Here is a 57,671-nt window from a genome sequence, read left to right on the forward strand (position 1 = left end):
GGATGCCGCTCGCGCCCCGGCACGCACAACGCGCTGTACCCGGCGCCATCGACCTGAACCTGGCCTATGAACGGCACCAGCAAACCGCTGGCGACACTCTCCGACACCAGAATATTGCTCGCCAGCACCAGCCCTTGCCCGGCGATCGCCGCTTGCAGGGCGTAATGCTCTTCATCGTATTCGCGGATGGCCGGTTGCGCGTGTAACCAGTTCTCGCCGGCCTTGGCGCACCACGCTTCCCAGCCATGGGCATACAGCTTCGAGTTATGCCAACGCACGCTGATCAACGTCGGTGTACGCCGCGCCGCCAGCGCCACTTGCTCGGGTGAGCCGTACACGCCGAACGACTCATCGAACAGGCACAGGCCATACAGGTTCGGGTAATCGTCGAGGCTGTAGCGCAGGACCAGATCGACACTGGCGTCCTGATGCAGATCGATGACTTCGCAGTGCGTATCGAGGCGCACGTTGATGTTCGGATGCTGCGCGTAAAAGCGCCCGAGACGCGGCACCAGCCACAGCGCCGCGAATGCGGCGGTGGTCGATAGCGTCAGCGTGCTGGCGTTGCGTTGCGGGCGCAGGGTGTCGACGCTTTGCGCCACCTCCAGCAATGCGCCGTGCAGGCTGCGAAACAGGCGCTCGCCGCCCTCGGTCAGACGTACCTGGCGCGGCAGACGCTCGAACAGCGCGACACCGAGCCAGTCTTCCAGCGAACGGATCTGATGAGAAATCGCGGTCGGCGTGACCGACAGCTCTTCGGCGGCAGCCTTGAAGCTCAGCAATCGTGATGCCGATTCAAAGGCGCGCAGGGCGGTCAGCGGTAACGAGGCAAACATTGGAAAACTCCATGGATGAAATAAATTCATCCAGACTGATTTTTGCTCATTTGAGAAGAAGCAATGGCGAGCCGCAAGCTGCAAGCCACAAGCAGTTTGATTCTAGTCCGGAGGATTTACAGATGAGCAGGATTCTTGCGATACATGCCAGCCCACGTGGTGACCGTTCGCACTCGCGGCGGTTGGCGGAAAGTTTTCTCAGCGCCTGGCAGGTGCGTCATCCACAGGCGCAGGTGACCCGGCGTGAAGTCGGCCGAGCGTTGATTCCGGCGGTCAACGAGGCCTTTGTCGCTGCCGCGTTTTATCCGGAGCCTGAAGCGCGCCCATTGTCGATGCAGGCTGATCTGGCATTGAGCGATCAACTGGTTGGCGAGTTGTTCGACCACGACCTGCTGCTGATTTCCACGCCGATGTACAACTTCAGCGTACCCAGCGGCCTTAAGGCCTGGGTCGATCAGATCGTGCGGCTGGGCCTGACCTTCGATCACACGCTGGACAATGGCGTCGCCCAGTACACCCCGCTGTTGCAGGGCAAGAAGGCGCTGATCGTCACCAGTCGCGGTGGTTTTGGCTTCGGCCCGGGCGGCGAGCTGGAAGCCTTGAACCACGCCGATCCCTGGTTGCGCGCGGCGCTGGGGTTCATCGGCATCAACGACGTCAGCGTGGTCGCTGCCGAGGGCGAAGAGTCCGCCGAACGCACCTTCGCGGTGTCGTTGGCCGAGGCCGAGCAGCGTTTGCTCAGCCTTGCCCGGGAGTTCTAGGTGGCCTGGCTGTTCCTGCTGATCGCCGCCGGATTTGAAGTGACGTTCGCCATGGGCATGAAATACGCCGAAGGCTTCACCCGGCTCTGGCCGTCGTTGATCACGGTGATTGCGGCGATCGGCGGGATCTACTTCCTGACACTGGCAATGCGCGAGTTGCCGGTGAGCATCGCCTACCCGATCTGGACCGCGATTGGCTCACTCGGCACGGTGTTCCTCGGTTTCGCCCTGTTGGGCGAGAGCCTGACGCTGGTCAAACTGCTATCAGTCGGGCTGATTGTGGCGGGGGTGGTGGGCCTGAAGTAGGCTGGTCGTTGAGTTGTCATCATCAAGGAGGATGCTTGGCGGGCGTTTTGCACGCCTGGCATCCACTCACCGACCACAAGGATGTTTGCCCATGTCAACGCGTTATCCACTGGTGCTGGTGCCCGGCATGCTCGGGTTTATCCGGCTGGTTCTCTATCCGTACTGGTACGGCATCATCAAGGCGCTGCGCCGTGGTGGGGCGACGGTGATTGCTGTACAGGTGTCGCCGCTGCATTCGACGGAGGTGCGCGGCGAGCAGTTGCTGGCGCGGATTGATGAGATTTTGCGCGAGACCGGGGCGCACAAGGTCAACCTGTTCGGCCACAGTCAGGGTTCGCTGACGGCGCGCTATGCGGCGGCGAAACGGCCGGATCTGGTGGCCTCGGTGACGTCGGTCGCCGGACCGAATCATGGCTCGGAACTGGCGGACTATCTGCAAAAACACTACCCGGCGGACAGCGCCAAGGGCCGTCTGCTTGAAGCATTGCTGCGTTTTGTCGGCTGGCTGATGGCACTGCTGGAGACCGGTTACCACGGGCCGAAACTGCCGGTGGATATTCACGCCTCGCACCAATCGCTGACGACTGAGGGTGTGGCGCTGTTCAATCAGCGTTATCCACAGGGCTTGCCTGAAACCTGGGGTGGGCACGGGCCGGAGGAGGTTAACGGCGTACGTTATTACTCATGGTCAGGCACGTTGCAGCCGGGCAAGACTGATCGTGGCGGTAATCTGTTCGACGGCACCAATCGTAGCTGTCGCTTGTTTGCGAAAACCTTCGTGCGTGAGCCGGGGCAGTGCGACGGCATGGTCGGGCGGTACAGCTCGCATCTGGGCACGGTGATTGGCGATGACTATCCGCTGGATCACTTCGACATCGTCAATCAGTCGCTGGGGCTGGTCGGCAAGGGCGCGGATCCGGTGCGGCTGTTTGTCGAGCATGCGGCGCGGCTTGAGGCTGCCGGGGTTTAGCCCTGAGACCGCGTTATCGTTCTTCGCGAGCAGGCTCGCTCCCACAAATGACCGCATTCCTTCAGTTGAAATGCAATCCAATGTGGGAGCGAGCCTGCTCGCGAAGAGGCCGGATCAGGCGACGCTTGATTCGCGGCCCAACACGGTGGTCCAGCGCTCAGACAAAATCACCCCGCCCAAGGTCAGCAACCCACCGACCAGGTGATACATCGCCAACTGCTCCTTCAACACCACTGCTGCAATCAGCGCGGTAATCAACGGCAGCAAGTTAAAGAACAACGTCGTGCGACTCGGCCCCAACCGCTGCACAGCTTGCATCCACGCCAGTGGCGCAAGCATCGACGCCAGCAGGCATGCATACAACACCAGCGGAATGTTCTGCAGGGTCAAACCGGTTTTTGGCGAGGCGGCATACAAAGGAAACAACACGACAATCGCCACCAGCACCTGCAAATACAGCAACACCAGCGGCGGCAGGCGCAGCTGCCATTTTTTCAGCAAAGTGCTGTAGATCGCATAGGCCAGGGTGGCGATCAGCATCATCGCATCACCCATGTTCACGCCGTGTTGCAGCAACGCGCCGAGGCTGCCGGACGAGACCACGACCAATACGCCGGCAAACGACAGAACCGCACCGACCAGCGCACCGGCGGTCAGGCGTTGGCCGAGACTGATGATCGCCATGGCCAGCGACATCAACGGCATCAGCGAGAGGATGATGCCCATGTTGGTCGCCGTGGTCAGGGTTGCGGCGAAGTAGGCGAGGCTCTGATAGACCGCCATGCCGAGTACGCCGAGGATGAAAATCCTGCTCAGATTCGGACGGATCTGCGGCCAGTGCGCGATCACCGCTTTGAGCATGAACGGGGTGAACAGCAAACCGGCGAGCAGCCAGCGGTAGAAGCCGATCTCGGCGGGGAAAATCGCCCCGACCGCCAGTTTGTTGATCACGGTATTGCCGGCCCAGATAAAAATCGCCAGCAGCGGAAACGCGTATTGCATGAGTCGAAACCAGTACGTTGATGAAGGGCAATTATCCATTGTCTGGATGCAGGCCTATACTGCGAACCAGACAACCTGCCTCTGAAACCGGACAGCATGAACAGCAAACACATCGATCTGCTGGATTTCAGCGAACTGCCGTCAGCGGTATACTTCCGCTACGCCGATTTCAATGCCCACGAATTCGCCGCGCCGCATCGGCATCCGTGGGGCACGCTGGAGTACGCCGCTCATGGCGTGCTGCACATGGACGTCGACGGCAGCCGTTTCATGTCGCCGCCGCAGTACGCGGTGTGGGTGCCGCCGCAGGTCGAGCACAGTTTCTACAGCCATCAACCGGTCAACTATCGCGCGGTGTGCCTTGACCCCAAAGTCTGCGCCGAACTGCCCAAGCGCGCCTGTACCCTGGCGATCAGCGACATTCTCAAGGCGATTCTCAAAGACTTCGCCGCCCGTGACGTGAAGATTCCTGAACTCGATGCCGATCAGCGTCTGGCTCAGGTTCTCGTCGATCAACTGCAACAGGCGCCAGTGCACGAATGCTATCTGCCGTACGCGAGCAGTCCGGGGTTGCTGGCGATTCTCGAAACCTTGCAGGCCGAGCCGGGCAACAATCAGCCGCTGGCGCATTGGGCGCTGCAGGTGCACGTCAGCGAACGCACGCTGGCCCGGCAATTCGTTCGGGAGCTGGGGATGAGTTTCGGCGAGTGGCGCCAGCGTCTGCGCTATCTCGCGGCAATCGAGGCGCTGGAAACTTCGCGCAGCGTGCAGGAAATCGCCTTCGATCTCGGCTACAGCAGTGGCTCGGCGTTTATCGCCATGTTCGCGCGGCAGGCCGGGTGTACGCCAGAGCAGTATCGCCGTAGCCATCTGGAAGGCAGGAAGGTGTAACAAGATTTGGCTACACTCCAGCAGAGGCCGTTCCCATCGGTACGGCGACAAGGAGAAAACTCCATGAAGATGTTGCGTGTCCCTTTGTTGATGATTGGTTTGCTCCTGTGTTCCCAGGGTTTTGCCGCCACGGCGCAACAGAACAAGATGACCACCTGCAATGCTGATGCGACCGCCAAGAGTCTGAAAGGCGATGAGCGCAAAACCTTCATGAGCACCTGCCTTAAGGCAGCGCCAGCGGCCAACGATGCCAAGGCCCTGACCCCGCAGCAGGAGAAAATGAAAACCTGTAACGCCGACGCGAAAACCAAAGCCCTGACCGGCGATGCGCGCAAGACGTTCATGAGTGATTGCCTGAAGAAAAAATAATCCGGTTCTGTGGAGTGTCAGGGTCGACGCGTCCGCTTGAGATTTGCCCTCACCCTAACCCTCTCCCGGAGGGAGAGGGGACTGACCGCGGTGTCTCAAGAAACTCGTCGACCTGAAAAACCGGGCGATTATGGATTCCATGGCGCTGTTTCAGGTCACTGGATATCCAGTGCATCCCCCAATCGGTGCCCTCTTCCGGAGGGAAAGGGGACTGACCGCGGTGTCTCAAGACATTCGTCGACCTGAAAAAACCGGGCGATTATGGATTCCATGGCGCTGTCTCAGGTCACTGGATATCCAGAGCATCCCCCAATCGGTTCCCTCTCCCACTGGGAGAGGGCTAGGGTGAGGGGACCTGAAGCACCGCATATTTCTAGTGCTCACCCCGGAACGCTGGCAGACTGCCAATCCTTTTACGCCGTTCGTTTTGAGGCTGTATGCCAACGTTTTCTGAGCGTCATGTAGTGTTCTGGGTCAGCTGCATCATCATTTTCGGCGGTTTGCTGCTGGTGCTGCCGCTGCGCTTGTTGCCGAGCCTGCTGGCCGGGCTGCTGGTATTTGAACTGGTCAACATGCTCACCCCGCAACTGCAACGGCTGATCGAAGGTCGCCGCGCGCGTTGGCTGGCGGTGGCGTTGCTGGGCACGTTAGTGGTGAGTGTGCTGGCGTTGATCTTCGCCGGCGCCATCAGCTTCTTATTGCATGAAGCGGAAAATCCCGGCGCCTCACTGGACAAGTTCATGGGCGTGGTCGACCGCGCGCGGGGGCAATTGCCGCCGTTCATCGACGCCTATCTGCCGGCCAGTGCTGCGGAATTTCGCGTAGCGATTGGCGAGTGGATGGGCAAGCACCTGTCCGACCTGCAACTGGTCGGCAAAGACGCGGCACATATGTTTGTGACGCTGCTGATCGGCATGGTGCTCGGTGCGATCATCGCCTTGCAGCGCATCCCCGACGTCACCAAGCGCAAACCGCTGGCGGCGGCCCTGTTTGATCGCTTGCACTTGCTGGTGCAGGCCTTCCGCAACATCGTCTTCGCGCAAATCAAGATTTCCCTGCTCAACACTTTCTTCACCGGGATCTTCCTCGCGGTGATCCTGCCGATGTTCGGCATCAAGTTGCCGCTGACCAAAACCCTGATCGTGCTGACCTTCCTGCTCGGCCTGCTGCCGGTGATCGGCAACCTGATGTCGAACACGCTGATCACCATCGTCGGCCTGTCGCTATCGATCTGGGTGGCGATTGCCGCGCTGGGCTATCTGATTTTTATCCACAAGCTCGAGTACTTCCTCAACGCGCGGATTGTCGGCGGGCAGATCAGTGCCAAGTCGTGGGAGTTGCTGCTGGCGATGCTGGTGTTCGAGGCTGCGTTCGGCTTGCCGGGGGTGGTGGCGGGGCCGATTTATTATGCGTACCTGAAGAGTGAGTTGAAGCTGGGCGGGATGGTTTGATCCAAGCCTTGTAGCGCTTGAGCGGGCCTCTTCGCGAGCAGGCTCGCTCCCACATTTTGAGCGCATTCCTTCAGTTGAAATGCGATCCACTGTGGGAGCGAGCCTGCTCGCGAATGGCGCGCCGCCGATTCTGGATCAGGCCATCGAACCGTAGCGTTTCATCGCGTCAATCGCCAAACCGCTACCAATGCTGCCAAAGATATTGCCTTCGACATGCCGCGCATTCGGCAGCATCGCCGAGACGCTGTTGCGCAGCGCCGGAATGCCGCTCGAACCACCGGTGAAGAACACCGTATCGACCTGATCGACCGCCACACCGGCATCGTTCAACAACTGCGTAACACTGCCGCGTACCCGCTCCAGCAACGCATCGATCGCTGATTCGAACAGTACGCGCGTCAGTTCCACACTCAGCCCGGCCTCGATCCGGTCCAGCGGCACATGGCGGCTGTCGCTGTGTGTCAGCTGGATCTTGGTTTCTTCGACTTCCATCGCCAGCCAGTGCCCGGCGCGCTGTTCGATCAGCTTGAACAAGCGATCGATGCCGCCAGTGTCTTCGATGTCGTAGCGCATGCTGCCCAGCGCCAGGCTGGATTTTTGCGAGTACACCGAGTTGATGGTGTGCCAGGTCGCCAGGTTCATGTGGTGGCTGGTCGGCATGTAGGCGCCGCTCTTCATGCGGCTGCCGTAGCCGAACAACGGCATCAGGCCTTGCAGGCTCAACTGTTTGTCGAAGTCAGTCCCGCCAATGTGCACGCCGCCGGTGGCGAGGATGTCATCGTGGCGGTTATCCAGGCCGCGACGCTCGGGCGACAGGCGCACCAGCGAGAAGTCGGAGGTACCACCGCCGATGTCGACAATCAGCACCAGCTCTTCTTTCTCGATGGTCGACTCGTAGTCGAAGGCCGCCGCAATCGGTTCGTACTGAAACGAGACCTCTTTGAAGCCGATCTTGCGCGCCACTTCGACCAGGGTGTCTTCGGCTTCCTGGTCAGCCAGTGGATCGTCATCGACGAAGAACACCGGACGGCCGAGCACCACCTGCTCGAATTCCCGACCGGCGGCGGTTTCGGCGCGGCTCTTCAACTGGCCGATGAACAGGCCGAGCAGGTCCTTGAACGGCATCGCCGTGCCGAGCACGCTGGTGTCGTGCTTGATCAGCTTGGAACCGAGCAGGCTTTTCAGCGAGCGCATCAGCCGGCCTTCGTAGCCTTCCAGGTACTCGTGCAGCGCCAGACGACCGTACACCGGACGGCGTTCCTCGATGTTGAAGAAGACCACCGACGGCAGGGTGATCTTGTCGTCTTCCAGCGCGATCATCGTTTCCATGCCGGGGCGCAGCCAGCCGACGGTGGAGTTGGACGTGCCGAAGTCGATGCCGCAGGCACGGGCTGGAGAGGCGTCTTTCATGTCTTTCGGTTCCGGTCAAAAAAACGGCCGCGCAGTGTATGTCAGTGCGCGCCAGATTCGAAGGCCGGTCATCTGCTATTTCACGACTAAACTGCCTTGAAACCTCAAGCTTTGCCCCAAACTTGCTGGCATGGGCCGGCAGAACCACCGGCGGTCGCAAGAACCGCCGTCCACTGCCGATAAACTTCTGCTGCGCCACCCGGTCACAACTTTGAGATCGGTCAACCTGGCACGCGCGAATCGGCGCATGCTGGTATCGGCGCGAAATCGATAACGGACGGTGACTCCTTCGATGGACTTCAAAGACTATTACAAGATACTCGGCGTGGAGCCGACAGCAGACGACAAGGCAATCAAGGCTGCCTATCGCAAGCTGGCGCGCAAATACCACCCCGATGTCAGCAAGGAAAAAGACGCCGAGGCCAAGTTCAAAGACGCCTCGGAAGCCTATGAAGCGCTGAAAAGCGCCGACAAGCGCGCTGAATACGACGAGCTGCGCCGTTATGGTCAGCACGGTCAGCCGTTCCAGGGACCACCGGGCTGGCAGAGCCGTGGCGGCTTTGGCGGCGGCGGTGGCGACACCGGTGACTTCTCGGACTTCTTCAGTTCGATCTTCGGCAATCGCGGCCCCGGTTTCGGTGGCGGCGAAGGTCGACAACAACGCAGTACCGGGCGCCGAGGGCAAGACGTGGAAATGGAACTGCCGATCTTCCTCGAGGAGACGCTGTCGAACGAGTCGAAGAAAGTCACCTTCCAGGTGCCGCAGTACAACGCCAACGGCCAGCACGTCAGTAACACCAGCAAGAGCCTGAACGTGAAGATCCCGGCGGGCGTGACCGACGGCGAGCGCATCCGCCTCAAGGGCCAGGGCGCACCGGGCGTTGGTGGCGGGGCGAATGGCGACCTGTACCTGACCATTCGTTTTGCGCCACACCCGAAATTCGATGTTGAAGGCGAAAACCTCATCATCACCTTGCCGCTGGCCCCGTGGGAGCTGGCGCTGGGCACCGAAGTGGCCGTGCCGACCCTGACCGGCAAAATCAACCTCAAGGTGCCCGCCGGCAGCCAGAACGGCCAACGCATGCGCGCCAAGGGTCATGGTCTGAAAAACAAGGCAGGCGAACGCGGTTACCTGTTCGTCCAGCTCAAAGCCGTGATGCCGAAAGCCGCCGACGACGAGGTCAAGGCACTGTGGCAGGAACTGGCGAAGAAAGCCGCCTTCAATCCGCGAGAGAACTTCTAATTCGACGACGGAGTAGCCCATCATGAGCAGCCCCCTGATCGTTCAACTGGACCTGGCAGAATTCTGTGAGGCGGCCGATCTGTCGGACGTCTACGTGATCGAAATCGTCGAACACGGCATCCTCGAACCTCAGGGTGCGCAGCCCCGGGAGTGGCGTTTCACCGACTACGAGCTGAGTCTGGCCAAACGCGCCGCCAAATTGCGGCGCGAGCTGGAGCTTGAGTGGGAGGGCGTCGCGCTGGCACTCGATCTGCTTGAAGAAGTGCAGGAGCTGCGGGCCGAGAACCGCATGTTGCGCCAGCGTTTGGCGCGGCTGGTGGTCGAGTAGTCTGCCTGATGTTGATCAGTTGCTTGATCGCGCCTCTTCGCGAGCAAGCCCGCTCCCACATGTGAGCACGGTCTCCTGTGGGAGCGAGCTTGCTCGCGAAGAGCGATAACGCGGTGATCCTGCTTAAACCGTTCTGGGCAACACCACGTTGAACCGCGTCCCGTCAGTCTCGTTCGAGCTGACTTCGATGGTGCCGCCATGGGCACTCACCACTTCCTTGACGATAAACAGGCCCAACCCGAGGCTGGTTGACGGCTGTCCGAGTTCTTCGTCGGCGCTGCGCACCAGCGGGTCGAAAATCGTGCCGAGCGCCTCTTCGGGAATCGGTGTGCCGTAGTTGTGCACCGACAGGCAGACGTTTTCGCCCGCGCCATCGATATCGAGAGTGACATCGCGCTTTTTGGCTCCGTGCTGCAAGGCATTGCCAATCAGGTTCTGCAGTAACTGGTCGATTCGGCCGGCATCCCAGGTACCGCGCGGGTCGCCGTTAACATTGAGCTTCGGATCGCACTCCGGATTGCCGGCGCACGCCTCGGCAATCGCCGCCCGTGCGGCATCGGCCAGATCCATTGGCGTCGGTTCGATCGGCAGGCTTCTGCCCAGTCGACTGCGCACCAGTTCCAGCAAGTCGCTGACCATCGCCGCCATGTGCCGCGCGCCACGCTTGATGTGCAGGGCGCAGGCCAGCGCATCGCCCTCGAGGCTGGATTTGCGCAGCAGCAACTCGATGGACATGCTCACCGCTTGCAGCGGCGCACGCAGGTCATGGCCGAGAATGGCGAGGAAGATGTCCCGCGAGCGATTGACCTGCTCGGCATAGGCCGCAGTCGATTCGGCCAGTGCTTCGTCGATGGCTTCGTTGAAGCGGATCATGTCCTGAAAATAGGCCATGTCCGGGGCTTTGAGGCTGTCGACCCACAGGCGGATCACGCAAGCGCGCAGATGACGGAACTCGGAGGTCATCTGCACCAGGTCAAAACCCACGGTGTGGCGCAACTCGCCATGACTGGCGCCGGCCTCGTCCAGACTCGGGGTCTTTTCCGGGCCTTCGCCCTTGGCTTTGGCGGCCTGTTCGGCAGGGCTCTGCGGCTTGCTCATGTCGCGGGCCGCGGCCCGCAGAATGGCGCTGGCGTGATCGCGCAGAGCCGTGGAATCCAGGTAGTCGGCGGCTGGCGTGATCGTTGCGGCGAACTGTTCCCACTCATCGACTATAGGCTCGATATTCGCCAGGATGAACTCGGATAGACGCATGGGCAGTTCCTGAAAAGAGGTGGAGCGAATCGAATAGTAGTTCCTTTGGCGAGAATTACACGACTGTTTGCGTGGTGGTTTCATACCGGCACGAAAAAGGCCCCGAGACTGTGCGCAAGGCGCGGTCCCGAGGCCTTTCTACAGCGTGGCGGCTGCGTCAGAACAGGAAATACCGCTGGGCCATCGGCAGCGTTTCTGCCGGCTCACACCACAGCAGAACGCCATCCGCCTTGACCTGATAGGTTTGCGGATCGACATCGATATTCGGCAGATAGTCGTTGTGGATCAGGTCGGTTTTCTGCACATCACGGCAGCCTTTGACCACGCCGATTTTCTTCTTCAAACCCAATGTTTCAGGCAGCCCGGCTTCCTGCGCCGCCTGACTGATAAAGGTCAGGCTGGTGGCATGCAGCGAGCCGCCGTAGCTGGCGAACATCGGGCGGTAGTGCACCGGTTGCGGCGTCGGGATCGAGGCGTTGGCATCGCCCATCAGGCTCGCGGCAATCGCACCGCCCTTGAGGATCAACGTCGGTTTCACGCCGAAGAATGCCGGACGCCACAGCACCAGATCGGCCCACTTGCCGACTTCGATCGAGCCGACTTCATGGCTGATGCCATGGGTGATCGCCGGGTTGATCGTGTACTTGGCGATGTAGCGCTTGGCGCGGAAGTTGTCGTTGCCTGCGCCATCCTGCGGCAGCGGGCCGCGCTGCTTTTTCATCTTGTCAGCGGTCTGCCAGGTGCGCATGATGACTTCGCCGACGCGGCCCATGGCCTGGCTGTCGGAGCTGATCATCGAGAACGCGCCGAGGTCATGAAGGATGTCTTCGGCGGCAATCGTTTCGCGGCGGATGCGGCTTTCGGCGAAGGCGACGTCTTCGGCAATGCTCGGGTCGAGATGGTGGCAGACCATCAGCATGTCGAGGTGTTCGTCGATGGTGTTGCGGGTGAACGGCCGGGTCGGGTTGGTCGAGCTCGGTAGCACGTTAGGGAAGCCGCAAGCTTTGATGATGTCCGGTGCGTGACCGCCACCGGCACCTTCGGTGTGATAGGTGTGAATGGTGCGGCCCTTGAACGCGCCGAGGGTGGTTTCGACGAAACCGGATTCGTTGAGGGTGTCGGTGTGGATCGCCACCTGCACGTCGAACTGATCGGCGACGCTCAAGCAGTTGTCGATGCTCGCTGGGGTGGTGCCCCAGTCTTCGTGCAACTTGAGGCCGATGGCGCCGGCCTTGACCTGCTCGATCAACGGTTCCGGCAGGCTGGCGTTGCCCTTGCCGGTGAGGCCGATGTTCATCGGGAACGCGTCAGCGGCCTGAAGCATGCGCGCCAAGTGCCACGGGCCGGAGGTGCAAGTGGTGGCGTTGGTGCCAGTGGCTGGGCCGGTGCCGCCGCCGATCATGGTGGTGACGCCGCTCATCAGTGCTTCTTCGATCTGCTGCGGGCAGATGAAATGGATGTGTGTGTCGATGCCACCCGCGGTGAGGATCATGCCTTCGCCGGCGATTACTTCGGTGCCGGCGCCAATGGCGATGGTCACGTTGGGCTGCACGTCGGGGTTGCCGGCCTTGCCGATCGCGGCGATGCGCCCGTCCTTGAGGCCGACGTCGGCTTTGACGATGCCCCAGTGGTCGATGATCAGCGCGTTGGTGATCAGCGTGTCGACCACTTCGGCAGCCAGCAACTGGCTTTGGCCCTGGCCGTCGCGGATGACTTTGCCGCCACCGAATTTCACTTCTTCGCCGTAGGTGGTGAAGTCTTGTTCGACTTCGATCCACAGCTCGGTGTCGGCCAGGCGCACCTTGTCGCCGACGGTGGGGCCGAACATGTCGGCGTAGGCTTGTCTGGAAATCTTCATGCGGCGTCCTTCAGGAAAATAGTGGTGAGCCATCGACCCTCACCCTAGCCCTCTCCCAGAGGGAGAGGGGACTGTACGCGGTGGGCCGGCTATCGGTGATCGGCGCCGCAGAGGGGACTGGTCGCGGTGAGGGGCAGCGGTGCACGCAGATGTCAGAGGTCACCCATTATTCGTCCGGCAAACCCGAACACCCGCCGATGCCCGGCGTAATCCACCAACTCGACTTCGCGGCTCTGCCCCGGTTCAAAGCGCACTGCGGTGCCCGCCGGAATATTCAGGCGCATGCCACGGCTGGCGGCGCGATCGAAGGTCAGCGCGTCGTTGGTTTCAAAAAAGTGATAGTGCGAACCGACCTGAATTGGCCGGTCGCCGCTGTTGGCGACTTTCAGGCTGATAGTGCGGCGGCCGACGTTGAGTTCGATGTCGCCGGGCTGGATCTGGTACTCGCCAGGAATCATCACTGGGCTCCTTGCAGAATCTTGTAATAGAGGGCGGTCGGCCGATAGGTGCCGTGCGGATCGCAGGCGTAATCAGGGATTTCGCCTGCGCGGCTGTAGCCCAACGCCTTGTAGAAATCCTCGGCGGGCGAGCCGGCCTCGGTGTCGAGGTAAAGCATGCCGCGCTTGTGTTTCGGCGCTTCGAGTTCCAGCGCACTCATCAATTGCTGACCGAGGCCGCGACGTCGTGCGTGTTCGCGCACCAGCAGCTTCTGCACTTCGGCGCGATTGAGGCCGTTGGCTTTCTGGCACAACCCGAGCTGCACACTGGCCAGCACTTGTTCGTCCTTGACCACCACCCAGAGCAGCACGCTGCCCTTGTTGACGCTGTCCTGCACCTCATCGAAATACGCGCGCGCCTGCGCCGCATCGAGGTCGGCCATGAAGCCGACGCTGGCGCCGTAACCCACGGCATCGAGCAGCAGGTCGATCAGGCCCTGACGGTAATGCGCAAAACTTTCAGCATTGACGCGGCGCAGTTGGGCGGCGTTCATCGGTGTCACTCCTTGTTGGCGTCAGGCGGCTCCGCGCCAGGGTTGAGGGTCAGTTGCATGAAGGTCAGGTCGAGCCAGCGGCCGAATTTGGTGCCGACTTGCGGCATCTGCCCGGTAATGTTGAAACCGGCGCGCTCGTGCAGACGAATCGAGGCAGCGTTGCCGCTTTCTATGGCGGCGACCATCACGTGTTTGCCGCAGGTTCTGGCGCGCTCGATCAGCGCTGCCATCAATTGCGGGCCGAGGCCATTGCCACGCTGGTCGCTGCGCACATAAACCGAGTGCTCGACGGTGTGGCGAAAGCCGTCGAACGGTCGCCAGTCACCGAAGGAAGCGTAGCCGAGCGCGCTGTTGTCGCCGTCGACGATCAGCAGAATCGGATAAGCCTGGGCCTGACGCGCGCTGAACCATGCCTGGCGGTTGCCGAGATCGACGGCTTGTTCATTCCAGATCGCCGTGGTGTTGAGCACGGCGTCGTTGTAGATGTCACGGATCGCCGGCAGGTCGGCGTGCAGCGCATCGCGAATGGTGTAAGTCATGGCGCGGCCTCAGACGATCGGCTGGTGGACGGTGACCAGTTTGGTGCCGTCGGGAAACGTCGCTTCAACCTGGATCTCCGGGATCATTTCCGGGATGCCTTCCATCACTTGTTCGCGGCTGAGCAGGGTGGTGCCGAAGTGCATCAACTCGGCCACGGTCTGGCCGTCACGCGCGCCTTCGAGCAGCGCGGCGGAGATGTAGGCCATGGCTTCCGGGTAATTGAGTTTCACGCCGCGGGCCAGACGCCGCTCGGCGACGAGGCCGGCGGTGAAGATCAGCAGCTTGTCTTTTTCGCGTGGGGTCAGGTCCATTGTGGGGTTCCATCAGGGCAGATTTGTGAGGTTCTTGCGGGCGCGGGGTGCCCGTTGGAGCAACCCCTCACCCTAGCCCTCTCCCGAGGGAGAGGGGACTGATCCCGGTTGTTTTCAGTGGCCGGTTCAGTCAGCAGTATTCGTTCAGACAGTTACATTCATTTCAAACGACTCGGTCAGGCTCTCTCCTTCGAGGGAGAGGAGACTGAAATCGGTTGTTTTCAGTGGCCGGTTCAGTCAGCAGTATTCGTTCAGGCAGTTAAATTCATTTCAAACGACTCGGTCAGGCTCTCTCCTTCGAGGGAGAGGGGACTGAAATCGGTTGTTTTCAATGGCCGGTTCAGTCAGCAGTATTCGTTCAGGCAGTTAAATTCATTTCAAACGACTCGGTCAGGCTCCCTCTCCCTCCGGGAGAGGGCGGGGGGTGAGGGTCGCTTTTCAGGTGCTCCATATTCTGGGGGATACCGCGTCGCGACCCAGCAGGGCGGGTCTGAGCAAACGCCATAAATCGATGAGCCAGGCGCGGGCGAGCAGCGCCTCACTGGCCAGGCAACGAGCCACCAACAGCCCCGGCAGTTGGGTCAAATCCCCACGCACTTCGTGGCCCAGCGAGCGGCAGTGCTCCAGCAACTCAGCATCAATCTCACCAGTGACCAACAACGTCGCAAACACCGGATTGCCATCCAGCCCGATCGGCGAATCAAGCAAACCGTCTTCACCGACAATGCGCTGGCGTTCATGCCAGAGCAATCGGCCGTCGCGGCGAATATCCAGATGCGCCTGAAAATGCCCGCGATCAAAACGCTCGCCACTGGCCGGGCGACCCAACGCCACCACGTCCCAATAAAACAGCCGCGCATCGCCTTCAAGATCAATCGAAGTACTCAGCTCAGCCTGCGCGGCGCTGTAGACGATGGTTTCCTGCGGCAGCCACTCCAGCGTCGCCCCGGCCGCCACTTTCAAGTCGAGCTTTTGATACGCCGGGCCACCCGCGCGATACCACTTCGCCGCGCCGGGGCTGGTGATCTGCGCCCAGGCGTGTTGTTCGACGCGCGCGCTGATGTCCAGTCGGTCGCCGCCGGCAATCCCGCCCGGCGGATGGACGATGATGTGCTGGCAGACCTCGGGGCCTTCGGCGTACAGGTGCTTTTGTACGCGCAATGGGCCGAGGTGCCGGCGCATGACCGGACGCGTGCAGTCCCCGAAACGGGCGTAAGCGAGTTCCAGCTCGGCGTGCCAGCTCGGGGTAAACAGGGCAGGTGCAACAGTCGAATTCATGGTTTGTAATTATCGTTAGGAAGCTACAGATTAGTTCGTTGTACTAGATCGTTACCAGCCCGCGTACACCCTCGGCCTCCATATTTTCACCGCGCCCCTGCTGCACGATCTCGCCCCGGGACATCACCAGGTATTGATCGGCCAGTTCCGCCGCAAAATCGTAGAACTGCTCGACGAGCAAAATCGCCATGTCACCACGGGCTGCAAGCTTCTTGATCACCGCGCCGATCTCCTTGATGACCGAGGGTTGAATGCCTTCGGTGGGCTCATCGAGGATCAGCAAACGCGGGCGGCTGGCCAAAGCGCGGCCGATCGCCAACTGCTGTTGCTGACCGCCGGAGAGATCACCGCCGCGACGCTGCTTCATTTGTAGCAGCACCGGGAACAATTCGTAGATGAAACTTGGCACTTCTTTGGCTTCGCTGCCGGGAAACCGCGACAGGCCCATCAACAGGTTTTCTTCCACGGTCAGGCGTCCGAAGATCTCGCGGCCCTGTGGTACGTAGGCGATGCCGGCGTGGACACGCTGGTGCGGCTTGAACGCGGTGATCGGTTTGCCTTCCCAGTTCACCGCACCTTCCTTGGCCGGCAGCAGGCCCATCAGGCATTTGAGCAGGGTGGTCTTGCCCACGCCGTTACGGCCAAGCAGGCAGGTGACTTCGCCGACCTTCACGTCGAAAGACAGGCCCCGGAGGATGTGGCTTCCGCCGTAGTACTGGTGCAGCTTGTCGACTTGCAGCATGTTCAAATTCCTTCTGTTACACACAGAACCCTGTGGGAGCGAGCCTGCTCGCGAATGCGGACTGACATTCAACATCTTCATCGCCTGATGCACCGCTTTCGCGAGCAGGCTCGCTCCCACAGGTTTTGTATTCGCAAACCTTAGCGGCCGAGGTAGACCTCGATCACGCGCTCGTTTTCCTGCACTTGCTCAAGCGAGCCTTCCGCCAACACGCTGCCCTGGTGCAACACGGTGACGTGGTCGGCAATCGAGCCGACAAAGCCCATGTCATGCTCCACCACCATCAGCGAATGCTTGCCCGCCAGCGACTTGAACAGTTCAGCGGTGAACTCGGTTTCTGCATCGGTCATGCCCGCCACCGGCTCATCGAGCAGGAGCAATTGAGGGTCCTGCATCAGCAACATGCCGATCTCGAGAAACTGCTTCTGCCCATGAGAAAGCAACCCGGCCGGGCGATTGACCGAGGTGGTCAGGCGAATCGTCTCCAGCACTTCGCTGATCCGGTCCTTTTGCTCGCCACTGAGGCGCGCACGCAGACTGGCCCACACCGACTTGTCGGTCTTCTGCGCCAGTTCCAGGTTTTCAAACACGCTCAGCGCTTCGAAAACGGTCGGCTTCTGGAACTTGCGGCCGATGCCGGCCTGGGCGATCTGCACTTCGCTCATCTGCGTCAGGTCGAGGGTTTCACCGAACCAGGCCTTGCCGTGACTCGGGCGAGTCTTGCCGGTGATCACGTCCATCAACGTGGTTTTACCCGCACCGTTGGGGCCGATGATGCAGCGCAATTCGCCGACGCCGATGTACAGATTGAGATTGTTCAGTGCGCGAAAGCCATCGAAGCTGACGCTGATGTCTTCCAGGGTCAGGATCGTGCCGTGACGGGTATCCAGACCCGGGCCGACGCGCTGGCCGAGGCCGATCGAGTCGCGACTGGTGCCCTCGTCCTTGTTCGGTTCGACGGGAAAAAAGGCCGGTTCCAACATGAATTCAGCGCTCGCCGTGACTCTCATTGTTCACCTCGTTTCTTCAGCAGACCGATCACGCCTTTGGGCAAGTACAGCGTCACGACGATGAACAACGCGCCGAGGAAGAACAGCCAGTATTCCGGGAACGCCACGGTGAACCAGCTCTTCATGCCATTGACCACACCGGCGCCGAGCAGCGGGCCGATCAGCGTGCCGCGACCCCCGAGAGCGACCCACACGGCCGCTTCGATGGAGTTGGTCGGCGACATTTCGCTCGGGTTGATGATGCCCACTTGCGGCACATACAACGCCCCGGCCAGGCCACACAACACCGCACTCAACACCCACACGAACAGCTTGAAACCGCGCGGGTCGTAGCCGCAGAACATCAAGCGGTTTTCCGCATCGCGCAATGCGGTCAGCACCCGGCCGAACTTGCTCTGCGCCAGGCGCCAGCCGATGAACAGGCTCGCCACCAGCAGCAACACCGTGGCCAGAAACAGCACCGCGCGGGTGCCCGGTTCGGTGATGCCGAAACCGAGAATCGTGCGGAAATTGGTGAAGCCGTTGTTACCGCCAAACCCGGTCTCGTTGCGGAAAAACAGGAGCATGCCGGCGAAGGTCAGGGCCTGGGTCATGATCGAGAAATACACGCCCTTGATTCGCGAACGGAAGGCGAAGAAACCGAACACCAGCGCCAGCAATCCCGGCGCCAGCACCACCAGACACATCGCCCAGAGGAAGTTGCTGGTGCCGGTCCAGTACCACGGTAATTCGCTCCACGACAGGAAGGTCATGAACGCCGGCAGACCATCGCCGGCGGCCTGACGCATCAGGTACATGCCCATCGCATAGCCGCCGAGGGCGAAGAACAGACCGTGGCCCAGCGACAGCAACCCGGCGTAACCCCAGACCAGATCCAGCGCTAACGCGACGATGGCGTAGCAGAGGATTTTGCCGACCAGCGTCAGCGTGTATGCCGAGACCGACAAAGCATTTTCCGGCGGCAACAACGACAGCAGCGGCAAGGCAATCAGCAGCGCGAGGATCACCGCGCCGACCGCGAGGGTGACTTTCGGTCCGGCCTTTTGTGTGGCCGTGACTAACAGAGGCTGGTTCATCAGTCGATCACCCGTCCTTTCAGTGCGAAGAGGCCTTGCGGACGTTTCTGGATAAACAGAATGATCAGCGCGAGGATCAGGATCTTGCCAAGCACCGCACCGATCTGCGGTTCGAGAATCTTGTTGGCGATACCGAGGCCGAAGGCCGCCAGCACGCTACCGGCCAATTGGCCGACGCCGCCGAGCACCACCACCAGGAACGAGTCGATGATGTAGCTCTGGCCGAGGTCCGGGCCGACGTTGCCGATCTGGCTCAGCGCCACGCCGCCGAGACCGGCGATGCCTGAACCGAGGCCAAAGGCGAGCATGTCCACGCGCCCGGTCGGCACGCCGCAGCAGGCGGCCATGTTGCGGTTCTGGGTGACGGCGCGAACGTTGAGGCCGAGGCGGGTCTTGTTCAGCAGCAGCCAGGTCAGCACGACGACGAACAGTGCGAACGCAATGATGACGATGCGGTTGTACGGCAGCACCAGATTCGGCAGCACTTGAATGCCACCGGACAGCCACGCCGGGTTGGCGACTTCAACGTTCTGCGCGCCGAACAACAAACGCACAAGCTGAATCAGCATCAGGCTGATGCCCCAGGTGGCGAGCAGGGTTTCCAGTGGCCGGCCGTAGAGGTGGCGAATTACCGTGCGCTCCAGGGCCATGCCGATTGCCGCCGTGACAAAAAACGCCACCGGCAGGGCGATCAGCGGGTAGAACTCGATGGCCTGCGGTGCGTAGCGCTGGAACATCAACTGCACCACGTACGTCGAGTAGGCGCCGAGCATCAGCATTTCGCCGTGGGCCATGTTGATCACGCCGAGCAGGCCGAACGTGATCGCCAGACCGAGCGCGGCCAACAGCAGGATCGAGCCGAGCGACATGCCGCTGAACGCCTGGCCGAGGATCTCGCCGATCAGCAGTTTGCGTTTGACTTGCGCGAGGCTGGTTTCGGCGGCGGTGCGTACGCCGGCATCGCTCTCGACGCCGGGTTCAAGCAAACCTTCAAGGCGTGTTCGCGCCAGTGGGTCGCCGGTTTCGCCGAGCAGGCGTACGGCGGCGAGGCGCACCGCCGGGTCGCTATCGACCAGTTGCAGATTGGCCAGCGCCAGGCTCAGAGCGGCATGGACGCTTTCGTCTTTTTCGCCAGCGAGTTGCTGGTCGAGGAATTTCAGCTGCGCGGGTTTCGCGCTTTTCTGCAATTGCTGCGCGGCAGTCAGACGGATTTTGGCGTCGGCGGCGAGCAATTGGTGGCTGGCCATGGCGGTGTCGATCAGACCCCGCAGGCGATTGTTCAGGCGCAGGGTTTTTGGCTGGCCATCGATGGTCAGTTCGCCTTGTTGTAGGGCGTTGATCAATTCGATACGTGCCGGATCGGGCTGCGCGGCCCAGGTTTCCAACAGTTTGGCTTGTTGCACGGGATTGGCCGCGACGAAGTCTTCGGCATCGCCAGCAAAGGCAGTCATCGGCAACAGCAGTGCGATGGCCAGAAACAAGCGGAATATGGCAGTGGGCATGAGTGGTGTTTCCTTTCTTGCGGTGGCCGATGGAGCGGTGTCCGGCTGTGAATCCGCCCCTCACCCTAACCCTCTCCCAGAGGGAGAGGGGACTGACCGAGTTGTCAGATCATCCAACACCGACCTGACGTTCCTGCGTCGAACTCAGGTTCTGATAGCTACAGAGATCAGCTCCCTTCCCCCTCGCCCCCCTTGGGGGAGAGGGTTGGGGTGAGGGGGAAAGATCTCCGCTCCACAACAAAACCCAAGTCAGACTCAGTTGCTCTTCACCGCATAATCCGGCTTCTTGTCGTTGCCCTGAATGAACGGGCTCCACGGTTGCGCGCGGATCGGTCCTTCGGTCTGCCACACGACGTTGAACTGACCGTCGCTCTGGATCTCGCCGATCATCACCGGTTTGTGCAGGTGGTGGTTGGTCTTGTCCATGGTCAGCGTGTAGCCGGACGGCGCGGCGAAAGTCTGGCCGGCGAGGGCTTCGCGGACTTTGTCGACGTCAGTGGATTTGGCTTTCTCGACCGCCTGCGCCCACATGTGGATGCCGACGTAAGTGGCTTCCATCGGGTCGTTGGTCACGGCTTTGTCGGCACCCGGCAGGTTGTGTTTCTTCGCGTAAGCCTTCCAGTCATCGACGAACTTCTTGTTCACCGGATTCTCTACGGACTCGAAGTAGTTCCACGCCGCGAGGTTGCCCACCAGTGGTTTGGTGTCGATGCCGCGCAGTTCTTCTTCACCGACCGAGAACGCTACAACCGGTACGTCAGTAGCTTTCAGACCCTGGTTGGCCAGCTCTTTATAGAACGGCACGTTGGAGTCGCCGTTGACCGTCGAGATGACCGCAGTCTTGCCACCGGCGGAGAATTTTTTGATGTTGGCGACGATGGTTTGATAGTCGCTGTGACCGAACGGCGTGTAGACCTCTTCGATGTCCTTGTCGGCCACGCCTTTGGAGTGCAGGAACGAGCGCAGGATCTTGTTGGTGGTGCGCGGGTAAACGTAGTCGGTGCCGAGCAGGAAGTAGCGCTTGGCGCTGCCGCCTTCTTCGCTCATCAAATATTCAACCGCCGGGATCGCTTGCTGGTTCGGCGCGGCGCCAGTGTAGAAGACGTTCGGCGACATCTCTTCGCCTTCATATTGCACCGGGTAGAACAGCAGGCCGTTGAGCTCTTCGAACACCGGCAACACCGATTTACGCGACACCGAAGTCCAGCAGCCGAACACCACGGCGACCTTGTCCTGGGTCAGCAACTGTCGGCCCTTTTCGGCGAACAGCGGCCAGTTGGATGCAGGGTCAACCACCACTGGCTCAAGCATCTTGCCGTTCACACCGCCCTTGGCGTTGATTTCGTCGATGGTCATCAGCGCCATGTCTTTGAGCGACGTTTCGGAGATCGCCATGGTGCCGGACAACGAATGCAGAATCCCCACCTTGATGGTCTCGGCGGCCTGGACAGTCCAGGTCATGCCCATCGCGGCAATGGATGCCGTGAGTGTGAAAGCCTTGATCAAACTGCGACGCTTCATTGTGCGATCTCCATGAACATTTAATTTTTCTGGTTGGCAGATGCGGACGACTGAAGGTGTGTTTTGCAAGGGCTGTGCCCGGTCGGGATCGGGCAGGAAAATGTCGTGTCAGAGCGGTTGTAAGGTGGGGGCGCGCACCAGTAGAGGACATCTGACGGGCGCTGGTGCGTCCGGGCGCGCCAGATTGGGGCGCACTACTGAGCGGGAAGATGAAGATACATAAACGATAAACATGTACCTCGGCTCACGGCGCGTGCAGCAACACACTCATTTGATCGTTATCCCGATTGTTCTTCGCAGGTTTCTATCATGAGTAATAGTTCAGTCCGATCCAGACGTGCCGCAACCGAGTCCCGAAAATCCAGGCTACCTCCCCTGAGTCCGCCGTTTCTGTCAGAGGAGGATGCTGCGTATTGGGTTCATACGCGCATACCGCCCAAGGCGGAAATGGAATATGGCAGCGTGATTTTGCTGCGGCCGGATGGGAAATTCGTGGCCACTTCACCGATACCCGGAGAGGCCACCACCTTTGATTTGAGCACCATCATCGACTTCGATGTGCTGGGAGAGCTGGAGCCGCCCAAGGGGTATCGGTTTGCTGCAAACATTCACAGCCATGCCGCTCTTCACGATGTCGTAGGTGAGGCCTATCCAGAACTGGATGAAATGAACCTGCGACTCTTCATCAACTTCTTCTCCAGTAGCGATTTCATGGGGGATGTGGATGGGCGCGCCTATTTTCGTAGTTCATACCTCTCCGGCCCCGATGGAACATTGCTCAAGTATTCGCCCAGTGGTTCGAAAGCGGAACTCGATTACTACCGTTGGCACGAGGCAGGTGCACGACCAGGGCGTGAGCCGTGGACTCGTGACGTGATGAGCATCATCAATAAGCTTGCATCTGTCGGTGAACTGAAAGTCCTCGTTTCAAGTGCAGACTGGGGGCATTCGGTGGGTGTCGTACCGCCGGACTGGCAACCAGGCCAGGGTTTTTCAACGGGCAGGGTGACCGAATTACCTTTGATGACCCGCATTTGCTCCACTGTCGAGCGGGCGGTACTCGCTGCACTGAAATCAAGAGGTGCACAGGACTCGGGGTTACTGCTGAAGAAGACTGCTGGCAATGAGTATGTCGCGACCCATGCACGCCCGTTCGGGCTCGCGTCATGGGATCCAGCGAAGATCTTTGCGGCGGGTGATGACGGTCAATTACGGTTGCCTGAAGGCTATAGGCTGGAAGGTTTTTACTACGCCTCCCGTCCTGACCCTTCGCGGCTCACTCCTGCTCAGCCGTGGCTCTACGAGAATTTCTTCACGCCACAGGACATTGTTCTGGCCATTTCGTGTCACAAGAGGAGTCAGCAATTGGCTGTGGCCGGTCGACCTTTGTCGCTGTACATGCAGGCCAACGATGCGTCCATGTTGAAGTACAGCTTCAGTGGCAGCGAGATAGAAGCGGCACTGAGCGTCGAGCATTCCGACGGGTCGATCACCGACGCCGGGGTGCAATCCAGGTTGCTGACTGGAGCATTGTCGCCACGGGAATTTGTCTCGATGCTGATACTGGCGGGCCGGCTTGAGGTGTTGCGGGGCAGCGCGCTCTGGGCACGTTTGGGGAGGGTGGGCCTGGAATGGATACCCTTCGCGAACTTCCCTTGGCCGCCATTGAGTCAGGCGTTTTTATCCGCCGATGACGCCGTTCGGTATGCCCACGAACAAGTCGGCATTCGCCGTGACCGCCAGTACGCAGGCTATGTATTTCAGCGCAGCGACACACGCTTTGTGGTCACCGAGCCGTTGGAAGGGGATATCGATGTGCTGGGCCAGGGGCGACTTTATCCTCGGGATAATCGAGGGCGTCCGGTTTTCCCTGACGACCACGTGGTGCAGGCCCGATATGTCTCCCACGTCGCGCTCACGCAGCTTGAGCCGGTCAATATCAGTTCCCGGCAGTGGACGCTCCAGGAGGCGTTACTAAGCCTGCAAATGTTGAGTGTAGAAGAGGTCCGGCAGGTATTGCTCGATAACACCGTTCTGTATTGCTCTGCTGCCATGAACAGTCTGGTCAGGTTTGCACCTTACGCAACCCCGGCTTCGAAGGATCTGGCGCGACGCCTGGGAACACGCGTGCATCCCGGTCCATTGGCTCTAGGTCTGGACAAGGGCAGCAAGCGACCGCAAGACTTCATCAGGGCGCAGGCCGCCGCCGGCTGGCTGTTCAACCTGACGGACAACGAGTTGTGGGGCCATCGCGGCCAAATATTACCGGGCTGGAGCATGTCAGAATTCGCCGGGTCAACCTCTGCAGAACCGACGTCACCCATACCTGCACTCCCTACGCCGTCCCTGCCTCAGCCGTCGCTGCCCCCGTATCCTTCGTCGTCTTCGCCCCGGCCATCCTCTCCTCGGCCTTTGCCATGGAAGCGGCCTGAGTTCGTCCTGTACGGTCCTGTCTGTTCTTCGGCGGACGACGCGGCACAGTATCTGTTTGCTGGCGACAGGCGTTTGCACGATGAGAACCGTGCCTGGTTCGGATTCATCCTCAAGCACAAGGATCGGGAGGAATACATCGGCACGGAACTGTTTCCAGTCAGCGGTCAAGACAGCAATCTTTTTCGGCAGGCGTTGGTGTTCGCCTCTCGACGGGCGGCGCCGTGGCATCAATACCCGGAAGGCTTCGACATGTATGGGAGCTTTTATGCGCATCAGAAAGTAGAAGCATCTTCGAGCAGCCCTGAAGACTGGCTGGCGCAGTATTTTGTTTCGCCAGACATCCTGACAACAGCCATGTACTACGGTCGCCGTCGGCCTGTAATCGCTTCAAGCCCCGCCGCGTTTTATCTTGCCACTCGGGACGGTGCTCTGCTCAAGTATGCGAGGAGTCAGGCAAGCAAGTTGTTCCATGACGACACGTCTGAGACAACACTCGACTCGATCAAGCGAGGGCTCGCGTCCGGCGAGTGGCTGCCGACGGATTTCGTCCATACGGTCGCTGAAAGCGGCGAACTCTCGGTGTTGCGAACAAGCGCGTGCTGGGATCGGTCAGGAATGGTCAGGCCAACGTGGCAGCCCTACGCGAATCTGCAGCGGCGCTGGCTCGGCCCGGTTTTTCAGAGTGCTGACGATGCCGCAGCGTTTGCCAGATCGAGCTTGCCGCTGGTCACGGACAAACCTTTTGGCGGCGTCATTCTGAAACGCCCCGACGGCCTTTACGTAGCCTCTGCGCCCATCAAGGTGTCGCGGGAGGATTTCGACATCACCGAGATTTTTCCGGATGAAAGCAAGGGCGCCGGGGTATTTCCTGATGGCTGTATTATCACGGCGCGTTATCGATCCAGAGTGGCCAGGGAGCTGTCGGTCATTTTTTCTCGTATTGAGAAGCAGATCTATCTGAACATGCTGTCCGTCGACACCGTGTACTCATCCTTCAAGCGGCTACCAAGAGTGGCATGGGATGAATACCTGTTCGGCCCCGACGGTTCGTTGATCCGCTATCAGCCAGGAATATGGGATCGTCTGCGCGCAGATCTCTTGGCAGCTCTGACGGATTACAAAACGCTTCCTGCGTCCCTTGATGGCGATGCGATAAAACAGAACATACGTAGCGCCAAGCTGAAACCGAGTGAATGGGTCGACGCCTTGGCAAAGGCCGGTTACTTGCAAATTGTCATCGGCAGTGAAATCTGGGGTTTGCCCCGCCAGATCAGTCGCTGGGTTCCTTTCTTTGCTGATCTGCAGCCTCTAATGGATTACACCAGAGCCGCGAGCGCACCACTTTGCAGCCCAGTGTTCGTTCAAGCCGATGCTGTTGCCCGGTATGTTCATGAAGCCTCGGTGAGCAGGGACACCCAGACGTTCGGATTCATACTGCGCTCTCGGGATGGCTTGTTCCTCGCCAGCCTGCCCGTTGATGTGCAACGCTCTGGCCTGGCTGTGGATCGAGTATTCGAACAGGCAAGACTGCCTTCAGGGTTTGAACAGGATTCGATTTATCTGCGCGCAGCGCTGCCTCCGCTCGGCGCACGGCCTGACGATATGCGAAATGTCTTTGTACTTCCCAACGATGTTCAGCAAGCCTGCCGACAGGCCAGTACGCCGCGGGGGTACAGACCGATCTATATCTCCTGTGCCGATAACGCGTTGTTGAAGCTGCAATTGCATGCGTTTGAACCCGGCGTGTTCTACGACGCTTTCGGGCAGGTTGAGTTGCGCCCCAATGCGTTTGTATCGCGTGAACAGGCAGCGATCGATGAACGTGACATTGCCAGTGGCCGATTCAGATTTACAGACTACGTGCACCGGATGGCCAAGGCCGGCCGGCTCGACGTGATAGAAACCAGCGACTACTGGTCGCGGCAGGGTCAAGTGGATGAGCATTGGCAACCGCGTATGGCCGATACTTCCAACGAGCAGCGATGGCGAGATAACCCGGTGCCGGCGCTGGGACCGATTTTTCATCACCCTGACGATGCCGCCCGCTATGCGCAACAACGCACGGACGATTCCGGTCACAGTGAAACCGGCTACGAAGGCGCGATCCTGGCGCGGTCGGCCAGCAGTCGATTTGTCCCGCTCGAGCCAATAGTCTGGTCTGCCCATGCCGAGGACCCTGTCCTGCGGATATTTCGCTCGTCGAGTGATCCGACGATCAGTTGGCGCAATCCGGCGGCGCGTTACCCCAATGGCTACACACTCGTGGCCAGCCACCAGTTCCATCTGTCGGGCAATACCACGCTCGCACCGGACACTGATGATGTCAGAGCAAATTTCGCTTCGCCTGCGCGGGTGCATGCGCACACGCATGAACTGAAGAACCAGGGTTTTGACATTCAGGATTATTACTACTCAACGCCGAACCACGTGTTGATCAGGTACACACCCGTTTACTCGCAGGCCGAGAGGGATTTGCTGCTGGCCCGGCCTGTGGATTTCGAAGCGGGGCGCTGGGTCAGCCGGCTGAGTCCGGGCGAGTTTGTTTCACAACTCATGGAACTGGGTGAATTCAGGGTGCTGGTCGCCGGGCATTACTGGCGTCAGACCGGACGAATGGGCGCCGGCTGGAGAGTGCGTCGCCAGCAGCCTGTAACGGAGGGTGGTGCGCGAGTCAGGGACGAGTTGTAACGTTCGATCCAGTGGCTACACGGCAGGAGTGTGCCGCCGTCGGCGGCCACTCCACATTGAGTCAGATTTACGTCGAGGCAGACTCAGGTTGCCGGTCAATGAGCGATAGCAGCAATCGATCCAGCAACCAGACGACCACCAGCGAAGCCCCCACCAGCGGGAACACCACCGCCAGCGCCAACATGATTACCACGCCGGTTTTCCATTTCGGCAAGTCATGACGCAGCGGCGGTACGCCGAATTTGCCCTGTGGCCTACGCTTCCACCAGATCACCACACCACTGACGGCACTGAGCAGAATCATCAGACAGATCAGCAGCACGACGATCTGGTTGAAGGTGCCGAACATCTTGCCTTCGTGGAGCATCACGCCGATTTCCGTGGCCCGTGCCACAGTGCCGTAATGTTCGAAACGCACATCGGCGAGGACCTTGCCGGTGTACTGATCGACATGCAGGGTCGCATCGTTGCGCGGGTCATCGGCGAACACAGCGATGGTGAACACACCGGTGGCGGTGGTCGGCAGGGTGATGCTGTAGCCCGGCTCGACCTTGCGTTGGGTAGCAATGTTTTGCACGTCTTGCAGGCGGATGGCGGGTGCTGCGGGGCCGGCGTTGCTGGCGCCGTGGTTCATGTGTTCGGCGTGGTCGCCGGACATTGGCATCGGCGTGTTTTCCATCGCCCATGGCACAGTCTGGCGGGTGGCGGTGTTAAGGGTTCGGGCCTCGATGTCGGAGGTCGGCACGTTGTCCCACATCGCCGCCGGGAACACGTTCCACACCTGGGCGTATTGCTTGCCCCAGAAACCGGTCCAGGTCATGCCACTGAGCAACATCACCAGCAACAGTGTTGCACCCCAGAACCCGGTGACCGCGTGCAGATCACGCCACAATACGCGACCGCGACTGTTCAGCCGTGGCCACAGAATGCCCGCGGCCTGACCACGTGGCCACCACAGGAAAAGTCCCGACACCACCAGCACCACGCCCCAGCCGGCGGCCATTTCGATGAGGCGGTCACCGACGGTGCCGATCATCAACTCACCGTGGATGGCGCGGGCGATGGCTTGCAGATTCTGCTTGGCATCCTGCTCGCCAAGGATGTCACCGTGGTATGGATCGACGAATACGTTGAGTTCGTGGCCGGCGTTCTTCACCACAAACTGTGCGCTGCGCTCGGCGTTGACCGGTGGCAGGTATTGGGTGACCTGGCCTTGTGGATAAGCGCTTTTCACCCGCTGCAGCAGGTCATCGGCCGGGACAGTGTGATGGCCGGCGGGGACATTGAGCAGGCTGCTGTACATCAACGAATCGAGCTGCGGTTTGAACAGATAAATGATGCCGGTCAGGGCCAGCATCACCATGAACGGGGCGACGAAGAGACCGGCGTAAAAATGCCAACGCCAGGCCAGGTTGTAGAAATTCGGTTTGGGCTGTTTCATCACGTGTGCTCCGCTTGGCTTGGATCTTCTAGTTGTCATTGGCGGTTGCTGCGCAACCGATCGCGAGCAGGCTCACTCCTACAGTGGGAGCCAGCCTGCTGGCGATGCTGTTAGAAACTCATGTCGACCTTGGTCCAGAGCGTGCGCCCCGGCTCATTGATCGCTTGCGGGTCATTGGCCGGGTAGCCGAATCCGGCGTTGCCCGCCAGGTTCAGGTGTTCGGCGTAAGCCTTGCCGAACAGGTTGTCGACGCCGCTGCTGACCTTCCAGTTCTTGTTGATCCGGTAGGCACCGTTGAGTGAGAACACGCCGAAGCCCGAACTCTTGTCGTAATCCTTGCCGACCACGTTGCCCTTGTTCTGATCGATACGATTTTGCGCGGCAACCACCCTCCACAGTGCACCGGCGCTCCAGTTGTCTTCGCTATAGGTCAGGCCGAAACGCGCATCCAGCGGCGGCATCTGCGGCAGTGCTTTGCCATCGCTGCTGTTCTTGCCCCAGGCGTAGGCCAGGGTCGCATCGGCTTTCCAGTGGTCGGTGAGTCTGTACGCGGCACCGAGTTCACCGCCCATGATTCGCGCGTCAATGTTCTCGGCGCGCGAGGTGCTCATGCCCATCATTCCCGGGGTGTAATCAAAGAGGATGTAATCGCGCACCACGCCGATATAACCCGAGGCCCAGGCTTCAAGTTCGGCGCTCTTGTAGTTCACGCCAAAGTCGAACTGAGTGGTCTTTTCCGGTTTGATCGAATCGAACGCGTTGACCGATCCTGCCGGGCCAGACTTGGGCGAAAACAGCTCCCAGTAATCCGGGAAGCGTTGCGCGTGACCGAGACCCGCATAGAGCGTGGTCGGACTGTCGGCGAGGTCATGCTCGTAGCGGATGAACCCGCTGGGCAGGGTGTCGGCGCGGGTATCGTCGGCGGTCGGGTTGGGGCGGGACATCATTCCCGAGCCGGTGGTTTGCCGGTAATCCTTGGCTGAAGCGCGGTCAACGCGGGCGCCGCTGATCAGCCGATCACGGTCGGCGGCGTACCAGGTCATTTCGCTGAACACGCCATAGTTATGGAAATCGGCGTCCTTGCTGTACGGCTGATCCTTGTAGGTATCGATGCCCATGCCGCTGCGCTGGCGGTGTTCGTTGGTCTGCGCGTCGAGGCCGGTGATCAGTTGGATATCAGCCCAGCGCCAGGTGGCCTTGATCCGTGCGCCGAGGGTGCGGCGGTCGACGTTGGAGGCCATGGGCCCCGACATCATTCCGGTGCCGGACGGCGTGCGCAGGGTGTAGTTGTCCATCACATGGTCGGCGTAGTTGTAGTAGACCTGCGCTTCGAGTTTCTCCAGCACGTCAGTGATGTTGGATTTTTCGAAACGCAGGCCGAGGCTTTCGCGCAGGAATTGCGAGCCGTCCATGCCGCGTCCGGCATAGCGCGCTTCGCCGTCGCCCTTGCCGGCGGTGAGCTCGATCAGGGTGTCGGCGTCCGGGGTCCAGCCCACTGCGATGTCGCCGTTCCACTTGTCGTAGCGTGAGGCGACGATGTCGTTGTTGCCATCGCGGTAATCGTCGGAATGCGCGGTGTTGCCGATCACGCGCACGTAGCCCAACGGGCCGCCGGCAGCGGCGTCGACAACCTTGTCAAAACGTCCGTGGGAGCCGGCCAGAATGCTTGCGTTCACGCGGGTGCCGAGTTCGCCGAAGCTCTCTGGCTCACGATCGAACAGCACCGTACCCGCCGACGCGCCGGGGCCGTAAAGCACCGTTTGCGGGCCTTTGATCACGGTGAGTTTGTCGTAGGTTTCCGGCGAGATATACGAAGTCGGCGCGTCCATTCGGCCGGGGCAGGCGCCGAGCATCATGCTGCCGTTGGTGAGGATGTTCAGGCGCGAACCGAACATGCCGCGCAGTACCGGATCGCCGTTGGTGCCGCCATTGCGCACCAGCGCAAAGCCCGGAATGGTCTTCAGATAATCGCCGCCATCACTGGCCGGCACCGGTTGGCGCGGGTCTTTGGGGTTGGTGACGATGGTCAGCGGTGAGCTCGGGGCGATCGCGGTAATCACCGTAGGGCTCAGTTCTTCCTGCTGGCCGGCGTGATCATCGGCCAGTACCAGCGGTGACAGCAGGACGCCGCAAAGGACGGCGGTAGCGTGCCTGAAACGAACCCGCGATTCGTTCAGAGCGAAGGACGCCGGGGCAACGCCCGAGCGTGGAACAGCAGCAAACCTGGACATGACAATTTCCATCAAACAGTCGTAAACGACACGGCCGGCAGCCTGAAGCTGTCTTCTCAACCGTGTGCAATCAAAGGTGCGTGTTTACGCTGCGATGGGCGGGGCGCGGGTGCGGGCGCCGGGGAAGAAGGTCTGCCGGGCGTGGCCCAGGCGCGGGGAGGGCGGGGTGAAGGTGTTCAGCGGCGGGATATTGAAAGCGACGAAATCGCCGCCACCGGTCAGTGCCGGGCAATTGAACAGCAGGCTGCAGTAGCCGCACTTTTCCCACAGCACGTGGTGCGAGGATTGCGGTGGGCAGTGTTCGGCGCTCGGTTTTGCATCATGGCCCGCGTGATCCATGCCCGGCATGTCCATCGACATGTCCATGCTCATCGGCATCGATGTCGAGGCGTGCTGATCCATCGGCATCGACTGAGAAATCAGTGGGCCGATGAAGATCATCAACATGGCGAACAGGGCGATCCAGCTGCCGCGAGTCAGGTGTTGAGTCTGACGGCGTTGCCGGGAGGGCCTGGCGCTCAGCGGGCGCATGGGCGGAGTCTGCCGGAAGGCTTACTGGGCGTGCGCGTGGGCCTGTGTGGTTTCCGGCGGTTTCTTCTGCACCGAGACTTCGACGGTGACGTCACCGGCCTTGTCGAAATGCAGCGTCAGCGGGAAGCGCTTGCCGTCGCTGAGCAGGCTGCGGTCTTTCGGGTTGAGCAGCATCACGTGATAGGCCATTGGCGCAAACGTCACGTTGCCGCCGGCCGGAATGGCCACGCTCGGCACTTGCTGCATCTTCATCAGATCGCCCTGCATAACGTGTTCGTGCAGTTGCGCTTCGGGAGCGATAGGCGAGTCGACGCTGACCAGGCGGTCGTCCGTCTTGCCGGCGTTGTGAATGATGAAATAGGCGGCGACCGTCGGTGCGTTCGGCGGCAACTCTTGCGACCACGGATGGGCGATCTCAAGTTCCCCAACTTTGTATTCGTGAGCATGGGCAAAGCACGCCGGCAACAGCAGCGCAGCGACGATGATGAGTTTGTTCAACATGGCAGTTCTCCAGAACGATTTGAAACGCAGGTCAATTGCGCGAACAAATCAAACCAGAGGGGAAGCGCGGGGATTGAGACTCGGCCATTGCTGGCGCGGCGTGGGTGTTTGCAGAGAGGCTGGCGCCACGCTGCGGTTGCTTTCGTAGCGGGCGAAATACAGCTGCGGGGAATGCCCCGGCAGCCCCACCAGTGGCGCCGAGCCTGAGCAGCACCAGCAATGCTGCATGTTCGAATGATTGTCGTTGCTCGGGGCTTTTTGATCGATGGTGCCGATGTTGATCGCCACCATCTTCGTCCCGCTGCCGGTGCAGAAACTGCTCCAGAGCAACTGTTCGGCCGGTGAATTGGCCGCCTGCGCCATCGCTCCCGTCATCGGCATGGCGAGCATGTTGAACAGCACTGCAAAGCAGGCGATCCAGGCAATTGCTAGCCGGTGTCGGTTCATGGGACAGATCCATTGGGTGGGCGATCAGGCGCGGCTATTTAGCCTGATCAGGGCCGATAAGTAAAAAAGCGTCGTGCGGTTTGGTGTCGCAGCGCCTTCACAGTGTTACGGCATGCAATCGCAAACCCAGAGCCTTCATGACTTTCATGATAGTTGCGAATTCGGGATTGCCAGTGCTACTGAGCGCTTTATAAAGACTTTCGCGGCCCAAACCTGCATCCCGCGCCACTTGTGTCATGCCTTGAGCTCGGGCGATGTCATTGAGTGCTGCACGAATCAGAACGCCATCGCCTTCATCGTCGTCAAAACAGGCATCCAGATATGCCGCCATATCCTCGGGAGTCTTGAGGTACTCGACGGCGTCAAAACGGGCGAATTCTTCTGACATTGGATGTGTGCGCCCTTGGAGTCAAAGACGTTGAGCGTAGAGGTGGACGCTGACTGCCGATAGTCAGTGATTCGTTAAGTTGTTGTGGGCAGTGTCCGTTGCGTTTGTAGGATTCAGGTCAGATATCCGGCCGAGCCCGTGACATTGTGGGAGCGAGCCTGCTCGCGAAAGCGGTGGGTCAGGCAATGATGTGCAGACTTTGCCGACGTCTTCGCGAGCAGGCTCGCTCCCACAGTGGTCGGTGGCGAACACGTAGTCTGTGTACGTCGCGAACCTTGTGGAAGCGGCGGTGCGACGATTCGACTTGCCCGCGAAGGCGTCCGTGAGAACTGCGCTTGTTTTTAGATAAGGTTAAGGGGCGCAAGGGCCATGAGGATTGCGTCGACCGAGGCAAACTCCCGATCAACCCCCGGCAACCCCGGTCGCTTCAACACAATCACCGGCAGCCCACGCTCGCGCGCCACTTCCAGCTTCGGCTCGGTGGCGGTGCTGCCGCTGTTCTTGCTGATCAACACATCGATCTGCCGCCGCTCGAACAGTGCGCGCTCATCCCCAAGCAGAAACGGCCCACGCGCACCGATCACTTCGCAGCGTTCATTGCCCGGGTAGACGTCGAGGGCGCGCAGAGTCCAGAACTGGTCCTGAGGGATTTCATTGAGGTGCTGCAGCGGTTCGCGGCCGAGGGTGAACAGCGGTCGGCGAAACGGCTTGAGGGCAGTGATCAACTCGGCCCAGTCGCTGACTTCGCGCCAGTCATCACCGGGCTGCGGCTGCCAGGCCGGACGGCGCAGCGCCCAGCAGGGGATGTCGGTCAGTCGCGCGGCGGTCGCGGCGTTCTGGCTGATCTGTGCGGCATAGGGATGCGTGGCGTCGAGCAACAGTTCGATGCCTTCGTCACGAATGAATTGCGCCAGACCCTCAGCGCCACCGTAACCACCGACGCGCACCTGACAGGTCAGATCCGTCGGCACCCGGCCAACACCGGCGAGGCTGTAGATATGTTCTGGCCCAAGCGTGCGGGCAATCGCCAGTGCCTCAGTGACGCCGCCGAGCAGCAAAATCCGCTTCATGCAAAACCTCCGGCATGCCCGACAATGCCGCCCTGACGATCAATCGCAAATACCTCGACCTGCACCTGCGGCGGCACCACGCTGCGGGCGAAATTCAACGCATGGCGGCAGATCTCATCACCGAGGGCGATCCCCGCCGCACTGGCCATGGCCAATGCCTGCTGGCTGGTATTGGCCTCACGAATGCTTTGCTGCAACGCCTCTTCGGCACCAATCGCCGCGGCCCACTCAGCCAGTTGCGGCAAGTCGATACTTGAATGCCGCGAGTGCAGATCCATGTGTCCGGCCGCCAGTTTGCTGATCTTGCCGAAGCCGCCGCACAGGCTGAGTTTATCCACAGGCACTTTGCGCAGATGCTTGAGCACCGCGCCGACGAAGTCGCCCATTTCGATCAGGGCGATTTCCGGCAGATCGTAGACCCGGCGCATGGTGTCTTCGCTGGCATTGCCGGTGCACGCGGCAATGTGCAGATAACCATTGGTTTTCGCCACATCGATGCCTTGATGGATCGAGGCGATGTAAGCCGCGCAGGAAAATGGCCGGACGATGCCGCTGGTGCCTAGGATCGACAAACCGCCAAGAATGCCCAGCCGTGGATTCATGGTTTTCAGCGCCAGCGCTTCGCCGCCCTCGACGTTGACCGTGACGTCGAAGCCGCCGGCATAACCGGTTTCGGTGGCAAGCAGTGTCAGGTGATCACTGATCATCTTGCGTGGCACCGGGTTGATTGCCGGCTCGCCGACACCCAGCACCAGTCCCGGCCGCGTTACGGTGCCCACGCCGGCGCCGGCATTGAAACGAATCCCCGGTTCACTCAGCAGCCGCACGCGCGAATAGAGCAACGCGCCGTGAGTCACGTCGGGGTCGTCGCCAGCATCCTTGATCGTGCCGGCCTCGGCGCCATCATCGGTCAAGCGGCAGAACTCCAGACGCATCTGCACCTGTTTGCCTTTGGGCAAGACGATCTGCACCGCATCGGCCGCCAGTCCGCTGAGCAACAGGCGCGCGGCGGCCAGGCTGGTCGCGGTGGCGCAGCTGCCGGTGGTCAGGCCGCTGCGCAGGGGCGCGGGTTGTTCGGCGGTTTCGTCACGCATCGAGGGGTTTGACCAGATCGAGCAGGGTGATCGGCAGCGCCTGGCGCCAGGTGTCGAACTCGCCGAGCGGCTGCGCTTGGGCGACATGGATACGCGTCAGTTCGCCGCCGAAGCGCTCGCGCCAGTTCATCAGGGCCACTTCGCTTTGCAGCGTCACTGCGTTGGCGACCAGACGGCCACCGGGCTTCAGCTGTTCCCAACAGGTTTCGAAGACGCCCTCACGGGTGACGCCGCCGCCAATGAAAATTGCATCCGGGCGTTCTAGCCCGGCCAATGCCTGCGGCGCCTTGCCGCGAATCAATTGCAGACCAGGCACCCCCAGCGCATCGCGGTTGTACTCGATCAATTGCTGACGGCCATCATCGGCTTCGATGGCCAAGGCGCGGCAACTCGGGTGCGTACGCATCCACTCGATACCGATCGAGCCGCTGCCGGCGCCGACATCCCAAAGCAATTCGCCGGGGGTCGGGGCGAGGCGGGCGAGGGTGATGGCGCGCACGTCGCGTTTGGTCAACTGGCCGTCATGCTGGAAGGCCGAATCCGGCAGTCCGGCGAGACGCGAAAGGCGCGGGGCCTGTGCGTCGGCCAGACATTCGATGGCGATGACATTGAGGTCGGCCACGGACGCGGTATTCCAGGCATTGGCGGTGCTGTCGATGCGCCGTTCGGCGTCACCGCCAAGATGCTCAAGCACGCTCATGCGACTCGAACCGAAGCCGCGCTCGCCGAGCAATTGCGCGACCGCCGCCGGGCTCTGGCCATCGTTGCTCAGCAACAACAGGCGCACGCCGCTGAACAATTGCGCATTGAGCGCCGCCAGCGGTCGGGCCACCAGCGACAGCGTCACCACCTCCTGCAATGGCCAGCCGAGACGGGCGGCGGCCAGCGCGCAGGACGATGGGGCGGGCAGGATCAGCATCTCTTCACTTGGCAGCTGGCGGGCGAGGCTGGCACCGACGCCGTAGAACATCGGGTCACCGCTGGCCAATACGCAAACTGCTTCACCACGCTGTTCCAGCACCGGTGCGAGGGAGAACGGGCTCGGCCACAACTGGCGTTCGCCGCGAATACACACCGGCAGCAAATCCAGTTGACGCTGGCCTCCGACGATCCGCGAGGCGCCCAGCAGGGCACGCCGGGCGTTTTTGCCCAAGCCCTTGAAGCCGTCTTCACCGATTCCCACTACCGTCAGCCAGGGTGACATCTATATTCCTCTAAACACGCCGTTCCGACGGGCAGTCTTTTCATGCCAGCGGACAAAGCAGGCATAATACCGCGCCTTCGCCCGCGAAGCGCCTTTCCCACGCAGCCGGTCAGCCCCTTGAACGAACGCCCGATGTCCACCGCCTTACGCCCCTCGGCCTGCCCGGGGTTGCTGCGTATCGTCCAGGCACTGGACGGCGGCATCTGCCGGATCAAGCTCAATGGCGGTTCGATCAGCGCCGATCAGGCCGACGCGGTGGCCGATGCTGCCGAACAGTTCGGCGCGGCGATCGAGGCGACCAACCGTGCCAATCTGCAGATTCGCGGGATCGGTGAGCAATCTGCGGCACTGATCGAACGCTTGCTCGCCGCCGGTCTCGGCCCGCGCACTGCGGCCGGTGACGATGTGCGCAACCTGATGCTCAGCCCCGCTGCTGGCATTGATCGGCAGATGCAGATCGACACGCGCGGCCTCGCCGGGCAGATCCTCGATACTTTGCAAAGCCATCCACGGTTCCACGAGCTGAGCGCCAAATTCGCCGTGCAACTGGATGGCGGTGAAGCGCTGGCGATGCTCGAACATCCCCATGACCTGTGGTTGTCGGCGTTCGCGCGTGACGGCAAAACCTGGCTGGCGTTCGGCCTGGCCGGATGCCCGACGGATCGCGCGGTCGGCGCGGTGGCGCTGGAGCACGGCCATGCGTTGGTGGTGGCGGTGCTGGAGTTGTTCCTGGCGTTGGCGCGTCCCGAGCAGACGCGCATGCGTCATTTGCTCGATGAATTGCCGATGCCGGCGTTTCTGCAACAACTGAGCGCACGTTTGCCGATCAAGCCGATCAGCGATTGGCAGCGCACCGCCGAGGCGGACGATCTGCACATCGGTGTTCATCCGCAAAACACTGCGGGTCAGGTGTATATCGGTGCGGTGCCGGCGCTGGGCCGTCTCGATCCGGCGATGCTGCGCGGGGCTGCGCAACTGGCCCGCCAGTTCGGCAATGGCAGCCTGCGTTTTACGCCTTGGCAAAGCCTGCTGGTGCCGGACGTCAAAGCAAGTGATGCGGCTCAGGTGCTGGAAGGCCTTGAGCACCTGAACCTGTTGACCCGCGCTACCGAGCCCCTCTCACGCCTGATCGCTTGCACCGGTGCCAGTGGCTGCGGCAAAGGCCTGGCCGACACCAAGCAGGACGCCCGCCATCTGGCGACGTTGCTGCCCACGGCCCTCAACGTCCACCTCAGTGGCTGCACGCGTTCTTGCGCTGCCGCCCACTGTGCCCCGGCGACGTTGCTGGCCGTCAGTGCCGGTCATTACGACCTCTATTTTCGCGATGCAACGCAGCCGGGTTTCGGCGCGCTGCACGCACGCAACCTTACTATTGAAGCGGCCGCGACCCTGCTCGCCGCCCGCTCTCGGAGCCCCTTTGATGCTTGATTACATCCGCGATGGTCAGGAGATTTATCGCAACTCCTTCGCGATCATTCGCCGCGAGGCCAATCTGGCGCGCATCCCGGCCGATCTGGAAAAACTCGCGGTGCGGGTGATTCACGCCTGCGGCATGGTCGAGGCCATTGACGGTCTGCAGTTCTCCGAAGGTGCGGGCAAGGCCGGGCGCGATGCGCTCGCCGCCGGTGCGCCGATCCTCTGCGATGCGCGGATGGTCTCCGAAGGTGTGACCCGTGCGCGCCTGCCGGCCAACAACGAAGTGATCTGCACCTTGCGTGACGAGAGCGTGCCGGAGTTGGCGCGCGAGCTGGGCAACACCCGTTCCGCCGCCGCACTGGAGCTGTGGCGTCCGCATCTGGAAGGCAGCGTAGTGGTAATCGGCAACGCGCCGACCGCACTGTTTTATCTGCTGGAAATGCTTGACGCCGGCGCACCGAAACCGGCGCTGATCCTCGGCTTCCCGGTCGGCTTCGTCGGTGCCGCCGAGTCGAAAGCCGCCCTGGCCGCCGACAGCCGTGGCGTGCCGTTCGTGATCATGCAAGGCCGCCTCGGTGGCAGCGCCATGGCCGCCGCCGCCGTCAATGCCCTCGCCACGGAGATCGAATGATGCAGGCCAAAGGACGTTTGCTTGGCCTGGGCGTCGGCCCGGGGGATCCGGAGCTGATTACCGTCAAAGCCCTGCGCCTGCTGCGCGAATCGCCGGTGGTGGCGTACTTCGTTGCCAAAGGCAAAAAGGGCAACGCGTTCGGCATCATCGAAGCGCATCTGCAACAGGCGCAGAACCTGTTGCCGTTGGTCTACCCGGTGACCACCGAAGCGCTGCCGGCGCCGCTGTCCTATGAGCAGGTCATCAGCGATTTCTACGACGAAGCCGCCGAGACGCTCGCCGCACACCTGGATGCCGGTCGCGATGTGGCGGTGATTTGTGAAGGTGATCCGTTCTTCTACGGCTCCTACATGTACCTGCACGATCGCCTCGCCACTCGTTATGAAGCCCAAGTGGTGCCGGGCGTGTGCTCGATGCTGGGCGGCGCTTCGGTGCTCGGCGCGCCGCTGGTGTATCGCAATCAGAGCCTGTCGGTGCTCTCGGGCGTGTTGCCCCATGAAGAGTTGAAGCGGCGTCTGGCCGATGCCGACGCGGCGGTGATCATGAAGCTGGGGCGCAATTTCCCCAAAGTGCGTCAGGTCCTCGAAGAACTCGGTCTGGCCGAACGCGCGCTTTATGTCGAGCGCGCGACCATGGCCAATCAGAAAATCGTGCCGATGGATCAGGTCGAGCCGATGTCGTCGCCGTACTTCTCGCTGATCATCGTGCCGGGCGAACGGTGGCAAGGCTGATGACTCAATCCACGCCAGCCATCGTCATTCTCGGTCAGGGTAGCCTGGCCACCGCGCGGCGCATTCAGCAGGTCTATCCGGCAGCGCAGATCCACGGCCTCGCCGGGCGCGTCGAAGGCGCCGATTGCACCTATCAGGAGTTCGGCTCGACCCTGCGCGCGCTGTATCAGCAGGACACGCCGATCATTGCCCTGTGCGCGGCCGGCATCGTCATCCGTACGCTGGCGCCGCTGTTGCTGGAAAAGGGCGCCGAGCCTGCGGTACTCGCCGTGGCCGAAGACGGCAGCGCCGTGGTGCCGCTGTTGGGTGGCCTCGGCGGAGTGAATGTCATGGCGCGCGACATCGCTGCCGGGCTGCAAGTCGCAGCCGCGATCACCACCAGCGGCGAGTTGCGTTTTGGCACGTGCCTGCTCAACCCTCCGAGCGGTTACGCCCTGGGCGATCTGGAACTGGGCAAGCGTTTTGTCTCCGACCTGTTGGCCGGTCACAGCGTGCGCATCGAAGGCGCGGCGCCGTGGCTGGATCAGGCGCAATTGCCGGAAGATCCGCAGGCGCAGCGTTCGATTCATGTCGGCAGTGTCGCGCGTGAAGCGAGTGCCAATGAGTTACTGATCTATCCACGCAGCGTGGCGCTGGCGGTGAGTGCCGAAACAGCTGATCTGGCGAATGCCGTTCGCCGGGCGTTGCAGCAGGCGCAAATCGCCGTGCAGTCGCTGGCCTGTCTGTTGGCCAGCGAGACGCAAATGGCTGCGCCAGTTTTGCGTGAAGCGGCGCTTGAGCTGGGTGTGCCGCTGCGCTTCGTTGCGGCGCAAAGCGACATCGAAACTCTGGCACGTGCCGCAGTGCCTGAGGCTAAAGTTGTGGTCAGCCACGGCATGGCGATCGCGGTCGCCGAACAGCCTTTGGAGGTTTCCAGCATTGGCCGGCCACGCGGCCGTCTCGCCGTGATCGGCCTCGGCCCCGGCGCTGCCGAACTGATGGTGCCGGCAGTCAAAGCCGAACTGGCCCGCGCCACCGATGTGCTCGGCTACGAAACCTACGTACGCATGGCCGGGCCGTTTCGCGACGATCAAGTGCAGCACTGCACCGATAACCGCGAAGAGATGCAGCGCGCCCGTCACGCCTTCAGGCTGGCCGCCGAGGGGCGCTCGGTGATTGTTGTGTCATCGGGTGATCCCGGCGTGTTCGCCATGGCGGCGGCGGTGCTCGAAGCCTTGCACGAGTCGACGGACCCGGCGTGGCACAGCGTCGATCTCGAAATTCTCCCGGGTGTTTCCGCTTCGCTGGCCACCGCCGCACAGGCCGGGGCGCCACTGGGCCATGACTTCTGCGTGATGTCGCTGTCGGACAATCTCAAGCCTTGGTCGATCATCGAAAAACGTCTGGATCTGGCCGCTGAAGCGGATCTGGCGTTGGCGTTCTACAACCCGATCTCCCGGGCGCGTCCGTGGCAACTGGGCCGGGCGCTGGAGATTGTCGCGCAGCATCGCACGCCGCAAACACCCGTGGTGTTGGGCCGCGACATCGGCCGTCCGGGCCAGACCCTGCGCACCACGACACTCGGCGCCTTAACCCCCGAGCAAGTGGATATGCGCACCATGGTGTTGATTGGTTCTTCGACCACCTGCACCTTCCCGCGCGGCGACGGCGGCGTCTGGGTTTACACCCCGCGCTGGTACGGTGAAAAACCCGGGGCGTGAGAATGTCGTGTTGAGCGTCCAGCGCAGTTGTAAGCAACTGCGTGAGACGTGATATCCGGTTAACGCTTCGGATTGAATCATTCCGCTCGAACACAAGGCCGCCAATCTTCTGGATTGGCGGCCTTGTGCGTTTGTGCGCCGGTAAGAAACCAGGCAATTCATTGCCACATGGTTCAAGCGCAAACCCCGAGTGTTATTGGCTGTTTCACTGGACATCGTTTGAGTTTGTTCGGGTTTGAGCGTGGTACTCCAGTTCAATAGTTTCGTGGCGAACGAAGCCGTTTTGAAGAAGTGCCACGATGAAAACCAACAAGCCGTACGAAATCCTTTCCGCCAAAGATTTCTCGCAACTGCAGCGGGCGCTGAGCGAGTTTGCCGGCAGCGCTGAATACAAGGTGTTGCTGTCGCACTATGAACTGGCCAGACAAGCCGCTGATGACCCGCAGCGACTGCTGTTGATCAAGCTGTTTCAGCAGGCGCTGGAGTCGTTGCTCCAACGCAGGACTCAGCCCCTTTCCGAAGCCATCAGCCAGATCAGATCGGATCTGGTCAAGTCTGTCGCCAGGCTGGAGGACACACACGCCATGCTCCATGGCGTGGCCAGGCCCGTGGCGAAAATCATGCACTTTGTCTGGGTCGGCGGCAGTGAAGTCGGGGCCAATCAGCGCGACTACATGAACATCTGGCGCCAGGTGCTGGAGCCGCAGGGTTACCGCTTCAACCTCTGGTACGACAGTGATGCGTTGCTGGCCTTTGAAATGAACCGGGTGATCCTCGACAGCGCCAGAGTGGATGCGCTGGAGTCGGGCGGTGACAAGGTCAGCAAGGCTTTTCAGTTGTCGCAGATGATCGAAGACCGTGCGCGGGTGTTGAAGCAGCAGATGTTCGCCCACCTTCAGCAAGCCCAGTGGCGGGGGCGAGCCGACGAAGCGCGGATCGACTTGATGGTGCGTGCCTACGGCAAGGATCGGGCGACGCTTGAAGCCTTTCGCCAGCGCTGCCTGCAGACGCATCAGGCGATGCTCGGAGCGGACCTGCAATTGCGCGATGTCGGCGACGAATTTGCCGGGCACTTTTTGCAGGATGTCTATCAGCGCGAGGTGGCCATGCGCGGCAATTTTGCCGCGGCGAGCGATGTCGTGCGCCTGCAGGCCGAATACCTCGAAGGTGGCCGTTACAGTGACATGGATTACTTGCCGCCACTGGCGGACACGCTGGCCGGTGTCGATATTCTCAGCGTCGGCGAAGAAGGCCGAATCGGCGTTTTGCAGTTGCTGTTGAACCACAATGAAGCGTTGATGCCGGGACGCGACCGCCAGCGTTATCTCGACCGCACTGACAAAATCCCGCCCGAACACCTCGAAGCATTGACGGCGTTTGCCCGTGAGCAACACCCGCTAAGTGAGATCTTTGTCGCACCGCAAGATCACGCGGTGCCGCAGGACGCGATGCGTTTGGGCACGGCCTATGGCTTGCCGGACTGGGCGGAAATGAATGCGCACATGCTGGCCCATCCCGGCAGTGCCATGACCCTGGCGTACATGCAGATGATCCGCCTCAATTATGACTGTCTGCTGGAAGTGGAGCGGCGTGCGGCGCTCGCCGGCATCGACGCGACGGATCAGGCACGGATGTTTGATGTGGTCGAGAATGTGGTCAACGAAGCTCAGGCGCAGGGCAAACTGCCTGAAGCGCAAGGCGAGGTGTTCCGCTCCAGACTGATCGACGCGATTTTTACCTATTACCGCGATGGCATTCGCCTTGAAGCCCGCGGCACCATCACCCTGACGGGCCCGGGGGCCGCCGCGGCCGCGCTGCTCAAATACATAGAGCAGCACCTGCAACCCGATCGACATGTACAGATCCGTGAGCGCCTGAAGTTGCTCGAAGGCTACAACACCCACACCGAGGAGGAGATGATCTCCGGCTGGACCGTCGATGGTAAGGCCGAGCAATGGTTACTTGAGGAGCGGGAAAAGTGGCAGAACGGCAAACTGAAATCGCGCTACGTCGGCCAACTGGCGGATCTGCTGAAAGCGCACACGCTAACCTTCAAGCAGGGCTGGCCGGTCATCGAAGGCCAACCGGTGATGTTGACCTCGGTATTGCAGCCACTGATGGACGATCTGGGCGAGCCCTTCCTGCGCGCGATGCAGGAGAAGTTGAGCGGCGACATGACGTTCAATTCAACGATCTCCATCGGTTTCGATAGCCGTGAGCAGATTCGCGCGCAAACAGTCCGTGAGATTCCGCTGTCCCATGGCGCGGAGCCTACCCGCAATCTCAATGAGTTGTTCACCCTCGTTGCCCATGGCTCGCTGGCGGTTGAGCAACTCAGCCCGTTGCAACGCGTCATCCTTGGCGGGATGTTGGGGGCAAACAGCCTGGATGCCGCCGGGTTTGCCCCGGTCTGGCAGAGCGTTATGGACATCGCTCGGGAAACCGCTGAGGGCGGTTTGTTCGCCCGTTACCACGCGATCGAAAAGGCCCTGATTCAGCAGGCATCGCCGAGCTTCGAGGCGGGGCTTGCCGGCGCGAGCATCCACAGCACGCACACGGCGCGCGAACTCAAGGCGTTGGCGATGAGCGAACCGCTGACGCTGAAACAGTGGGGCGAGCGCATCGGACAGATCAATCGCACGGCGCAGCGTGAATACCACCGGCACATTTTCAAGCGGGGTGGCCAGGTGCGGGAGGCGTTGTTCCAGTCCGGCGCCGTGTCCGTCAGGCAACTGCCGCAGGATTTGTTGAGGCGCAGCACGGGCGACCCGGGACGCCGTTGCTATCCGCTGGCGTTGTTGATGGCCGCCGCCGTGGGTGCTGGCGGGTTGGCCGAGCGTGCACTGATCGGACGTGTGGCCAATGCCAGCCTGAGGCCGCAAGACGTAGATTCGCGGGCGTTGCTCAGTGCGCTGGATGAGCTGGGCGAGGTCTCCGGGCGTGCGATCGGACAGGCTCGTGGCCGGCAAAACCTCGACAGCGTGATGCAGACACTGGAAGCGAAAACCGCCCCCGGCGTCCTGCTGCTCGATACAGGCAATCACGCTTTGCTGGTAGCCAAAGTGCAAGTGGATGAGCAAACGTTCTATCGCTTTTATGATCCCAATTTTGCGATTTATGGATTTGCCGCCAGCGCAGAAATGAAGCAGGGCGTGGCACGTTATTTAAGTGACGACGGCAACACTTTGGCGAAGTTGTACGGCCTGACTGACATCGGCACTGCGCAGTTCGATGTAATCGAACTGGACACCGTAGCGCTCGCCGAGCGGACATTGTCGTCCGGGTTGCGCGTCGAGAGTTTTTTGCAAACCGCAGCGCTCGCCGATCCTCAGGCGGCTTCGATCTGGGCCAGGCAAGCTGTCGCACGCACGCGCTCACTCAGTGAAAACGCGCGGCTGGGGGCTAGCCTCGCGCAGTTGGACGCGCGTTACTGGGCGCAGGAATTTGATCAGGCGACCCGGCAATTGCGCGCTGAACACACATTGGGTCGCGACTATCTGCCGCTGCTGGAAACGCTCAAGGCAAACCCGGGCGCGGGTTATTCGCTGACGCTGGTGGATGTGCAAAACCCGGCCAGATCACTGACGGTCGGCACCGCCGATGCGCGGTTCGACAGGCTTAAAAAACACCTTCAACGTTTGGTTATCACATTGACGGGCAAGCCGAGTGCCGTGGTTGAAGCCGACGGCGGCAGTCGTCTGAGTTTCGCCTTCGCGATCCAGGCGTTGGTCACTGAAATGCGTCATCGTGACTATCAGGCTGATGGCGAGCGGGCACCGGTTTTGTCGATAGCCCTGCAAGTGCAGGTCTATTTCAACTATGCGCAGTTGGGTTTCGGCGTATTGAGCGACACGGCCCAGACGATCAATCTGGTGCGTCAGGTGGCGGCCAGCGAACGGGCATTGACGCTTGGTCAGTCGTCGTTATCCGGGCGTGTGCTGGGGCGTGCCACCACGGCAGGCGGATTGGTATTTTCGCTCGCCAACATCGGCTTCGATCTCCACAACCTGTCGGTGGCCGAGAACCACGAGCAACGCTCGCGGTTCTCCACCTCACTGGTATTCAACGTTGCGGCATTGGGGCTGGATGTTGTTGCTTTGGCGGCTGGCGGGGCGGTGGGCACGGCAGCGGCCGTTCTCTCGGTGCCGCTGCTGGGTGTCGGCATTGGGGTGACGGCGATTGCCAGCAACCTGGGACAGATCAGGGACAAGGCGACGGCGGTGGGCAATCATCTGCGGGCGATCGGTCATGCTTACCGGCGCGGTGCCTACACCTTGAAGGATGGCGTGCTGCAATTTCCCGCAGAGGCGGTCATCGTCAGTCTGAACCTGCAAACCAATGACGTGCGCTTCGACAGCCAGAAGTTTTACCCCTGGACGGGCGGGCCACTGGAGCTGCCGCAGTACAACGATGACCCGCAGGCTATTCACCTGTCCCTCGATATCCGCCAGGCACTGGGGCTGCCCGAGGTTGTTCATCTTTACCGTGACGAAACCGACAGGCTCGAGACGCTGGTGCTGCCGTGCACGCCGATCTGCCATTACGGTTACGAGTATCAGTTGAAGGGGCTGGGCGGGTACACCTACGAACCCCTTCCCGGCGAGGTCGGGGACGCTGGCGACATCCCTGCTGAAACCCGCTACCCGCAAGTGACGGATCGCATGGCGGACACGCTGGAGTATGACCAACACGGAAACCGGCGCTTTTATCTCACCAGCAACCCGTCGCTGCCGCACATTCTGTACAAGCTGCATCCGGTATATCAACCGACAGACATCAGCGTGGTGCTGGACAGTCAGGTACGCCAGTTGGTGGTGCCGACGCTGGAAGCGCCAGTGCAGAACAAAATTTCCTACGCGATCACCGCTCCTGCTGGGCACTATCAGGTGCGTCTGGTACCCGGCATTGTGGCGGTCAGATTTCATGGCCCAGCCAAGTGGATCGTGCAGGCGACCTGGGCTTGCCTGGAACAGGTCAGATTTGCCGCCCCGAATCGGGAAAATGATGATGAAGTCCAACTGATGGTTGACGGCACATTGCTGTCGGTTTTCGATGGCTTGATCGAACTGGCCGAGGGCCTGTTCCGGGTCGATGGGTGGGAGCGCTGCCTTCGCTTGCAGTCGGTCACCCTTGATGAGCAAAGCCGCCTGCCGCAAATACTGGCGATGTTGCGCCAGCACGCCCGCGAAGGCCGATTGGTCGCAAATGCTGTGGCGCTGTACAAATTCCGCATGCCCGCCGCCATGGTGGTGACCACCGCCTGGTATGACGCGACCAGTGATCGTCTGTTGTACGCGCGCAATCTGCCGCGCGCGGTGAACGAGGGGCTGCTGTTGGGCGGCGCCAGTGCCCGCCATGCCTGGTTCTACCATCCGCAACGGGCGACGGTCTGGCGTGTCGACGCGATCACCGGCACGGTTGTGCATCGCTACCGCTTGATGAACCCCGCGAGCGGGTCGCACATCATGGGTTGTGTCCAGGACGCCGATGGCAGTTTGCGAGTGTTGCAACGCTTGCTGATCGACGCCCGGATAACTGAAACCGAAACCACACTGGAGTATCGCCTCAGCGATGCGGCCGTGGTCCTGACGGGCATCAAGTCATCGTTTATCGAGGAACCCACCGCGCGTTCCGGGCAGGGCGACTTGCATCACTTCACGACCTTCGGCGCGTATAACGATGAAACCCCGGGCATGGCCAATGCCATCAGCACCTGGGTATATGCAGCGTTCGTTTACGCGCGCACCTACTACTTCGAAGGATTGCGCCGGCGTGCCTGGGTCAACAAACGCACGGGCCACTATTTTTCGGCGGGGTTGGGCAGTGAGGCGGACATGGTCATGTTGATGCCGGCCGATCCGCAGAGCGGTGCGCTGCTGTTCTACAGCAAGCAAGCGCAGACCATCAGTCAAGGGGTGGAGCCGAGGGTGGGGCAATTCATCAATCGGATCATCGAGCGCGATATTGTCGACGTCACCCAAACGTACGGAAGCTACATTGCCACCAAGGCCGACGGCCGCCTTTTCGAGGTCGACACCAACCTTAAAGATGAGCAGTGGATGGGCGGCATTCCCACACCGAATATTCTGAAATTTGCCGGCCTCGGCCAGCGCTGGCTACAGCTCAACTCCGACTGGCTGGACGCTTTGCCGGCGCTGGCAAAAGTCTACAAAGCCGAACCTTTTCCGCTCATCGGATTGGGCAATGGGGCGGCTCATGCATTTCTGGCGGCGTGGTGCATCGAGGAGCAATTCGTCGTGTCGAACATCGGTCCTGAAGTGCAGTTGACGCCGTTGGGACTGACGCCGGACAAACAGGCCGCATGGTTGCTGGAGGGTTCGACCGGGCGGCTTTATCGCCAGCCGACGATTGCCATCGAGGCATTGCGCGTCGCGTTTGCTGCTGGGCCGCAGCGCGTGAGCCCCGGGCAGTTGCCCATGGCAGAAAAGATCTGGCCGCAGTGGTCATTTGTTCACGTGCTGAGGCATGGACAAGGTCTGCTCGGGCAAACCCGCGACGGGGTCAATGTCGAACTGCACGATCAGCAGCCAGCGCGGATCATCAGCGTGGAAAATCGCTGGTCGCACGTGCAGGGGCAGACGGCCGAGCAGTGGCGTACGCGCTTGAAAGCACTGCTCGCGGGGCAGGTCCACGCGCAGGTCCTGCCGGTCGAACATACCGGCACGCGCTACACGTATTACCTGCCTGCAACGGATCGCTTGTTTGAGGTCACCGCCCGCCATGCGCGACAGTGGCCGACGTTTCTTGGCACGCGCCAAAACACCGCTGCGCTGCTATTCGACGCAGTTGACGGACTTGTCTTCAGCACAGGCCCGGTCGATCCTGATCCTGTCTGGATTCCGGGCTGCCACGCGCACCGCGAAGGCGAGGTGTTGTCCCTGTCCTTGAGCGATGACGTGACCGATGTCTGCGCATTGTTGCCCGATGGCATCGACACACTGATTCTGGCCTTCGGTTCCCGGGAAACCGGGTATCGCATCACCGACGAAACCTGGCAGCGTCTGGATTGCATCGTGGTCGATACGCGGCTGGCAGCGGACGACGATGGTCCGGGCACGAACCTGCTGTTCCTCGACATGGCTGACTGCGCGCGCCTTTTGATGTCGCGGGTTGAAGGGCATCTGGTGATTGCCGACCCGGACAGTGCAAGCACGCTGATTGTGCGCAATGTCGAGCCGCAGGGCGGCGAGGAAAACACGCCAATGGAAATAACAGTCCGGCTCGATGAGCGGGTCCACTGCACGTTTACTCTCGCTGATTGGTTGCAGCGTTTTGCGCAGGTACAGGGCGCTAATGCCGTGGTCAGTCTGAACGAGCTGATCGAGGCAGCGCTTTGAGTCAACGACCGATGTAGAAAGTAAAAGGGCCGTGAAGAGTAAATTCACGGCCCTTTGCAAGAAGTGTACGGACGTATTCGATGCGCTTGTTCAGGGCACCAAATAGCCTTTGACCCCTGTAAAAATGATCTGCGCCGCCAAGGCGCAAACAAACAATCCCATCAAACGACTGACGATCTGCAAGCCCTGATCGCCCAGAATCCGCTCGATACGATTCGACAGATACAGCACCACGCCGACGGTAAAACTGGCCAGGGCAATACTCATGATCGCGGTGAGTTTGTCGTCCCAGTGCGGCTGGCTGACGCCCATTACCAGCAAGGCACCGATGGTGCCCGGGCCGACCGTCAGCGGGATGGTCAGCGGCACGATGGTGACGTCCTGCTGCACATTGTCGGCCTGTACCGCCGGTTTGCCCTGCGCCATGCCCAGTGCCGAAATGAACAGCACACTGCCGGCGCCGATGCGAAAGGCATCCACGGTGATGCCGAACACATCGAAAATCACCCGCCCGAACAAATACAGTAAAACGCTGGAGACCAGCGTGGCCACGGCGACTTTCCAGGCCAGCCGCCGTTGTTCCTTGCGCGAATAACCGCGGGTCAGGCTGATAAAACACGACAGCACGAAGAACGGGCTGTAGAGCACCAGCATCTTCAGGTAAACGCTGAACAACACATGGAGCATGGTGCAAGCTCACTGGCGAGGGAATTCGTGGGGGAGTCTATCAGGCGCTACGGGGGCTGTCGGCTCAGGAGGTGGGCGTCGTGGCACGGTTCTGCTGATCACGCTCGGCTACCCAGTGCTCGATCAGCTCGCGCAATTGTGACAACTCGACCGGCTTGGACATGTGCCCATCCATCCCGGCCTGACGCGCGCGCTCCTTGTGTTCGGCGAGAATATGCGCCGTCAACGCCACGATCGGCGTGCGAATGCGTTGATTGCTGACTTCCCAGGCGCGCAATTGCTGGGTCGCCGAGAAGCCATCGAGGATCGGCATTTCGCAGTCCATCAGCACCAGATCGTAACGCTGCGCTTTCATCGCTTGCAGGGCTTCTTCGCCGTTGGCGGCGGTGTCCGGTTGCAGGTTGAGCTTGCCGAGCATGCCGCGAATCACTTTGGTCGAAATCGTGTTGTCTTCGGCGACGAGGATGCGGAAATCGCTCGGCACTTTCGCCGCCGTGGCCGGGGTGACCACTTGCGGCTGGAACACCACCTGACCTTTGTTGCGCTGGTTGAGCTCGTCGGCCAGGGTGGTCTTGAGGGTGTAGCCGGCCACCGGTTTGGCGAGGATGCGTTTGATCCCCGAGTTGCGCGCGATGATCTTGCTCGGCGCATTGCTGATGCCGGTGAGCATGATCAGCAGGATGTCGTGGTTCAGACTCGGGTCTTCCTTGATCTTGGCCGCGAGCTGCATGCCGGTCATGCCGGGCATGTTCTGATCGAGCAACACCACATCAAAGTAATCACGCAGGTGCGCCTTGGTCCGCAGGAGGGCCAACGCTTCCTTGCCTGAAGGTACGGCGCTGACATTCAGCCCCCACGCACTGCATTGCTGGACCAGCACTTTGCGGCAGGTGTCGTTGTCGTCGACCACCAGGACCCGCGCGCCCTGCAGCGGACTGTCGAGATCGGAGGTCGGGTGTTCGAGGCGGTCGGGGTCCAGCGGCAAAGTCAGCCATAACGTGCTGCCCTGATTGGCGCCGCTCTTGATGCCGAACTCGCCATGCATCAAGCGGATCAGTTGTCGCGCGATCACCAGCCCCAGGTTGCCACCCAGACGATTGGCCGAAAGGAAGTGCTTGCTGTGCAGTTCGGCGTGCATCAGTGCGTCGCGTTCTTCCTGCTCCATCGGTTCACCGCTGTCCTGCACGGCGATGCGCAGACGCGGTTTGTTGCTGCGCTCGTCGAGGGCGACGACGATCAGCACTTCACCTTCGTCGGTTTTCTTCAGGGCGTTTTCCAGCAGGCTTAGCAGGGTCTGGCGCAGGCGGGTCGGGTCGCCGCTGATCACCCGCGGTACTTGCGGCTGGATAAAGCTGATCAGTTCGACGTTCTGCTGTTCGGCCTTGGCTCGATAGATACTCAGACAGTCGTCGATCAAGGCATTGAGGTCGAACTGCACATCGTCCAGTTCGATCTGCCCGGACTCGAGCTTGGAGATGTCGAGAATCTCGTTGATCAACGTCAGCAATTCGTTGCCGGCGCTGTGGATGGTCTGCACGTAGTCACGTTGCTTGACCGACAGTGGCGTGCCCAGCAGCAGTTCGGTCATGCCCAGCACGCCGTTCATCGGCGTGCGGATTTCGTGGCTGATCTTGGCAAGGAACTCGGCTTTGGCGTTGATCTCGGCATTGCTCGCGGCGAGGTCGCGGCTGACGCTGAAACGACTTTCGGTGATGCTGCGCTGACGCTCGCCGAGGGCGATGCTCATCAGCAGCCCGCTGATACAGATGAATGCCATCAGGGTCATGATCAGACCTTGCGGCGACACCAGTGTCAGCCCCAGCAACGCGGGAAGAATGATCAAGGTGCCGATGTTGAACACCACCATTGCGGCGACGAACAGGCGCGCCGGGCGGTAACCCTTCTGCCAGTGATAGAAGGCGACAAACAACATGCTCAGGCCGGCCAGGGCCACCAGGGCATAGGTGATGATGTTCAGCGGCAGGGTATTGACGAACAGCAGCAACAGGCTGCAGGTGACGATAAACAGGATATCGCCAATCAACAGTTTGTTCAGCGGGTGCGGGCCGAGCGGCGCGAAGAAGCGATAGGCGAACATCAACCCTGCGGGAGCGGTCAGCAGCAATGCCAGATAGGCGCCCGGGGTCTGCACCGCGTGCCAGTTCGGCAGCCAGGGACCGGCGAGGTTGAGCAGCAGCAACAGACTGAGGCCCAGCAGGCCCTCGCAGACCGCCAGCCACAGGCTGCTGCGCGAGCGGGAGTAGGCGTAGCGCACAAGGTTGTGCAACAGCAGCATGGCGAGACAGCCGAACAGCAAGCCGAAGATCAGCGTCTGATTGTGGTTGGCCGCGCTCATCACCGCCGATTGCAGGGTGACGTGCGGGCGCAACTGGTGATCGGAGACCAGGCGCAGATAAACATCGAGCGGTTTGTCGGTCTGGGGCAACGGCAGCATGAAGTCGCTGCTCGGCAACGGCCTTTCGACCTGTGGCTGGTCGGTGCCGGTGTTGCGTTGCTCGATCAGCTTGTCACCGTCGAGTACGTAGAGATTGAGCTGTGACAGGTCGGGGGCAAAGATGCGCAGCACTTGTTCGTGCTTGCCCGGCGCCAGTTTGAAGCGCAACCACAGGGCGCCATCGGGCTCGGCCGCAGTGAGGCGGTCGAGGTCGATGGGGCTGAATTGATTGGTGTAGCGAGCGGAGCGGATATCGCTCAGTTGCAGATTGCCCTGATCGTCAAGCAATACCGACCAGCCACTGCCTTGCGCGGCCTGGGCCGGGAGCATGCAGAGCAAGGTCAGCAACGTGACGGTGAAGCTTATGGCAATCCTGAGCCAGCGCACGGCGAAATCCCTTCGTAGGTTGATGCCAGAATATAACGATGCGCGGCGGCGGAACAGTCCGGCGAGGAACGGTATCCCTCGCCGGACTTGATGAACAGCTTATTCCTGGGTTTCGCCACGTTCACGGGCAATGGCGCGGTAGCCAATGTCCTTGCGGTAGAAGCAGCCTTCCCAGTCGATAGCCTCGGCCAGCTTGTAGGCTTGCTGCTGGGCTTCACCGACGCTAGCGCCCATTGCGGTGGCGCAGAGTACGCGACCACCGGCAGTGACGACCTGACCATCCTTCAGCGCGGTACCGGCGTGGAAGACTTTGCCTTCCAGGCTGGCCGCTGCGTCCAGACCGTTGATCGCCGCGCCCTTGGCGTAGTCGCCCGGGTAGCCGCCAGCGGCCAGCACGATGCCGACGCTCGGGCGTGGATCCCACTGTGCTTCAACCTTGTTCAGCGCTTGCGCCAGAGCGGCTTCAACCAACAGCACCAGGCTCGATTGCAGACGCAGCATCACCGGTTGGGTTTCCGGGTCGCCGAAGCGGCAGTTGAACTCGATAACCTTTGGATTACCAGCCTTGTCGATCATCAGACCGGCGTAGAGGAAACCGGTGTAGACATTGCCTTCTTCAGCCATGCCACGCACGGTCGGCCAGATCACCAGATCCATCACGCGCTGGTGCACGTCGGCAGTGACCACCGGGGCAGGGGAGTAGGCACCCATGCCGCCAGTGTTCGGGCCGCTGTCGCCGTCGCCAACACGTTTGTGGTCCTGGCTGGTGGCCATCGGCAGGACGTTTTTGCCATCGACCATGACGATGAACGAGGCTTCTTCGCCGTCGAGGAACTCTTCAATCACCACGCGCGAACCGGCATCACCGAAGGCATTGCCAGCAAGCATGTCGCGCACGGCGTCTTCGGCTTCGGCCAGGGTCATGGCGACGATCACGCCTTTACCGGCGGCCAGGCCATCGGCCTTGATCACGATCGGTGCGCCTTTTTCACGCAGATACGCCAGGGCCGGCTCGATCTCGGTGAAGTTCTGGTAGTCGGCGGTCGGGATCTTGTGGCGAGCCAGGAAGTCCTTGGTGAAGGCCTTCGAACCTTCCAGCTGCGCAGCGCCGGCGGTCGGACCGAAGCAGTCCAGGCCACGGGAGCGGAACAGATCAACAACGCCAGCGACCAGCGGCACTTCCGGGCCGACGATGGTCAGGGAAACGTTTTTCTCGGCAAAGTCGGCCAGTTGCTCAAGGGCCAATACGTCGATGGCGACGTTCTCGCACTTGGCTTCGATGGCGGTGCCAGCGTTGCCCGGCGCGACGAAAACTTTCTGCACGCGCGGATCCTGAGCCACTTTCCAGGCCAGGGCGTGTTCACGGCCACCGCTGCCAATGATCAAAACATTCATTTCAAAAACCTCAAAAATCTGTCAGGCGCTGCTGGAGCGCTTTATGTGGGAGCGAGCCTGCTCGCGAAAGCGGTGTGTCAGTCAAAACAGCTATGACAGACAGATTGCATTCGCGAGCAGGCTCGCTCCCACATTTGAACCGGTATATCAGTGACGGAAGTGGCGCATGCCGGTGAACACCATCGCGATGCCAGCCTCGTCGGCAGCGGCAATCACTTCAGCATCACGCATCGAGCCGCCCGGCTGGATCACCGCAGTGATGCCGACCTTGGCCGCGTTGTCGAGGCCGTCGCGGAACGGGAAGAACGCGTCCGATGCCATCACCGAACCGGCAACTTGCAGGCCAGCGTGCTCAGCCTTGATCGCGGCGATACGCGCCGAGTTTACGCGGCTCATCTGGCCCGCGCCGACACCGATGGTCTGACGGTTCTTGGCGTAGACGATGGCGTTGGACTTGACGTACTTGGCCACTTTCCAAGCGAAGATCAGGTCATGGACTTCCTGTTCGGTCGGCGCGCGTTTGGTCACGACTTTGAGGTCATCGGCGCTGATCATGCCGATGTCGCGGCTCTGTACCAGCAGACCGCCATTGACGCGTTTGTAGTCCCACGCGGCTGCGCGGTCTGCCGACCACTCGCCGCAGGCCAGCAGGCGCACGTTGGCTTTGGCTGCAACGATGGCGCGAGCCTCTTCGCTGACGCTCGGGGCGATGATCACTTCAACGAACTGACGCTCGACGATCGCTTTGGCGGTCTCGGCATCCAGTTCACGGTTGAAGGCGATGATGCCGCCGAATGCCGATTCGGTGTCAGTCGCGTAAGCCAGTTCGTAAGCCTGACGGATGCCGCCTTCAGCGTCCGGGCTGACGGCCACGCCGCACGGGTTGGCGTGCTTGACGATCACGCAGGCTGGCTTGACGAAGCTCTTCACACATTCCAGCGCGGCGTCGGTGTCAGCCACGTTGTTGTACGACAGTTCTTTGCCTTGCAGTTGGGTCGCGGTAGCGATGCCGACTTCGGCAGGCTTGGCTTCCACGTAGAACGCCGCGCTCTGGTGCGGGTTCTCGCCGTAGCGCATTTCCTGGGCCTTGATGAACTGGCTGTTGAAGGTGCGTGGGAATTCGCTGCGGCCTTCAGTGCTCAGGGTTTCAGCCGCTTGATTCACGGTGCCCATGTAGTTGGCGATCATGCCGTCGTAGGCAGCCGTGTGTTCGAAGGCCTTGAGCATCAGGTCGAAACGCTGCGCGTAGGTCAGGCCACCGGCTTTCAGGCCTTCCAGGACGCTGGCGTAATCGCTGGCATTCACCACGATCGCTACGTCTTTATGGTTTTTCGCTGCCGAACGGACCATGGTCGGGCCGCCAATGTCGATGTTCTCGATGGCGGTCGGCAGGTCGCAGCCTGGCTTGTTGATGGTGGCTTCGAACGGATACAGGTTGACCGCCACCAGATCGATCGGCTTGATGCCGTGCTCGCTCATGATTGCGTCGTCGATACCGCGACGACCGAGGATGCCGCCGTGGATTTTCGGGTGCAGGGTTTTCACCCGACCGTCCATCATTTCGGCGAAACCGGTGTAATCCGCGACTTCCACTGCGGCAACACCGTTGTCGCGCAGCAGCTTGAACGTTCCGCCGGTGGAGAGGATCTCAACGCCCAGAGCTTCAAGCTCCTTGGCGAACTCGAGGATCCCGGTCTTGTCGGAAACGCTGATCAAGGCGCGGCGGATCGGCAGGCGGGTAGTCTGGTCGGTCATCTCAATTTCCATCAAAAGCAAAGGAAGTCAGCAAAAAAGGCGACCGTTTTTTACGCGGGCGCCTTTCTGGTTTGATTGAATGCTTACAGCAGATCGTACTGCTTGAGTTTCTTGCGCAGCGTGCCGCGGTTAAGTCCGAGCAGCTCACTGGCCTTGGTCTGGTTGCCCTTGACGTAGTTCATCACGCTTTCGAGCAGGGGAGCCTCGACTTCGGAGAGCACCAGGTTGTACACATCCGTGACGGACGCGCCCTCAAGGTGGGCGAAATAATTGTGCAGCGCCTTCTCGACACTCCCGCGAAGGGTCTGGCCTTCTTCGCTCGGGGTATTGAGGTGCTGTTTCAAATTCACGTTGTCGCTCACGGGTGCTGTTCCACTCACTAAAGTCTCGGTCATCATCGTCATGCGGCCACCCCTTCTTCGTCCCCTGTCAGGCTCTTGTAACGCTCGGCGAAAAACTCCCGAACGTTGGCGCATTGTGTTTCCGTACCATCCAAACGATTGAAGTGGGCGCGAAACTCCCTGGCGCCCGGCAAGGTTGCGAGATACCAGCCCACATGCTTGCGCGCAATGCGCACGCCCATCACATCCCCATAGAAAGTGTGAAGGGCGGCCAGATGCTCCAGCAGAATGTGTTCCACTTCGATCAGTTCCGGTGCCGGCAATTTCTCGCCGGTACGCAGGAAGTGTTCGATCTCGCGAAAAATCCATGGCCGCCCTTGGGCGGCGCGGCCTACCAACAGGCCATCGGCACCGGTCGCGTCGAGCACGTAACGGGCCTTTTCCGGCGAATCGATATCGCCATTGGCAAACACCGGCATCGACACCGCCTGCTTGATCGCGGCAATCGTGTCGTACTCGGCTTCACCGGTGTACAGATCGGCGCGAGTGCGGCCATGCACTGCCAGCGCGGTGATCCCGGCCTGCTCGGCGATCTTCGCCACGGTCAGGCCGTTCTTGTTGTCGCGATCCCATCCGGTGCGGATCTTCAAGGTGACCGGCACATCAACCGCAGCCACAACGGCCTGCAGGATCTCGGTCACCAGTGCTTCGTCCTTCAACAACGCGGAACCGGCGGCCTTGTTGCAGACCTTCTTTGCCGGGCAACCCATGTTGATATCAATAATCTGCGCGCCCAATTCGACGTTGGCCCGGGCCGCATCCGCCAGCATCTGCGCGTCGCCACCGGCAATCTGCACCGAGCGGGGCTCGGGATCGCCTTCGTGGATCATGCGCATGCGCGACTTGCGGGTGTTCCACAGGCTCATGTCACTGGTGACCATTTCCGAGACTACAAGCCCTGCGCCCAAACGCTTGCACAGCTGACGAAAGGGCTGGTCGGTGACGCCCGCCATCGGGGCGAGAATCAAGCCGTTCTGCAATGTGTATGGGCCGATGCGTACCGCCGACATAGGACTTCCCTGAGGTGGGGCCGGATCATGAGAGTTCGAAAAAGGGTTGGCATGATACCCGCTCTCGATGACTGGATAAAGGCTGAATTGAACAAAATCTGAACAGTTATTCCGTTATCGCCACAGGTTTGGTTGTGGGTGGCAAAGTCAGAAAACCGCCGTCAATTGCAAACCGCCGCAGGGATTCACTCGGGCGAGTGGAAACTCAGGCTGTAATTCACTGCTTTCGGGCCTGGGTCGAGGATATCCAGCGCAATGTGGATCGGCGTTTGCGGCGGCATTTCCGCCAGACCTTCGAGGTCCCCTCTGAGGTACTCGCCGGGTTTGAAGCGACGACTGGCGATCAAGTGGCCATTGAGGTCGGCGAAACGCAGTTCCAGTAATGGAAAGGGCTGAGAAAACGTCGCGCGGTTATAAATGATCGCGTCGACCACCAATGCGCCGTTGAACTCCGGATGACTGCGCACCACCAGGTTGCTGCTCTTGATCCGGGCGATGTCGACCTTGGACGGCACCGTGCAGCCGATCTGCGGGCAGATTTGCTGGAACCACGGACGGTATTGATCCTGACGGGCCAGTTCGTCGAAATGATAGGCGATGTATTGGGCAGCCAGTCCGCCCGCCGCCAGTAGCACCAACAACAACCAGAGCAAGCGGCGTCCCCAAGGCGAGCGGCGTTTCTGCCAGTCCAGTTGCAGCGGGTCGTCAGTCAGGTCTTGCAGAACTTCAGCACGTACACCGGGTTCGGCGCGCTCGCGCTTTTTGCGCAGCGGCTCGATCGATGGCAACTCGTCGCCGTCATCGATATCGTCGCTGGCAGAAAATCGTTCACGACGGGCATTCGGATCGATCGGGTCGTGAAGGCGCAGTTGCGGGATCGCCGGCTCGTCGTCGAGATCTACCGGTTCCAAAGTCAGCGAAGGCTCGGTGCGTGCGGCTTTGGCCGGTTCGATCTCCGAGACTTCCGCCTCGTCGTCGGGCTCGATCGTGTGCTCATCGGCATGTTCGCTGAACAGGCTGTCGCGCCAGACGGTTTCGTCCGGCTCAGGCATGTCGCGCCGGGCGCTCAGGGAATCTTCGCGGGGACGACCGAATTCGGTGGTCGGCTGGATTTCCCGTTGCTCGAGGCGGGCAAGTTCCTGGTCCAGATCGAGGCTGTCGAGATCCAGCTCCGAGGCGCTCCACTGCTTTTGGCTGATGGCGCGCGGTGCCGGCGGCTCGACGATGGCTACGGGTTCGACGGCTGGCGTCGACTCGACAATCGGCGGTGGCTCCGCAATCGGCAGTGGCTCGGCAAGCGACGGCGCGAGCGGCGTCACCGCGTCCTTGCCAGCGTGTTGTTCCAGCAGCTGTTTGGCGGCGTTGAACACTTGCAGGCAGGAGCCGCAGCGAACCACCCCGCGGGCCACGCTCAATTGAGCATGGCTGACACGGAAACTGGTTTGGCAATGCGGGCACTGGGTGACGAAACTGTCAGTCATGCGGCGATCCGGATTATGCAGGCGGACATATTAGCGCCGACGGCCGGTGATGCGCACCCAGCCATCGCGATTGGCGATCGGGTCGAGATCGAAGTCCTGTGCATAAGCGGCAGCGACTTCATCACCTTGTTCAGCGAGGATGCCCGACAGGGCCAGACGACCGCCGGATTTGACCAGGCCAGACAGTTGCGGCGCCAGCGAAACCAGCGGACCGGCAAGAATGTTGGCAACCAGCACGTCAGCTTGAACCTGCGGCAAGTCTTGCGGCAGGTACAGCGGGAACAGTTCGTCGGCAATATTGTTGCGACCGGCGTTGTCGCGCGAGGCTTCCAGTGCCTGCACGTCGATGTCGGTACCAACGGCTTCTTTCGCACCGAGCAACAGGGCGGCGATCGCCAGAATTCCCGAACCGCAACCGAAGTCGAGCACGTCACAGTCTTTCAGGTCCTGGCCGTCGAGCCATTCCAGGCACAAAGCGGTGGTCGGGTGAGTGCCGGTGCCGAACGCCAGGCCCGGATCCAGCAGCAGGTTGACCGCATCAGGTTCCGGCGCGGCGTGCCAGCTCGGCACGATCCACAGGCGCTGGCCG

46 protein-coding genes (2 of these 46 only partly in view) are annotated in these 57,671 nt (G+C 61.0%); 14 read left to right on the forward strand and 32 right to left on the reverse strand.

What is annotated here, in order from left to right:
- Positions 1–866, reverse strand: the 5' portion of a protein-coding gene (locus HU754_RS04265) for a LysR substrate-binding domain-containing protein (protein WP_186621012.1). The gene continues 100 nt to the left of window position 1, outside the view; the window shows 866 of its 966 coding nt (coding positions 1–866); the start codon lies at positions 864–866; its stop codon lies beyond the left edge, outside the window.
- A gap of 92 nt (positions 867–958) precedes the next feature.
- Between HU754_RS04265 and HU754_RS04270 the strand changes: the two genes are divergently transcribed.
- From HU754_RS04270 to HU754_RS04280, 3 genes are all read left to right on the forward strand, one after another.
- Complete coding sequence (locus HU754_RS04270; protein WP_186621010.1) at positions 959–1,597, forward strand: FMN-dependent NADH-azoreductase; 639 nt, start codon at positions 959–961, stop codon at positions 1,595–1,597.
- The gene (locus tag HU754_RS04275) at positions 1,598–1,903 is read left to right on the forward strand and encodes a DMT family transporter (protein ID WP_093430208.1); all 306 of its coding nucleotides are present in this window, start codon (positions 1,598–1,600) and stop codon (positions 1,901–1,903) included.
- A 91-nt stretch (positions 1,904–1,994) separates the two neighbouring features.
- Positions 1,995–2,873 (forward strand): esterase/lipase family protein, encoded by an 879-nt coding sequence (locus HU754_RS04280; RefSeq protein ID WP_186621001.1) that lies wholly within the window; start codon positions 1,995–1,997, stop codon positions 2,871–2,873.
- A 114-nt stretch (positions 2,874–2,987) separates the two neighbouring features.
- Here HU754_RS04280 and HU754_RS04285 read toward each other — a convergent pair whose 3' ends face one another.
- Positions 2,988–3,875, reverse strand: coding sequence for a DMT family transporter (locus tag HU754_RS04285; protein WP_186621000.1), 888 nt, complete (start codon positions 3,873–3,875; stop codon positions 2,988–2,990).
- Positions 3,876–3,971: 96 nt separating this feature from the next.
- On the opposite strand from HU754_RS04285, the gene HU754_RS04290 reads away from it, so the two are divergent.
- The 3 genes from HU754_RS04290 (at position 3,972) to HU754_RS04300 (ending at position 6,586) form a co-directional block, all read left to right on the forward strand.
- Positions 3,972–4,766, forward strand: coding sequence for an AraC family transcriptional regulator (locus tag HU754_RS04290; protein WP_093430359.1), 795 nt, complete (start codon positions 3,972–3,974; stop codon positions 4,764–4,766).
- 63 nt (positions 4,767–4,829) lie between these two features.
- Positions 4,830–5,135: a PsiF family protein gene (locus HU754_RS04295; protein WP_007950613.1), complete on the forward strand. Its 306-nt coding sequence runs from the start codon at positions 4,830–4,832 to the stop codon at positions 5,133–5,135.
- Positions 5,136–5,572: 437 nt separating this feature from the next.
- Positions 5,573–6,586, forward strand: coding sequence for an AI-2E family transporter (locus HU754_RS04300; RefSeq protein WP_093430211.1), 1,014 nt, complete (start codon positions 5,573–5,575; stop codon positions 6,584–6,586).
- A 135-nt stretch (positions 6,587–6,721) separates the two neighbouring features.
- Here the strand turns inward: HU754_RS04300 and HU754_RS04305 are convergent, their stop codons facing one another.
- Positions 6,722–7,996: an Hsp70 family protein gene (locus tag HU754_RS04305; protein ID WP_186620998.1), complete on the reverse strand. Its 1,275-nt coding sequence runs from the start codon at positions 7,994–7,996 to the stop codon at positions 6,722–6,724.
- Between the two features lie 292 nt (positions 7,997–8,288).
- Here HU754_RS04305 and HU754_RS04310 point away from each other — a divergent pair, with 292 nt between their 5' ends.
- Both HU754_RS04310 and HU754_RS04315 read left to right on the forward strand, forming a co-directional pair.
- Positions 8,289–9,239: a DnaJ C-terminal domain-containing protein gene (locus tag HU754_RS04310; RefSeq protein WP_186620996.1), complete on the forward strand. Its 951-nt coding sequence runs from the start codon at positions 8,289–8,291 to the stop codon at positions 9,237–9,239.
- Positions 9,240–9,261: 22 nt separating this feature from the next.
- Positions 9,262–9,567 (forward strand): chaperone modulator CbpM, encoded by a 306-nt coding sequence (locus HU754_RS04315; RefSeq protein WP_116255809.1) that lies wholly within the window; start codon positions 9,262–9,264, stop codon positions 9,565–9,567.
- A gap of 123 nt (positions 9,568–9,690) precedes the next feature.
- Here HU754_RS04315 and HU754_RS04320 read toward each other — a convergent pair whose 3' ends face one another.
- From HU754_RS04320 to urtA, 12 genes are all read right to left on the reverse strand, one after another.
- Complete coding sequence (locus HU754_RS04320) at positions 9,691–10,818, reverse strand: sensor histidine kinase (protein WP_186620988.1); 1,128 nt, start codon at positions 10,816–10,818, stop codon at positions 9,691–9,693.
- A 157-nt stretch (positions 10,819–10,975) separates the two neighbouring features.
- Complete coding sequence (gene ureC / locus HU754_RS04325) at positions 10,976–12,676, reverse strand: urease subunit alpha (protein ID WP_186620979.1); 1,701 nt, start codon at positions 12,674–12,676, stop codon at positions 10,976–10,978.
- A gap of 152 nt (positions 12,677–12,828) precedes the next feature.
- Positions 12,829–13,134: an urease subunit beta gene (locus tag HU754_RS04330; RefSeq protein ID WP_093430217.1), complete on the reverse strand. Its 306-nt coding sequence runs from the start codon at positions 13,132–13,134 to the stop codon at positions 12,829–12,831.
- The gene (locus HU754_RS04335; protein ID WP_186620977.1) at positions 13,134–13,667 is read right to left on the reverse strand and encodes a GNAT family N-acetyltransferase; all 534 of its coding nucleotides are present in this window, start codon (positions 13,665–13,667) and stop codon (positions 13,134–13,136) included. Before HU754_RS04335 ends, HU754_RS04330 begins: the two co-directional genes overlap by 1 nt.
- Before the next feature lie 5 nt (positions 13,668–13,672).
- Positions 13,673–14,206: a GNAT family N-acetyltransferase gene (locus HU754_RS04340; RefSeq protein ID WP_186620975.1), complete on the reverse strand. Its 534-nt coding sequence runs from the start codon at positions 14,204–14,206 to the stop codon at positions 13,673–13,675.
- Positions 14,207–14,215: 9 nt separating this feature from the next.
- On the reverse strand, positions 14,216–14,518 hold the full coding sequence (gene ureA, locus HU754_RS04345; RefSeq protein WP_007915951.1) for an urease subunit gamma: 303 nt from the start codon (positions 14,516–14,518) through the stop codon (positions 14,216–14,218).
- A 438-nt stretch (positions 14,519–14,956) separates the two neighbouring features.
- A complete protein-coding gene (locus HU754_RS04350; protein ID WP_186620973.1) occupies positions 14,957–15,796 on the reverse strand; it encodes an urease accessory protein UreD in 840 nt (279 codons plus the stop codon).
- Positions 15,797–15,839: 43 nt separating this feature from the next.
- The gene (gene urtE, locus HU754_RS04355) at positions 15,840–16,538 is read right to left on the reverse strand and encodes an urea ABC transporter ATP-binding subunit UrtE (RefSeq protein ID WP_186620972.1); all 699 of its coding nucleotides are present in this window, start codon (positions 16,536–16,538) and stop codon (positions 15,840–15,842) included.
- A 140-nt stretch (positions 16,539–16,678) separates the two neighbouring features.
- A complete protein-coding gene (gene urtD, locus HU754_RS04360) occupies positions 16,679–17,548 on the reverse strand; it encodes an urea ABC transporter ATP-binding protein UrtD (RefSeq protein ID WP_093430222.1) in 870 nt (289 codons plus the stop codon).
- Positions 17,545–18,624, reverse strand: a complete 1,080-nt coding sequence (urtC, locus tag HU754_RS04365; RefSeq protein WP_093430223.1) for an urea ABC transporter permease subunit UrtC — start codon at positions 18,622–18,624, stop codon at positions 17,545–17,547. The genes urtD and urtC overlap by 4 nt, the downstream gene beginning before the upstream one ends.
- The gene (gene urtB, locus HU754_RS04370) at positions 18,624–20,126 is read right to left on the reverse strand and encodes an urea ABC transporter permease subunit UrtB (RefSeq protein WP_116255812.1); all 1,503 of its coding nucleotides are present in this window, start codon (positions 20,124–20,126) and stop codon (positions 18,624–18,626) included. Before urtB ends, urtC begins: the two co-directional genes overlap by 1 nt.
- Positions 20,127–20,381: 255 nt before the next feature.
- Complete coding sequence (gene urtA, locus HU754_RS04375) at positions 20,382–21,647, reverse strand: urea ABC transporter substrate-binding protein (RefSeq protein ID WP_095047339.1); 1,266 nt, start codon at positions 21,645–21,647, stop codon at positions 20,382–20,384.
- A 309-nt stretch (positions 21,648–21,956) separates the two neighbouring features.
- Here urtA and HU754_RS04380 point away from each other — a divergent pair, with 309 nt between their 5' ends.
- Positions 21,957–26,768: a DUF4329 domain-containing protein gene (locus tag HU754_RS04380; RefSeq protein ID WP_225919963.1), complete on the forward strand. Its 4,812-nt coding sequence runs from the start codon at positions 21,957–21,959 to the stop codon at positions 26,766–26,768.
- A 67-nt stretch (positions 26,769–26,835) separates the two neighbouring features.
- Here HU754_RS04380 and HU754_RS04385 read toward each other — a convergent pair whose 3' ends face one another.
- From HU754_RS04385 to cbiE, 9 genes are all read right to left on the reverse strand, one after another.
- Positions 26,836–28,209, reverse strand: coding sequence for a PepSY-associated TM helix domain-containing protein (locus HU754_RS04385; RefSeq protein ID WP_116255815.1), 1,374 nt, complete (start codon positions 28,207–28,209; stop codon positions 26,836–26,838).
- Positions 28,210–28,319: 110 nt separating this feature from the next.
- Positions 28,320–30,440: a TonB-dependent copper receptor gene (locus tag HU754_RS04390; RefSeq protein WP_186620968.1), complete on the reverse strand. Its 2,121-nt coding sequence runs from the start codon at positions 30,438–30,440 to the stop codon at positions 28,320–28,322.
- An 84-nt stretch (positions 30,441–30,524) separates the two neighbouring features.
- The gene (locus tag HU754_RS04395; RefSeq protein ID WP_186620966.1) at positions 30,525–30,971 is read right to left on the reverse strand and encodes a DUF2946 domain-containing protein; all 447 of its coding nucleotides are present in this window, start codon (positions 30,969–30,971) and stop codon (positions 30,525–30,527) included.
- 21 nt (positions 30,972–30,992) lie between these two features.
- Positions 30,993–31,472, reverse strand: a complete 480-nt coding sequence (locus HU754_RS04400) for a copper chaperone PCu(A)C (protein WP_099757876.1) — start codon at positions 31,470–31,472, stop codon at positions 30,993–30,995.
- A gap of 48 nt (positions 31,473–31,520) precedes the next feature.
- Positions 31,521–31,919 carry a DUF2946 domain-containing protein gene (locus tag HU754_RS04405; protein ID WP_186620964.1) on the reverse strand — a complete coding sequence of 133 codons (399 nt, stop codon included), beginning with the start codon at positions 31,917–31,919 and terminating at the stop codon, positions 31,521–31,523.
- A 97-nt stretch (positions 31,920–32,016) separates the two neighbouring features.
- Positions 32,017–32,307, reverse strand: coding sequence for an addiction module antidote protein (locus tag HU754_RS04410; RefSeq protein ID WP_186620962.1), 291 nt, complete (start codon positions 32,305–32,307; stop codon positions 32,017–32,019).
- A 341-nt stretch (positions 32,308–32,648) separates the two neighbouring features.
- Positions 32,649–33,377: a cobalt-precorrin-6A reductase gene (locus tag HU754_RS04415; protein ID WP_186620960.1), complete on the reverse strand. Its 729-nt coding sequence runs from the start codon at positions 33,375–33,377 to the stop codon at positions 32,649–32,651.
- Positions 33,374–34,471, reverse strand: a complete 1,098-nt coding sequence (locus tag HU754_RS04420) for a cobalt-precorrin-5B (C(1))-methyltransferase (RefSeq protein ID WP_186620958.1) — start codon at positions 34,469–34,471, stop codon at positions 33,374–33,376. Before HU754_RS04420 ends, HU754_RS04415 begins: the two co-directional genes overlap by 4 nt.
- On the reverse strand, positions 34,464–35,675 hold the full coding sequence (cbiE, locus tag HU754_RS04425; protein ID WP_186620956.1) for a precorrin-6y C5,15-methyltransferase (decarboxylating) subunit CbiE: 1,212 nt from the start codon (positions 35,673–35,675) through the stop codon (positions 34,464–34,466). The genes HU754_RS04420 and cbiE overlap by 8 nt, the downstream gene beginning before the upstream one ends.
- 132 nt (positions 35,676–35,807) lie before the next feature.
- Between cbiE and cobG the strand changes: the two genes are divergently transcribed.
- The 5 genes from cobG to HU754_RS04450 all read left to right on the forward strand — a co-directional run bounded on the left by cobG (position 35,808) and on the right by HU754_RS04450 (position 47,511).
- Positions 35,808–37,103 (forward strand): precorrin-3B synthase, encoded by a 1,296-nt coding sequence (gene cobG / locus HU754_RS04430; RefSeq protein WP_275959772.1) that lies wholly within the window; start codon positions 35,808–35,810, stop codon positions 37,101–37,103.
- Entirely contained in the window at positions 37,096–37,722 is a 627-nt protein-coding gene (locus HU754_RS04435) for a precorrin-8X methylmutase (protein WP_093430238.1), read from the forward strand. Before cobG ends, HU754_RS04435 begins: the two co-directional genes overlap by 8 nt.
- Complete coding sequence (locus HU754_RS04440; RefSeq protein ID WP_371857758.1) at positions 37,719–38,453, forward strand: precorrin-2 C(20)-methyltransferase; 735 nt, start codon at positions 37,719–37,721, stop codon at positions 38,451–38,453. The genes HU754_RS04435 and HU754_RS04440 overlap by 4 nt, the downstream gene beginning before the upstream one ends.
- Positions 38,453–40,153, forward strand: a complete 1,701-nt coding sequence (gene cobJ, locus HU754_RS04445; protein WP_186620952.1) for a precorrin-3B C(17)-methyltransferase — start codon at positions 38,453–38,455, stop codon at positions 40,151–40,153. The genes HU754_RS04440 and cobJ overlap by 1 nt, the downstream gene beginning before the upstream one ends.
- Positions 40,154–40,452: 299 nt before the next feature.
- Entirely contained in the window at positions 40,453–47,511 is a 7,059-nt protein-coding gene (locus HU754_RS04450; protein ID WP_186620950.1) for a TcdA/TcdB catalytic glycosyltransferase domain-containing protein, read from the forward strand.
- A 90-nt stretch (positions 47,512–47,601) separates the two neighbouring features.
- On the opposite strand, the gene HU754_RS04455 is transcribed toward HU754_RS04450, so the two are convergent.
- The 8 genes from HU754_RS04455 to prmA form a co-directional block, all read right to left on the reverse strand.
- Entirely contained in the window at positions 47,602–48,198 is a 597-nt protein-coding gene (locus tag HU754_RS04455; protein WP_025111770.1) for a MarC family protein, read from the reverse strand.
- 64 nt (positions 48,199–48,262) lie between these two features.
- The gene (locus tag HU754_RS04460; protein WP_093430241.1) at positions 48,263–51,040 is read right to left on the reverse strand and encodes a hybrid sensor histidine kinase/response regulator; all 2,778 of its coding nucleotides are present in this window, start codon (positions 51,038–51,040) and stop codon (positions 48,263–48,265) included.
- Between the two features lie 99 nt (positions 51,041–51,139).
- A complete protein-coding gene (gene purD / locus HU754_RS04465) occupies positions 51,140–52,435 on the reverse strand; it encodes a phosphoribosylamine--glycine ligase (RefSeq protein ID WP_099757886.1) in 1,296 nt (431 codons plus the stop codon).
- Positions 52,436–52,582: 147 nt separating this feature from the next.
- Complete coding sequence (purH, locus tag HU754_RS04470) at positions 52,583–54,190, reverse strand: bifunctional phosphoribosylaminoimidazolecarboxamide formyltransferase/IMP cyclohydrolase (protein WP_186620948.1); 1,608 nt, start codon at positions 54,188–54,190, stop codon at positions 52,583–52,585.
- A gap of 83 nt (positions 54,191–54,273) precedes the next feature.
- Positions 54,274–54,594: a DNA-binding transcriptional regulator Fis gene (fis, locus tag HU754_RS04475; protein ID WP_003221275.1), complete on the reverse strand. Its 321-nt coding sequence runs from the start codon at positions 54,592–54,594 to the stop codon at positions 54,274–54,276.
- On the reverse strand, positions 54,591–55,601 hold the full coding sequence (gene dusB / locus HU754_RS04480) for a tRNA dihydrouridine synthase DusB (protein WP_186620946.1): 1,011 nt from the start codon (positions 55,599–55,601) through the stop codon (positions 54,591–54,593). Before dusB ends, fis begins: the two co-directional genes overlap by 4 nt.
- Before the next feature lie 185 nt (positions 55,602–55,786).
- Positions 55,787–57,082 (reverse strand): DUF3426 domain-containing protein, encoded by a 1,296-nt coding sequence (locus HU754_RS04485; protein ID WP_186620944.1) that lies wholly within the window; start codon positions 57,080–57,082, stop codon positions 55,787–55,789.
- 30 nt (positions 57,083–57,112) lie between these two features.
- A protein-coding gene (gene prmA, locus HU754_RS04490) for a 50S ribosomal protein L11 methyltransferase (protein WP_093430245.1) crosses the window boundary here: on the reverse strand, positions 57,113–57,671 show its 3' portion. The gene runs 320 nt beyond the window's last position; only the last 559 of its 879 coding nucleotides appear in the window; its start codon lies beyond the right edge, outside the window — the gene reads right to left on this strand; the stop codon is at positions 57,113–57,115.

It is taken from the genome of Pseudomonas zeae (assembly GCF_014268485.2).
Classification (GTDB): Bacteria; Pseudomonadota; Gammaproteobacteria; order Pseudomonadales; family Pseudomonadaceae; genus Aquipseudomonas; species Aquipseudomonas neuropathica.

Excerpts from the sequence above, each read along its gene's own strand:
- HU754_RS04270 (WP_186621010.1), top strand. The coding sequence starts at position 959 with ATGAGCAGGATTCTTGCGATACATGCCAGCCCACGTGGTGACCGTTCG.
- HU754_RS04280 (WP_186621001.1), top strand. The coding sequence starts at position 1,995 with ATGTCAACGCGTTATCCACTGGTGCTGGTGCCCGGCATGCTCGGGTTT.
- HU754_RS04285 (WP_186621000.1), bottom strand. The coding sequence starts at position 3,875 with ATGCAATACGCGTTTCCGCTGCTGGCGATTTTTATCTGGGCCGGCAAT.
- HU754_RS04290 (WP_093430359.1), top strand. The coding sequence starts at position 3,972 with ATGAACAGCAAACACATCGATCTGCTGGATTTCAGCGAACTGCCGTCA.
- HU754_RS04295 (WP_007950613.1), top strand. The coding sequence starts at position 4,830 with ATGAAGATGTTGCGTGTCCCTTTGTTGATGATTGGTTTGCTCCTGTGT.
- HU754_RS04300 (WP_093430211.1), top strand. The coding sequence starts at position 5,573 with ATGCCAACGTTTTCTGAGCGTCATGTAGTGTTCTGGGTCAGCTGCATC.
- HU754_RS04305 (WP_186620998.1), bottom strand. The coding sequence starts at position 7,996 with ATGAAAGACGCCTCTCCAGCCCGTGCCTGCGGCATCGACTTCGGCACG.
- HU754_RS04310 (WP_186620996.1), top strand. The coding sequence starts at position 8,289 with ATGGACTTCAAAGACTATTACAAGATACTCGGCGTGGAGCCGACAGCA.
- HU754_RS04315 (WP_116255809.1), top strand. The coding sequence starts at position 9,262 with ATGAGCAGCCCCCTGATCGTTCAACTGGACCTGGCAGAATTCTGTGAG.
- HU754_RS04320 (WP_186620988.1), bottom strand. The coding sequence starts at position 10,818 with ATGCGTCTATCCGAGTTCATCCTGGCGAATATCGAGCCTATAGTCGAT.
- ureC (WP_186620979.1), bottom strand. The coding sequence starts at position 12,676 with ATGAAGATTTCCAGACAAGCCTACGCCGACATGTTCGGCCCCACCGTC.
- HU754_RS04330 (WP_093430217.1), bottom strand. The coding sequence starts at position 13,134 with ATGATTCCTGGCGAGTACCAGATCCAGCCCGGCGACATCGAACTCAAC.
- HU754_RS04335 (WP_186620977.1), bottom strand. The coding sequence starts at position 13,667 with ATGAACGCCGCCCAACTGCGCCGCGTCAATGCTGAAAGTTTTGCGCAT.
- HU754_RS04340 (WP_186620975.1), bottom strand. The coding sequence starts at position 14,206 with ATGACTTACACCATTCGCGATGCGCTGCACGCCGACCTGCCGGCGATC.
- ureA (WP_007915951.1), bottom strand. The coding sequence starts at position 14,518 with ATGGACCTGACCCCACGCGAAAAAGACAAGCTGCTGATCTTCACCGCC.
- HU754_RS04350 (WP_186620973.1), bottom strand. The coding sequence starts at position 15,796 with ATGAATTCGACTGTTGCACCTGCCCTGTTTACCCCGAGCTGGCACGCC.
- urtE (WP_186620972.1), bottom strand. The coding sequence starts at position 16,538 with ATGCTGCAAGTCGACAAGCTGCACCAGTACTACGGCGGAAGCCACATC.
- urtD (WP_093430222.1), bottom strand. The coding sequence starts at position 17,548 with ATGAGAGTCACGGCGAGCGCTGAATTCATGTTGGAACCGGCCTTTTTT.
- urtC (WP_093430223.1), bottom strand. The coding sequence starts at position 18,624 with ATGAACCAGCCTCTGTTAGTCACGGCCACACAAAAGGCCGGACCGAAA.
- urtB (WP_116255812.1), bottom strand. The coding sequence starts at position 20,126 with ATGCCCACTGCCATATTCCGCTTGTTTCTGGCCATCGCACTGCTGTTG.
- urtA (WP_095047339.1), bottom strand. The coding sequence starts at position 21,647 with ATGAAGCGTCGCAGTTTGATCAAGGCTTTCACACTCACGGCATCCATT.
- HU754_RS04380 (WP_225919963.1), top strand. The coding sequence starts at position 21,957 with ATGAGTAATAGTTCAGTCCGATCCAGACGTGCCGCAACCGAGTCCCGA.
- HU754_RS04385 (WP_116255815.1), bottom strand. The coding sequence starts at position 28,209 with ATGAAACAGCCCAAACCGAATTTCTACAACCTGGCCTGGCGTTGGCAT.
- HU754_RS04390 (WP_186620968.1), bottom strand. The coding sequence starts at position 30,440 with ATGTCCAGGTTTGCTGCTGTTCCACGCTCGGGCGTTGCCCCGGCGTCC.
- HU754_RS04395 (WP_186620966.1), bottom strand. The coding sequence starts at position 30,971 with ATGCGCCCGCTGAGCGCCAGGCCCTCCCGGCAACGCCGTCAGACTCAA.
- HU754_RS04400 (WP_099757876.1), bottom strand. The coding sequence starts at position 31,472 with ATGTTGAACAAACTCATCATCGTCGCTGCGCTGCTGTTGCCGGCGTGC.
- HU754_RS04405 (WP_186620964.1), bottom strand. The coding sequence starts at position 31,919 with ATGAACCGACACCGGCTAGCAATTGCCTGGATCGCCTGCTTTGCAGTG.
- HU754_RS04410 (WP_186620962.1), bottom strand. The coding sequence starts at position 32,307 with ATGTCAGAAGAATTCGCCCGTTTTGACGCCGTCGAGTACCTCAAGACT.
- HU754_RS04415 (WP_186620960.1), bottom strand. The coding sequence starts at position 33,377 with ATGAAGCGGATTTTGCTGCTCGGCGGCGTCACTGAGGCACTGGCGATT.
- HU754_RS04420 (WP_186620958.1), bottom strand. The coding sequence starts at position 34,471 with ATGCGTGACGAAACCGCCGAACAACCCGCGCCCCTGCGCAGCGGCCTG.
- cbiE (WP_186620956.1), bottom strand. The coding sequence starts at position 35,675 with ATGTCACCCTGGCTGACGGTAGTGGGAATCGGTGAAGACGGCTTCAAG.
- cobG (WP_275959772.1), top strand. The coding sequence starts at position 35,808 with ATGTCCACCGCCTTACGCCCCTCGGCCTGCCCGGGGTTGCTGCGTATC.
- HU754_RS04435 (WP_093430238.1), top strand. The coding sequence starts at position 37,096 with ATGCTTGATTACATCCGCGATGGTCAGGAGATTTATCGCAACTCCTTC.
- HU754_RS04440 (WP_371857758.1), top strand. The coding sequence starts at position 37,719 with ATGATGCAGGCCAAAGGACGTTTGCTTGGCCTGGGCGTCGGCCCGGGG.
- cobJ (WP_186620952.1), top strand. The coding sequence starts at position 38,453 with ATGACTCAATCCACGCCAGCCATCGTCATTCTCGGTCAGGGTAGCCTG.
- HU754_RS04450 (WP_186620950.1), top strand. The coding sequence starts at position 40,453 with ATGAAAACCAACAAGCCGTACGAAATCCTTTCCGCCAAAGATTTCTCG.
- HU754_RS04455 (WP_025111770.1), bottom strand. The coding sequence starts at position 48,198 with ATGCTCCATGTGTTGTTCAGCGTTTACCTGAAGATGCTGGTGCTCTAC.
- purD (WP_099757886.1), bottom strand. The coding sequence starts at position 52,435 with ATGAATGTTTTGATCATTGGCAGCGGTGGCCGTGAACACGCCCTGGCC.
- purH (WP_186620948.1), bottom strand. The coding sequence starts at position 54,190 with ATGACCGACCAGACTACCCGCCTGCCGATCCGCCGCGCCTTGATCAGC.
- fis (WP_003221275.1), bottom strand. The coding sequence starts at position 54,594 with ATGACGATGATGACCGAGACTTTAGTGAGTGGAACAGCACCCGTGAGC.
- dusB (WP_186620946.1), bottom strand. The coding sequence starts at position 55,601 with ATGTCGGCGGTACGCATCGGCCCATACACATTGCAGAACGGCTTGATT.
- HU754_RS04485 (WP_186620944.1), bottom strand. The coding sequence starts at position 57,082 with ATGACTGACAGTTTCGTCACCCAGTGCCCGCATTGCCAAACCAGTTTC.